This is a genomic window from Shewanella sp. SR44-3 (assembly GCF_014163735.1).
Classification (GTDB): domain Bacteria; phylum Pseudomonadota; class Gammaproteobacteria; order Enterobacterales; family Shewanellaceae; genus Shewanella.
Map to the genome: position 1 here is coordinate 1 of NZ_JACJDV010000015.1, position 57,671 is coordinate 57,671.

Sequence of the window (57,671 nt, forward strand, 5' to 3'; positions counted from 1 at the left end):
CTGGAATACAGACTGGCCAGCATCGGCATCATTGATGGTCAAGGTGCCAGTGTCAGTTAAGGTCGGGTTGTTGGCGTCTTCAGTGACCGCGCCCAGATCATCGCCCGCAATCTCAGGGATGTCGTCCACTGGCGTGACTTCGATGGTCAGGGTTGCCGTTGAGCCAGTATTGGTTGTGTAAGTGATAACCGGGACGCTACCGTTCCAGTTTTCATTAGGTGTGAAGGTGTAGCTGCCATCAGCATTAAGAACTAATACGCCGCCTTCTAAAGTAACAGAAGTGCCAGCGGGAAAACTTGTGCCGCCAACCTCAAAACTGGTTACTGTTAGCACAGTGTCAATGTCACTGTCATTAAGCAATACGTTACCAGTGGCTATGCCATCTTCATCAATCGTGTTTGTGTCATTGGCTAAAATCGAAGGTGAATCAAAAGTATCGACAAAATCATCGCTAGGCAAGGCAGTTGGGGCTGCGGCAAAGCCTGTTGTATCAAAACCAGATGCGGCTAAGGTTTCATCGCCACTACGTCCGACTGAAACAAAGCCTGAGCTCCCTTGATTTCCCGTAGGCGTACCGGCGGCAGTTTCTGGTAGCTCTTCAGTTGGATCTTCACCAGAAGCAATTAAATCTTGTAGCGCTTCAATTTCTGCTAGTGCAGCGGGATCAGAATTGGCTGTTTCTGCAAAGAAATCAGTTGCATTAGTCTCAGTGCTGCCGTCGTTGTATGTGATGACGTACGGGAGATCGTCTGCAAAAAATAATGTCGCGCCAGCAGGTACAGCTTCCCCTGCTAGGACGTTACGTGTTTCATTGTTTACGGTTAGTGTTACTTTTCCTTCAGCAGTACTCAGAACACCATTTTTAGACGTAGTTACAGATCCCATACAAGCCCCCAACAGCTTTGATTTCAATCGATACTTTTAAGATGAATCTAACACTTCCAGATGCCGTTATTGTTAAGGCTGAATGAAAGCAGTAAATAAACTCACCACAGAATAGCAATCATAGTACATTTAGCATCGGCAGTCAATTTTTTGACGTGCGTCATATTTGCTTTAACATATTGAAATTTTTATAGTAAAAATCGTATTGCAGATTAGTTGATATAAATTTTATTGAAGGATGAGGCGGGAGTGTTGTTAACTCGGTTTCCAAAGGAGGGTGTTAAAATAGATAAAAAAACGACCAGCAAGAAAGCAGGCCGTTATTATGGTTTTTTATATGCAGTGATGATGCATAGTAGAACTCATTGGTAGTTAATTTGACTTTGTATTAAAGATGTTTTGATGCTTGGCGATAAGATTGTGCGGCATTGGTATTTTCGCCAAGCCGCTCTTGAACTTGCGCTAAGGCCAACCAATATTCATGCTTAGGATCTAAACGACAAGCATTCTTCCACCTTAGCTTAGCATCTTTAATATCTCTAGATTGAATGCTTAGTTTTGCAAGACATGCTTGGTAACTGGCATCATTTTCAAAGCTACTCTCATGGCGAGCCAGTTGCTTACGGATCTCTGTATTTTGCGCAGTGACTAGCTCTGGTAGTTGCTCAAAAATAACAGAGTTAGGCTCATTTTTAACTAACTTAGTGAGTAATTTTAAGCCTTCATCAGCCAGGCCAAAATTAACCAGACCCTTGATATAGATAAGTGCCAATCGGGAGTCTTGCCTCTCTGATTTAGTCAGCCAATGCCACACTTTGTCTAACTCTTGTGCATTTTTAGCCGCCGCTTGTGTCACCAGCTCACTATTCGCTGTGAATGTTAGTGTATTAAATGCCTCTGTGGAGAGTAGCTGTTTTTTCTGAGCGATAGGCAGTAGAGTCTTAAGCGCTTGCCAGTCTTTGAGTTTTGGATACAGCTTTAATGCAATTGCTATGATGGCATCAGGGCTTTTACTGGTTGGAGTTAGCTTGTCGAGTTCGATACGAGCTAGGCTAAATTCGCCATCTTGGATAAAGAAGCGCATCTTGGAGATCGCGACAGCTTCTTGAGCAGAGGTTTCAGCCGCTGCAGAGGCTAAATATTCGTCACGAGCTTGAGTTTTCTTTTGTTTATGTGCAGCTTGCGCCGCCACAAGCAGGTTTAACGTGGGTAATTCGCCGTTTGCTGCACCCTTAAGCATGCTTTTTTCGGCCAATGCCCAATTTTCAGCAGCCATGGCAATTGCGCCTTTCAAGGTGTGCTTTTTAGCTGCTGTTGCACGCCAACGCATGGGTAAATGCTTACTGCTGAGCGCTAAACCAACAACGAGGCTGACAAGCCACTTAATCAGTAGCATGGCTATAACTGACGCTACGAGTATTACGATGGCTACAATGAGGCTGGTTTCAATCTGATATTCGCCAACAGCGATATAGACATAACCCGTATTATCAATAAATAACGGACTAACACAGAGGCCAATTAAGATGATGGCAACAATAATGAGTGCCTTAATCATAGTGTGGGCTCTCCTGATGTCGATATATCACCAAAGGTGACTAATTGCTCTAATAATGGCGTAGCGATTAACTGCTTATGTGCGATAGGGGTGAGTTTGATTTCAGCAAGTTTATTGATAGTCTCAATTGTTTCCAAGGTGTTTGACTGATGCAAATCAAAGTATTGACTTAACCATTGTTTTGCCATCGCAAGTGATTGCTGAAAATGTTGGTTGTCTTTATGTTGTAGCGCGCTTTGTGCTTGCAACAATCTATTCTTAATATTTTCAGTTAAATACCACTGTTGCTCCGGCGACAATAATGGTTCCAGATCTGTGGTGCGCTTTCTAATTGTTACTAGACTGCTACTAAATGCTTGCCAGCTTTTGCTCAGGTTTGCTTGCCAATCGCTAACATCACTAGATAGCTGTGCATCTGTTGATACTGGGGTTGGTGCTAATGTCTTGTTGGCATTAAGTGGTAAACTATCAAGCTTTGCTATGAGGTTATCCAAGGCTAAAATATGGCTAGATATATCTAACTGCTTAATTGATTTAAGTTCAGCAATATCTTGTGATAATGCTTTACGGATAGGCAATAGCGCAGGGTTTTGCATTGCTGCAATTCGCTCATCAGCAGACTCAAGTAATTGCACGGCAGTAAGCAGGTCTGATTCAAGCCAAATTTTTCTGCTTGCCATTCTCACGAGATAATTCGCTTCAGAAGCCATCCAATGATTTGGGCTACGCTGGGCTAATGCATTCACTTGGGTTTGCAATTGCTCTATGGTGGATTTAGTCGCCGTTAACTCTTGATATGCATTGGCATTATTTTGCTGTTGTTTCTCAAGGGATTCTATTTTGGCTTTAGCATAACTTAAGCTTGTGTTGACTGTGCCGTTGATCTGCTGGGTCTGTAACTGCTTAGAAGCCAGTTCTGACTTGAGTAAAACCGATTGAGTGTAGAGCCAATAGCTAGCACCTAAGGCTGTACTGGCAATAATAAAGCATAATGAAAAGCCCAAGCGGATAGGCCATTTACTTATTGGTTGAGAGTTGGAGCTAACGGCTTTGTTCATATTGCTATCTGCCTTTTTAATTGGTTTCGCCGCATTTTTTACCCCAGGCTCAGCAGCACTCGGCTTAGCTGCATGGTCAGCAGTTGGGACTTTTGTATCAGCGGATATAGTCTGAGCTTTAGACTCTGCAACTGGAGCGGCTATTTTTGGCTCTTTATTACTCTTTTCCATGAAACCGTCCTTGAAATACGTCATTAACTCTACTTAAGCTTGGCCTAATGGATAAATGACAAAATATGCGTGTTATTAACGTGTTTATCTATTATTCATTCGCTGAATTCAAGCTTTTATCTGCCTGTCTTGCTGGATGCTGTTAACTTGCTATCCAGTTGACGCTAAAGCTTCAACGCCCTGAGCACTGTTTGAGTATTTGCCCCATTAGCATTGGTCACTCGATGAAACCCTTGGGAACATGCATGCTCTTGGACGCGAAGACTTGGGACTATGATATGACATGAGCGCAGCCATGCAAATAGCTCTTTTGGCACAAGTTCCATTAAATTGTCCAAAGCTTCACCACTGGTAAGTACTATGGTGTCTATTCCGAACTCCTGCCATTGTTGGCATGCCCGCTTGGTATTTAGCGTGGGCAGACCGCGTTGATATACCTGCCAATAGTTAATATTAGCGCCTCTTTCCGACAATATTTGCGCCAAGGTTTCTCTGCCGCCTTCGCCCCTTACAATGGTAATCGTTTGCCGTTTGACATCTTGCAGTGACAAAAGTGACAAGAGTCCTTCGCTGTCTTGTTGTGAGCTGGGCGCGCATTGGCTGGATATTTGATATTCAGCTAACGCCATCTGGGTTGCTTCACCTACGGCAAAATAATCACAATCTTGGGGGAATATATTATGTAAATAGTGGGCTGCACATTGCACCGCATTAGCGCTAATAAAGATCAGTTTATCAGCGCTAAAAAAACTGGCATGAGGCGGGGTATTTGATGGCGTGATGTCAATCAATGGGCACAATAAATGGTCGACGCTAAGCTTATCCAGTGCGTCACTCATCTGTTGATTGCGCCCTTGAGGGCGAGTAAGCAAGACTTTCATAATCAGAAACCTTAGGCCTCATTACTTAATGATTCACGCCATAGCGATTACACACATCTTATATAAGATACGTGCTTATGCATTGCCATATACTGCATCTAGAATGGTTTTTGCGCCCTGAGCTAATAATATTTCAGCCAGTTGCTCACCTAATTGACTGGCTTCAGTCTTAGGGCCTTTGACTTGTCCTGTGATTATTTGGCTGCCATCAGGATTACCCACTAAACCGCGCAATGTAAGTTCATCAGCGACGATTTCAGCATAAGCGCCAATAGGCACCTGACAGCCGCCTTCTAAGCGGGTGTTCATGGCGCGCTCGGCGATGACTCGATAGCGGGTTTCTAAATGTTCAAGTGGCGCCAGTAAGGCTTTTACTCTGGCATCATCAGTGCGACATTCGATGCCAACAGCGCCTTGGCCATTTGCAGGTAAGGATTCTTCAGGGCTGATATAGCTGGCAATCCGCGAAATGAGTTTTAAGCGAATAAGACCCGCAGCCGCAAGTATGATGGCATCATAGTCACCACCATCGAGCTTAGCTAAGCGAGTGCCGACATTACCGCGCAAGTCTTTAATCACTAAGTCTGGGCGCATGGCGCGGATCTGGCACTGACGACGTAAGCTTGATGTGCCCACAACAGCACCTTTTGGTAGCTCGGCTATGCAGCTAAAATCGTTTGATACAAAAGCATCACGTGGATCTTCACGCTCACAGATGATTTCTAACCCTAAGCCAGCGGGGAAATCCACGGGCACGTCTTTCATAGAGTGCACGGCTATATCGGCGCGATGTTCTAACATGGCGACTTCTAATTCTTTGACAAACAGTCCTTTTCCACCAACTTTCGCTAAAGGCGTATCAAGAATAACATCCCCTTTGGTTGTCATCGGAACTAGCTCAACCGATAAGCCTGGGTGAATACGTTCGAGCTCTGCTTTTACAAACTCAGCCTGCCATAGTGCCAGTGGACTCTTGCGAGTCGCGATACGAATAAGATTTTGAGACATGTGAAGCGCTTCCGTCAAAGATCAAAATTGTGACAATGCTATCATTGAGCGACAGCTTATGTAACTGATGCTCTGTGAATGTTTGAAGCAAAGCCGATTTTAATTTGAAGGGATTGATGAGGCATCGATAAAAAAAGCCAAGCCTTGCTGAGTTACTCCATAAAGCTTGGCTTAATAGGCTTGTGGTTGCTGAATTAAAACAACTTAAGCAGTTAACTTTAGCTCAATGCCCGATTGTTTACGGATAGCATCAATCACAAATGGCATAAACTCTTGCTGATTACGCTCGTCAAACCAACGGTTTTCCTTAAAGGCAAAGTGGTAGCCACCGAAGCGAGTCGCAATCCAAATCTCATGCAAAGGTTCTTGTTTATTGATGACTATTTGCGAACCATCTGCAAACTCTAGCTGCAGCACATTACCACTTGCGTCGATATCCACATCGGCATCTAGCTCATCGATGGCGTATTCAATTGCGGTTTCAATCTGGCTGAACATAGCATCAACGAGTTGATGAAATTCAGTATCTGTCATGGCCATGTATTTCTATCCTTTGCTTTCTACGTTATGAATGCGATTATAAGGCCATTAGCCACCAGATGCACAGATGTTGAGAAAAATGAGACTGATTTTATTAATGATACTTGCTAGCTTATTCCTAAGTGCCTGCGGCCAGAAGGGACCTTTATATAAATCTCCTGAGCCAGAGGCGAATCAAAGCCAAGCTGAGCAAAAGTCTTTCCTAGAGAAAGAGCCCATAGTTACCAGCGGTAAATAGCCATTAATAAAAGGACCACCCCTTGGATCATTTCATTTATCAAGAGCAACAGTTATTTGCAGAGTCTTGCTCAGTGGCAGACATAGCCCAGCAACATGGCACTCCTTTGTATATTTATTCTCGCGCCACCCTTGAGCGCCATTGGCATGCCTTTGATGATGCAGTGGGCGCTCACCCTCATTTAATTTGTTACGCAGTCAAAGCGAACTCTAATTTGGCGGTGCTTAATGTGCTGGCAAGATTGGGTAGTGGCTTTGATATAGTTTCAGGCGGCGAGCTTGCGCGGGTCATTGAAGCGGGCGGCGATCCTAAAAAAGTGGTGTTCTCCGGTGTGGGTAAAACGGTTGATGAGATGCAGCAAGCGTTAGCACTTGGAATTTACTGTTTTAATGTAGAATCGAGCGCTGAGCTTGAGCAGCTAAATTTAGTGGCCAAGTCGATGAATGTGCAAGCGCCTGTCTCACTACGGATAAATCCTGATGTAGATGCAGGCACCCACCCTTATATTTCTACTGGCCTGAAGGAAAATAAATTCGGCATCGCCATGGATGAAGCTGAGCAAGTATTCGCCCGCGCCGCCGCACTTTCGCATATAAATGTTAAAGGCGTTGATTGTCATATCGGTTCCCAACTGACTGAACTTAAGCCTTTTTTAGATGCTATGGATAGATTGCTTGGTCTAATCGATAGGCTTTCGGCCCTTGGCATTGAGCTCGCGCATTTGGATGTCGGTGGAGGCTTAGGTGTCCCCTATGATAATGAAACTCCGCCAGCGCCTCAAGTTTATGCGGCAGCGTTAGTTGAGCGCTTGGGTGAGCGCAAGTTAACCCTTATTTTTGAGCCCGGGCGTGCGATTGCTGCCAACGCGGGGATCTTTGTTACCCAAGTGTTGTACCTTAAAGAAAACAGCCAAAAGCGTTTTGCCATTGTCGATGGCGCCATGAATGATTTACTTAGACCGGCGTTATACAGTGCTTGGCAAAATATTATTCCCGTGCAGCAAAGTGATGCTCAGACTCAAGCATTTGATGTCGTAGGCCCAGTATGTGAAACCGGTGACTTTTTAGGTAAAGATCGTCAGTTAGCCGTGGTTGCAGGTGATTTATTAGCAATACGTTCATGCGGTGCCTATGGCTTTGCGATGTCGTCTAACTATAACTCTCGTCCACGGGTGGCAGAAATCATGGTTGATGGTGAACAAGCGTTTGTTATTCGCGAGCGAGAAAAACGCCAACAGCTCTGGCAAGGTGAGCAACTGCTGCCGTAAACTAGGCAAGAAAATACGATTGCTAGCTTACACAATAATAGGTTTGATAAAGGAAGGCGCATTTGATCCATTTCACTAAGATGCACGGGTTAGGCAATGACTTTATGGTTGTCGATGGCGTGACCCAGAATGTATTTTTTTCTCCAGAGCAGATCCGTCGTCTTGCTAACCGTAATTTTGGTGTGGGTTTTGACCAACTACTCTTGGTCGAACCCCCCTATGATCCCGACTTAGATTTCCATTACCGCATTTTTAATGCCGATGGCAGCGAAGTCGAACAGTGCGGCAATGGCGCCCGTTGTTTCGCGCGCTTTGTTCGTAATAAAGGCCTGACACAGAAAAATAAAATTCGCGTGAGCACCTCTTCTGGCAAGATGACACTTAGGCTTGAGCGTGATGGTAGCGTAGTGGTCAACATGGGCGTGCCAGTAACAGATCCTAGCAATATCCCCTTTAAAGCCAAAAAAGTAGAAAAAACCTATTTATTGCAAACACCAATGCAAACCTTTCTTTGCGGCGCCGTTTCAATGGGCAATCCTCATTGTGTTATTGAAGTGGATGATATTGACACTGTCGCCGTGGATGAAATCGGCGCTCTCTTGACCCGTCACGAACGCTTTCCACGAGGGGTCAATGTTGGTTTTATGCAAATTATTAATCCTGGGCATATTAAGCTTAGGGTCTATGAACGCGGGGCTGGAGAGACTTTAGCTTGTGGTACTGGTGCTTGTGCTGCAGCTGCTATAGGTCAGCTGCAAGACAAGCTTTCACGTCAGGTACGAGTTGACTTGCCCGGCGGCACATTACAAATTGATTGGGATGGCGAAGGTAAACCCCTGTGGATGACCGGACCTGCAGAACACGTTTACGATGGACAAATTCAGTTATGACAGAGCAGCTAACCCCAGAGTCAATCGCCAGCCTTAAGGCTGAACCTAAATTAATGGCTCAAGTAAAACCTGCAGATTATTCTGCCGCTAGCAGCGCCCAAAGCGCTATTGCGAACCCTATGGCAGCGATGGAAATGTTAGGCACGCCATTGCAGTTCGATGCCGCGATTGATGAACACATAATACGTGAGTATTTGCTTGATAATCCTGATTTTTTCAATCGCTATCCAGAGTTGTTATTGTCGCTTAAATTGCCTCATCAAGAGCGCGGCACTGTGTCGCTTGTTGAGCGCCGCCAAGAAGTGCTGCGTCAGCGAGTGACTCAGCTGGAGGAGGAAATTACTTCTCTTATGGTTGCAGCGAGCGAAAATGAAAAAATATTCCATTTCAATAATGATTTATCCCATAGCTTGTTGGCCTGTGAAGATTTAGGTGAGCTTAGGCAAGTGTTGTCCGAAGGGCTTAAGCAGCGCTATGGTTTTAGCCATGTGAGACTCATTACGGTTCATGATATTGACAGTGAACTGGCTAATATTTGGCGTCATCGTATTTCTTTGGGGCACTACTTTGGCCGCTTGACTCAGTCTGAATCTAAGCGTTTGTTTGGTGGTGAGGTTGGCTCTGTGGCGCTGACGAAACTGTCTGATGAACATGGTCAGGTTATTTTTGCCGTAGCCAGCCCAGATTCAACTCACTTTCATCCTGAAATGGATAATTTATTTTTTGATCAATTAAGACGCTTATTGGATCACATGTTGCCTAAGTTCTAAAGTTTAGTGCTAGGTGTTAGATGAAGGCTCTAAAATTTAGGTTTTAGCGGCTAGCTAATGCTCTAAACGCTTGGGCAAAATCAACGATAAATGAAGGCAAGCTTAACTCAATCAAGGGCGGATAATGGCACAGATAAGTTTTTTAGCACGCTTTGAGCGCTACTTAACCTCTGAACGACAATTATCGCCTTACACAGTGCGCAATTATCTGTTTGAATTGCGCAGAGCCGAGCAATACTTATTCGCTAGTACAGCTGATGATGTTGCTCACGCCGTTCAATCTAAACCAGATAGTACTGATTATTCTACCCAGCAAAGTGATGAATTATGGTTGGGATTAACCCGTGAGATGCTGCAAGCACTACTGGCAAAACTGCATCGCCAAGGCTTAAGTCCGCGTTCATTGTCTTTGTGTTTATCTGCATTAAAACAATTCTTTGAATACCTACTGAACGAAGACTGCATAACTCACAATCCCGCCAAGGGGTTGTCTGCCCCCAAACAAGCCAAACCTTTGCCGAAGAATATCGATGTCGATGCCATCAGCCATTTGCTGGCTATCGATGGCGACGATCCCTTAGTAGTGCGCGACCGAGCCATAATGGAATTGTTTTACTCCAGCGGCCTACGCCTTGGCGAACTCGCAGGGCTTAACAGCGGCGATATACACTTAGATTTACAAGAGGTAAAAGTGCTGGGTAAAGGTGGAAAAGAGCGCCGAGTGCCAGTAGGAAAGCTTGCCATGGAGGCGTTGGCATTATGGTGTGAGCAAAGGTTATTGCTAGCACAAGCGGATGAACCCGCACTATTTGTGAGTCATCAAGGAAAGCGTTTATCTCATCGCAGCATTCAAGCGCGTATGGCTAAATGGGGCCAAAACCAAGCCTTATCTGTACCAGTTCACCCTCATAAGTTGCGTCATTCCTTTGCGACACATATGCTTGAATCAAGTGGAGATTTACGTGCAGTGCAAGAGTTACTCGGCCACGCGAATTTATCCACCACCCAAATCTACACCAGTTTGGATTTTCAACATCTTGCCAAGGTATATGATGGGGCGCACCCAAGGGCGAAAAAAGGGAGGGAGAAAGGATGAAGCAATACCTAAGATTACGCAGCTTTAAGGCAATCAGTTTTGACCTTGATGATACCTTGTATCACAACACACCTTATCTACAGCTGGCGACAGACAAATTTTTTACCTTTCTAAATCAAGATTACCCCAAGACCCAAACCTTAACACCCAAGGACTGGTTGGCAATTAAGCATCATTTGTTTGAGTTGCATCCTGAATTGAAGCACGACACTAGCGCCGCCCGCTATGCCATGGTCCACGATGGGCTAATGAGCTTAGGTTATCAAGAACGTGAAGCCAGTGAAGGCGCGCAAAAATCCATGGCGTGTTTTCATTTCTATCGCAGTGACTTCATCATAGATGCAAAAGTATTAGCGATACTCAAGCAGCTTGCAGAGTCAGTCACCTTGATTGGCATAAGCAATGGCAATGTAGATGCCAGTCGTATTGGCTTGAGTGAGTCGTTGGCATTTGTGCAGTATCCCGGCCATGGCGTAAAAATGAAACCCCATGGGGATATGTTTGCATTGGCTTGTCAACGCTTAGGGATTGCTTCAGCAGAGCTACTTCATGTGGGAGATCATCAACTGGCCGATGTCAGCGGCGCTCGCCGCGCGGGTTGTCAAAGTGTGTGGTTTAACCCTGAGCAGCTCCCATTGACCCGCCGCGTTGGCTGCATCTTGCCTCATGTAGAATTAAGCGACCTAAACCAACTGCTTAACTTAGTATAATTTGATGCTAGAGATGGCGTGTTATTGGGCTTATGACTAAGCTTGGTTGAGTGGTGCTAGCTACGTTGGGCTAGGGTGAGATCGATACCTGAGCGTTGGCGCATTTGCTTAACTTGCTCGTGACTGGCGCGCATGTCAGCATCACCCACTCTGAAATAACTGCCTGAAAAAGGGTCTTTACCGATATAAATAGGCCGTAAGCTTTTGTCTACAGCAGGAATATGCAGACGAATAAGTTTCTTGGATGCAATTTCAATAATTTGCACATCGGTTGGCGCCAGTATGTTGTGGCTTACCTTAGTGGTATCGTTAAGAATTTCCCAAATTTCACTCAGCATAGGCATAGGATTTATTATGCCTTCAATGGTGAATTCACCTTTTTCTTCACGTACGCCGAGGATAATTTCTCCGCCTAAGGTATTGGCAAAGGCGCTGTAGGTTTCCCACATATCTTCTGGCAACTGGCCAGTGCCATCCCGGCCGCCAGCAAGTTTAAACTCAACTTGAGCTGACTCCTGTAAGTGGTCAATGTCATCTAATGCAAACGTCAATGTGGTCATCTTGGCTGCTTGTGAATGAGTGCTCGATAGATTTAGCATATGGGAAATAAAATGACTCAGCAAGTGGCTGAGTCATAAAGGTTAAACCCCAGAGTTTTTTACTTAATAAGTGAGTGCTTTTGGAAAGAGGATAGTGTTTTCCAGTTGAATATGTGTTTGTAAATCAGCATCGAACTCCGCCAAGGTTTTATAGCAGCTACGCCAAGTGTAACAGGCAAGTTCTGGGATGCGATAACCATCAGTTAACTGTCGAATTTGCTGTAATAACTGCTCAGCTTCTCTGTGCTCATGCTCCATAGCATTGATAGGATTACCTATATGGCCAAAACAGCCGTTGACTTGTTCACCTTGACTTAAGGCCCTGATCGCGGGAAAGAGGATTTGCTCTTCCTTGTATAAATGAGGGGTTAAATCATCCACTAAAGCCTGTACTAGCGCTGCTAAAGGTTTTACTTCTGGGCAATCATTACCGTGAGCTCGTAGCATTTTTTGCGTGTATTCAATAAGCAAAGGGCCAGTGTCACGTATGTATTGATGATGAGTTGATTCTAAATAATCAATAATGTCGCCAGGTGTTAAGGCCGCGACTTCCTCTTGATTAAGAGGCAGAATTTGAGTGCTAGACATAAGTGAACCTAAAGGTGCAAAATAATTACATCTATACTAGCGACCTTAAGTTACAGCCTCAAATTCTCCACAGCGAAATTGAGTCCTTGCTCACATTCTTCGCTTATCAGAGCTAATGACTCGTTATGGCAGGCAGTGCTGCCCTTGTGTAAGAGGGGAGCTTAGCACTCTGTCGGACACTTGTTGGTCTTCTGTCATGCCGCCTATTCGAAGCAATTGATTGTTATGGCAAATAAGGCCCTTATGATCCATGCTGGCTTGCTCAAGTTTAATGGGTTTGAGCCAACGCTTGGTTTTAAGGTCGAAACTATATTGTTGGTTTGATGCTTCACTTGGTTTGCCGTTATAACCTATACCATTGTAATTGTAGGGGTTGCTACTGCCGCCCATAAAGATGATTTGCCCACTATCTTTAAATGAGGTAGCAGTCGCCGCCATTCTGTAATGGGCTTGAGCACTGGCTGAGGGCAAGGATTTATGCTCATTCTGGCGGGTTACGGCTAGTGATGATGCGATGGAATAGTGAGGGATAAGCTGCCAAGCGATCCTCTGGTGGTTATCTGGGGATATTTCACCAAAAAGACACACAGGTGATGCCTGGTAGTTGCGCTTCTGCCTGAGGTTGACTTTAATTTTAACGCCATCACACAGCACCAGCTGATTTGCAAACATGCCGACAGCCTGACCAAATACTGCAGGGGCTGGAATAGGGCTGGCTTGCGACCAAGTATCGGTATGGGTGTCATACACTTGCACTAAATTGACATTTCCATCTTGATGCCAGCCACCAAAGAGATAAATGTACCTGTCTTGGTAGCTTGCCGCCGCACTGTCATCCACGGCGACGGGCATATCGGCAATGCGCTGATAGCGCAAATCTTGAATGTTAAAGCGGTAATTGTCTGCGGTGCTAAGCTCTTGATGATCTTCAGCCACGGTATAGCCACCAAAAATATAAGCACTGTCTTTTATGCCAATAGCGACAGAGGCAAGCCTGCCAGAAAGTGGCGCGATATAGGGCACATCAGCCAAAGCTTGCCAGTCATTATCAGCTCTACTTGAAGTCCCATCAGCGCTTAATGCCAATGACCAAGCGTGATTATGCACATCTTGATAACCCTTATTAGCACCTAGGCCCATAAAGCTCACTAGGTAGCTGTTGTCATTTTCCTTTATTAACGCGACAGCATTATTACTCACAGCTTGAGGAAGATTGGGGTAAGTCAACATTGGCTTAGCTGCGCTAGCGGGAGAGTTTTGAGTACTGATATGAGTTTGCGCCCCGTGAACTTGGCTACTCATTAGAGCAAGTATGGCTAAACAGTAGAATGAATTTTTCAATGGTTGGCCGTTTTGTTGCTTGGATGAATAATTAGACTATAGGAGTAATTATTAACAAAGTTAATACATTTAGAACTAACTGATTATTTTATAAGCTAAACTGGTCTGCGGTCGTGGTAAAATCTAGTGATAAAAATCTAGTGATAAAAATCTAGTGATAAAAGCAGCATCGACAACTTTTCAGATCTAATGCGCAGCTAATATAACTAAGCGATAAGAGGATTTAAGATGTTAGAAATGGCGGTGATTTATCTCGCGGCGGCCATGGTGGCAGTTCCTGTGGCGAAGCGTTTAGGCTTAGGTTCAGTGCTGGGCTACTTACTCGCAGGGATCCTTATTGGGCCTTTCTTATTGGGGCTAGTGGGCGAGCAAACCGATGTGATGCACTTTGCTGAGTTTGGCGTAGTGATGATGCTTTTTTTGGTAGGATTGGAATTACAGCCCTCAAGACTTTGGAAGTTAAGGCATTCCATCATAGGGCTTGGCGGCCTGCAGGTATTGCTCAGCGCCGCACTTATGTTTGCCATCGGGTTTTACTTGTTTGAGCTTCAATGGCAAACGGCCCTCGCCATAGGTTTAATGTTGTCGCTGTCATCCACCGCCATAGTGCTGCAGACCTTGACCGAAAAAGGTTGGATAAAACAAGATGCGGGGCAAAATGCTTTTTCAGTGCTGCTATTTCAAGATATCGCAGTGATCCCCATTTTAGCCTTGATCCCTCTGCTGGCATTTGCGGATATTAATACCGCAGAAGCTAGCCATGGCAATATAATTTCGCACCTCCCAAGTTATCTGCAAGTCATTATCTCTCTTGGGGTTATTGCAACTATTGTGCTTGCAGGTCGTTACATTAGTGCGCCCTTGTTTCGCTATATTGCTGAAACACATTTACGAGAAATTTTCACTATTTCGGCGCTGTTCCTGGTGGTGGCTATTGCAGTTATCATGCAAAAAATTGGTTTATCCCCCGCATTGGGGACGTTTCTTGCTGGAGTCGTACTGGCCGAGAGCGAGTTTCGTCACGAATTAGAAGTGGATATCGAGCCTTTTAAGGGTTTATTACTGGGACTATTTTTTATCACAGTTGGTGCCTCGATTGATTTTCCGTTGTTGTTCGAGCAGGCCTTATTGGTGCTTGGGTTGGTGTTAGGTTTATTGGTCGTTAAGGCGTTAGTGCTATTTTTATTAGCTCAAATGTTTAAGATGCGCGGCGAGCAGAAACTACTGTTTACCTTAGCGTTAGCTCAAGGAGGTGAGTTCGCTTTCGTGCTGTTATCTTTGACTCAGACACTGGCTATTTTAACGTTAGATCAAACCAAACTGATGACCTTAGTGGTGACGATTTCCATGTTATGCGCGCCATTACTCTTGATGTTTTATGCGCATTTATTGCAACGTACTACTGAAGAAAAATCCGAGTACGACAGCGAAATTGAAGCGACAAAAAGTGTCATTATTGCCGGTTATGGCCGTTTTGGTCAGGTTGTTGGGCGTTTATTGTCGGCGCAAGGGTATCATCTGGCGATTTTGGACCACAGTCCCAGTCAAATCGACATGTTACGTCGCTTTGGTCATAAAGTGTTTTACGGCGATGCTGCCCGAAAAGAATTGCTGGAAGCTGCTGGCGCTAAGGATGCGCAGTTGTTAGTGATAGCCATTGATGAGCCCGACAAGGCACTAGAAATTGTCGAGCTTGCCCACAAACATTACCCGCAGCTTAAGATTGTCGCTCGGGCAACCGATAGACGCCATGCTTATCAATACTTACGCTTGGGCGTCACAAGCTTTAAACGAGAAACCTTTGATTCTGCAGTGAATCTTGGTGTTGAAGCTCTAGCGCTACTGGGTAACTCAGGTGATGCAGCTAAACGTGCGGGTGATATATTTAGTCGCCACGATAATGCTTCACTGCACGAACTCGCCGCACTTTGGGGGGACGACCATACCTATGGGGTTGCCGTACGTCAGCGCATGGAAGACTTAAAGCAAGTGCTCGCCAAAGACAAAGCGGCGCAAGATAAGCTTAATACTTGCAAAGGCGATGATTGTTAAATTTTTGCTGATGGCGTTAGGGGCTATTGCTCTGTAATACTGGGCGTTAGTACTGGGTCTGACTGTAATATGCTAAATAGGGATCAGGCGCAATTGCCTTGTGGTTTGGGTGAGATGTTTTAGGATGAGGTTGTAAATTAACCTGTTATAGTTATTTCTAGGCAGACAAGGGTAGCGTCATGCACTATTTTGCGCGCCTCTTTACGTGCACCACTGGACTATTTATTACCCTGCTTTGCATCGAAGACGCCCAAGCGGAAGCGTTAATGATGGGCACCTCAGATGGACCATGCTATATGTCCAAACTACAGAATCTGGGCTTGATATCGATCTTACCGCGCCATTTTTTGTCGATGCCCCAGAAGGCATCTATGTATCTGAGCCTTATATCGAGTATTACCCCAGAGTCATTACTCTAGGATACTATAAAAAATAAACAGTATCAGTTAGTTAGGTTGTTGCTGTGTTGCGAGATATCAAGGGCCTACGGGTTAGTTTGGAGGTGAGCTTGCCAGTGCACGCATGGCATCATCGAGTTATATTGAGCTTAGAGATAAGTTTAATCTTGGCCTTAACTCTATCAAGGCAGATGGTAGTTACTATGCCATCATTAAGGCGTATAAACGCCCAGATCTCATACCTCAACATGCGGCGGTTAAACCTTACTAACCCCTAAAGTGGTCAGTATTAGATACGGTCAATGCTAATGCTTATTCTAAAGTTAGGCTGTCAACATCGGCGATAACAGTGCGAGCACCAAGTTGCTTGCGAATATCGGCTAACACTTGCTTGGCAGTATCTCTGAAGGTGGTCAGTTTACCACCATAGATACTTAGCAATCTTGGCTCAAATCCATCAACACCTAAAGATCCCGGTACAATCAAGGTGTCTCGCGAGCGATTAAACAGTTTTCCTTGAGCTTTAGGCAAGACTCTAACGCCGCAAAAATGGCCGATGATTAACCCATTCAATTGCTCAATACTATGGCGATTCTGGAAATAATGTTGATAAATCTGCAGTAGATAATCTATCTCATCGGGGTGCGGCTCCATGGGGGTTTTTAACGATGTTTGCAGCGTTTCAGTCGTGCCAATTAAGGTGTTCCCCTCCCATGGCATTACAAAAACCACCCGTTTATCTAAATGTGATTCCAAATAAAAAATCCCTTCAGGTGCGGGGATATCTAACAGTAGATGGCTGCCTTGCACCCATTCTATGGCAAGGGGGGTGAGGCTATTTTTGGGCGCCGCTTGAGCGGCAATCACTTCATTAACCCAAGGCCCTGCCGCGTTGATGACCATGCGTGCCGCCAAGGTATGCTGTTGTGGCTGATGCCTTTGTAACGGGCTCTTTTGACGTTGGCTATCTTGCAATTGACTGTTTTGTAATAGATCGTCCGGTAATTGAGCATCCTGTAGTTGATCGTCTTGTAATAGATCGCCCTGCAATTGATAGTCGACTAACCAATGGTAACCTTGTGGATCTGACATACCTTGATGAGTTAATTGAGTGCACTTGGCATGAGTCATCAACTGCGCACCTAATTTTAGTGCACTGGCCGCCACCGCTTGAGTAAGTTTTTTATCGTGAGTTTGTGCATCCCAATATTGAAATACTGTCTGTAGGCCTTGCTGCTTTATCCCGCCAAGCGTTGACCATTGAGATTTGGGGATTGAGCGAAAGCGCCCTAGAGCAGAAAACCCACTGAGCAGCCAATACAGACTCAGCCCCAAACGAATAAGCCAAGCGGGACGCTGGCTGGTGTCATACACAGGAATAGTAAAAGGCACGGGTTTGACTAAGTTGGGAGCCAGTTTGAGTAGTTTGTGTCTATCGGTTAAAGACTTGCGCACTAAGCCTAATTGCCCCGACTCTAGATAGCGCAGTCCACCATGAATGAGCTTACTTGAATTGGCAGAAGTTTGAGCACCTATCTCCCCCTGCTCCAGTAGGCAAACACTGTACCCCGCCGCGCGAGCAAATTGAGCAATGGCTACGCCTGTGATACCACCACCTATGATCACCACATCAAACGCTGCTTGATCCTCTACACTCGCATCCATACTAGAACCCTGATTTTGCTAACAAACACTAAACACATTAGACCACTCTAGCAGGAAATTTAAGCAGTTTACTAGCAGAAGTTTTATTGATGGCTGTAATGTTATGCTAATGCACACACGTATCGTTTATCTGGTTAGGTTGAGAGAATTTCAGTTAAGTTTGTCTGTGCTATATTGGCTTATCTCACTGCCGTTAATGGCAGTTTCAGCTTATAGATTGGATACTCCCTTGACCATTTCTCTTTCCAACGCCCGAACAAAAAAAATAGCCTTGTTTGTGGATGTGCAGAACATCTATTACACCTGCCGTGAAGCCTATGGTCGGCAATTTAATTACCGAAAATTATGGCAACAGGTGAGCCAGCAAGGAGAGATAGTGCAAGCCGTGGCTTATGCTATTCATAAGGGGGATGACGGTCAGCTTAAATTTCAAGATGCGCTCAAACACATAGGTTTTGAGGTCAAGCTCAAGCCCTTTATTCAGCGCGCAGATGGTTCAGCTAAAGGTGATTGGGATGTGGGGATTACGATTGATGTGATGGAGGCGGCAGTGGATGTCGATATTGTCACTCTACTGTCTGGAGACGGTGATTTTGATCGTTTGCTAGTTAAGATCTACCAGAAACACGGGGTTGAAACACAGGTATATGGTGTGCCGAGTTTAACGGCAAAATCGCTGATGGATGCAGCCGGTCAATTTCATCCCATAGATTTCAGTCTACTTCTGTAGCTTGCTTCATCAATTGGGCTATTTTGAAGAATTGATCTACTGCCTTTTAGGCACAAGCTTAAGTATATTCATCAGTAGAAGAATTATTGGGCGCTGACAGTATCGTTTGAGACCAGATGTTGCCACAGTGATGACTATAGCTTGCTAAGGTTTAGTCAGCATTTGGCCCCACTTGAGCCCCTGTTGAAACCCTATTGAGGTACATGAATATGGCTGGAAAATCAATCATAAGTCGAGGCCTGCTCTGGGGGCTAGTGTGTGGCACATTAATGCTGCAAGCCTGCACCGAACCCGCCCCTAGAGTGTTTGGCATTGTTGAACGGGACAGCCTGACCTTAACCGCAGCTGTTGGTAATACCTTAATCAGTATTGAGGTTATTGAAGGGCAGCGTGTTGAAGCGGGTCAAGTATTATTGAGTCTAGACCCCACGGAGGCCGATGCCATGCTGGCGCTGCGTGATGCTGAGCTTGCTAAGGCTAAAGCGCTACTCGCTGAATTGCAGGCAGGGGCGCGCGTAGAGTCTATCGCAAGGGCGCAGGCCGCTTTGGCGGCAGCTGATGCTAGCGTTAAAGAGACTCAGCAAGCCTTTTTACGCACCCAGAGACTATTGGCCACAAAAGTGCTGACCCAGGCTGATTTCGATCGCGCCAGTGCGGCGCGAGATACTGCGGTAGCTAAAAAATCTGAAGCAAGGCAAAGCCTAAATGAGCTTGAAAATGGTACTCGCACTGAGCAACTTGAACAAGCGAGTGCCGGAGTTAGGGCGGCCCAGGCGGCAGTGACTATTGCACAAAAGCAGCGCCAAGATTTAACCTTAGTGGCGGCGCAAGATGCGGTTGTAGATCAGTTACCTTGGCGAGTGGGTGATAGAGTAGCTGCAGGCACTCAGCTTATCGCGCTTTCTGCCACAGCAAGATCTTATGTGCGGGTGTACTTACCGGCCACTTGGCTAGATAAAGTAAAGGTCGGTACGCAGGTGAAACTCTGGGTCGATGGCCGTGATATGCCCATTAATGCACGGGTGCGCCATATTCGCAGTCAACCGGCTTTCACGCCTTTTTATGCACTCAATGAGCGGGATAGGGCAAGGCTTATGTACCTCACGGACATAGATATTCCTGAGACAGAAGATCTTGCTACCGGCATGGCGTTAGAAGTGGAGTTACCACTATGAGCCAAGACTTTGCCATAGAAACTCAGGGCATGACACGGGCATTTGCTGGCGTTAATGCGGTAGAAGACCTACAGCTGGCTATTCCTAGGGGCAGCATTTATGGTTTTTTAGGGCCAAATGGCTGTGGTAAATCTACTTCCATTCGCATGTTGACTGGCCTGCTGCGGCCTACTTCTGGGGATATTCGGGTATTGGGCGAAACCCTGCCCGGCGCAGAAGAGAAGTTAAGACGGCGCATTGGCTATATGACGCAAAAATTCTCCCTCTATGAAAACCTCTCTGTGAAAGAGAATCTTGAGTTTGTGGCGCAGATCTATGGTTTTAAACGCAGTGAAGCTAAGGCAAGACTGGCTGAACTTATTAACTTGTACGATCTTAAGGGCCAAGAAAAGCAGATGGCAGGCTCCATGAGCGGTGGACAGAGGCAGCGCTTAGCCCTTGCAGCTGCGACGCTGCACAGACCCGAATTGTTGTTTCTTGATGAGCCCACCTCTGCCGTTGACCCTGAAAACCGCCGTGAATTTTGGGAGCGTTTATTCGATTTGTGTGCCCAAGGCACCACTATTTTAGTATCGACCCATTATATGGATGAAGCCGAACGCTGCCATGGTTTAGCCATTTTAGAGCGAGGAATAAAACGCGCCGATGGCTCGCCTCAGGCATTAATGTCCGCCATGGGAGCTAGGGTTATTGAGGTGTCAGGAGAGGACCTTAGGCCTTTAAAGCAACGGTTGATTGCCCAAGCACCAGTGTTATCTGCGGCGCAAATAGGCAGCCGCCTCAGGGTGCTGGTGGATGAAACAATAGCAGATCCTATTAGTTGGATGGCAGGGCATGTCGCTGGTCGAACGCTCGAAGAAGTCAGGCCGAGCCTTGAGGACGTGTTTGTTACCTGTACGGGAGAAAGACATGTGGCGTAGAATGTGGGCGATTGTAGTAAAAGAGCTGCGGCAATTATCCCGAGATAGGATGACCTTTGGCATGATAGTCATGATCCCGCTAGTACAGCTAATGCTGTTTGGCTATGCCATCAATACAGATGCACGGCATTTGCCAGCAGGTCTGGTGGATTTGAGCTCAAGCAGTTTTAGCCGCGCTTTAGTTCAAGCGGTAGAGGCAAGTCAAGTGATTGATTTTACAACCAGCTATGCCAATATTAAGGAGGCGGAGGCCGCCTTAACCCGCGGTGAAGTAAAAGCCATACTTTACCTGCCAAGTGATTTAACTGGGCGTTTACTGCGATACCCCGATAAGGCAGTACATGGCAATTATTTTGCCCAGCCCGTGGGCCAATGGTTAGTCGATGGCTCGGACACTGTGGTGTCTGCGGCCATTCGATCTTTACGTTCTATGCCTTTAGATGAGGTCATGGGAAATACGCTTACTGCAAGTCGAGTCAGTCTTGAGGTGGTGCAGTATTTTAACCCTGAGCAGCGCTCGGTTGTGAATATTGTGCCCGGGCTTTTGGGGGTGATTTTAACTATGACCATGGTGATGTTTACCTCAGCTGCCATTGTTAGGGAGCGAGAGCAGGGCAATATGGAGTTTTTGATTACCACCCCCGTGCGCCCCATGGAACTGATGCTAGGTAAAATATTACCCTATGTGCTGGTGGGGTTTATTCAAGTGAGCATCATTTTAACCGCTGGACATGTGTTATTCGATGTGCCAATTCGCGGCGGGCTTGACTCCATGGCCTTAGCGTCAATGCTATTTATTTTTGCCAGCCTGACATTAGGCTTAGTGATATCGACTATTGCTAAAACGCAGCTGCAGTCGATGCAACTCACAGTGTTTGTATTATTGCCTTCTATTTTGCTATCGGGGTTTATGTTTCCCTATGAAACCATGCCAGAAGCGGCCCAATGGATAGCCGAAGCCTTACCTGCCACGCATTTTATGCGCATGTCTAGAGCCATAGTATTAAGGGATGCCCAAGTTTTTGATCTCGGTTTCGATGCACTGTGGCTATTAGGATTTACTTGTTTGGGTCTTTTGGTCGCTAGCTTAAGATTTTCTAAGCGCTTAGATTAATCGCCAAGTTTAATCGCTAAGTTTAATCGAGCGAGTTAAGCGATAGTCATAAAAAAAGCAGTAAGGCATAACACCTTACTGCTTTTTATTGCTTGATGAGTGCGTAATTAGTGGCTAATCACTAACTCAACATCGATATTGCCACGGGTAGCGTTCGAATATGGACACACCTGATGCGCTTTTTCGACTAAGGCTTTTGCAGCATCGGCGTCCATTGACGGTAAGCTAATGTTAAGTACGACTGCAATCGCAAAACCGACGCCTTTAGTATTACCACCAATGCCCACATCAGCAGTCACGCTTAAATCAGCAGGCAGAGAGATTTTATCTTGGCCTGCAACAAACTTCATCGCACCAATAAAACAGGCTGAATAACCTGCCGCAAAAAGTTGCTCAGGGTTGGTGCCTGGACCACCTGCGCCACCCAATTCTTTTGGGGTGCTTAACTGTACGTCTAACTTGTTATCAGAAGAGATTGAGCGACCTTCACGGCCACCAGTTGTTTTCGCTTGTGCTGTATAAATAAGTTCCATGTCGTGCTCCTAGCTTGTTAGGCATTGATAATGAGTTGATACTAAATTGACCAGATAAAACATCGCAGAGGTATGTTTCATCCTTGAGAATGGAATTATGTTATCGCGATAACTAATTTTGAGCAAGCCATTTGTTAAAATAGTTATCGCAATAACTTAGATCTTAATTCATCTAACTGATTTTTAAGGCTTAGTAATTCAGATCTATCAGTCATGCAGTTATCAACCATGCACTTGTTTACCTCAAAAGCCTGTTTTTTAAGGCTAAGGCCCATGGGCGTTAAGCTGATCTTAAGCTGTCTATCATCGTTAGGGCAGCGCTCACGGCTGATAAGACCATCGGCGGTTAAGCGTTTGATAACTGGAGTCAGAGCCCCAGATTTTTGCCCCAACTGCTCACCAATCTCATTAAGCTTTAAACCATCTTTTTCCCACAACACCATCATGATGAGGTATTGAGTATAGGTTAGGCCCAGCTTATCCAATAAAGGCTTGTAGAGCTGAGTCATGGCGAGGGAGGTGGCATATAAAGAAAAACACAATTGGTTTTCTAACAGTAAAGGATTAAAAGGTTTATCAGACATTATCTATTCCTCGGTAAATAAGCTTGGCGCCCATCCTTAGCGCTAAGCACAAAAGCCATTCAATATGAATTGGCTTTAGATTAATGGCATACCAATAAGCGCGTTAGCTCGCTTGAAGTAAGATGGCGCGGCTGGTGGCAATATCAATCGCCTTGTGTTCACCAATGGCTGTCATGGCGTGCTTTTCCAATGCTGCAACGAGTTTATCTACGGCATCTGCATCCTTGATCCCAGCCTCGCTTAAGCGCACAGGCAGGCCAAGCTTGCTATATAACTGCTCTAGGGCATCGATAGCGCGCTCGGCTAAATCATCACCTTGAGCCAGATTAAATACCTGGCTGCCTAACTGATTTAGCTTGCCACGTTTGTATTCAATTTGGCTGCGCAGCAATGAAGGCTGAACTATGGTCAGGGTGCGAGCGTGATCGACACCATAAATCGCCGTGATCTCATGGCCTATCATGTGAGTTGACCAATCGTGGGTCACGCCGTTACCGACTAAGCCATACAAGGCTTGGTTAGCGGTCCACATTAGGTTGGCGCGCCAAATGTCATTATCTCTTTGCTCAAATTGCGCGGCCAATTTCACTAGATTTCGCAGTAATACTTCGGCATAACCATCTTGCACCCAAGTATCGGCTTCTAGAGTTAAATATTGCTCACACACATGAATGAACGCATCTATTATGCCGTTAGCTTGCTGTCTTTCAGGCAGCGTTTTTATCACGTCTGGATTTAAAATAGCGAAGCGTGGGCGCACAATATCGTTGTAGAAAGATAGCTTATCTTGAGTGGCTGCCTTGGTGACAACGGCAGCGGCATTGGACTCACTGCCTGTAGCGGGCAAGGTTAATACTACCCCTAATGGCAGGGCCTTATCTGAATAATGGGCGCCAGTGAGAATGTCCCAGCCATCGCCGTCATAGCAACTTGCCGCGACTATGTACTTACAACCATCAATAACAGAGCCGCCGCCCACAGCCAGTACAAAATCTATGCCCTGAGCTTTAACTAACTCAACGGCTTTGCTTAAGGTTTCGTATGTGGGGTTGGCTTCAACGCCTGAGAATTCCATCACGTTATGGTCTTCAAGGGCTGTCATGACTTGCTGATAGATACCATTACGTTTAATTGAGCCACCGCCATAAACAAGTAACACTTTACTTTCTAAAGGTAAAAGTGCTTTAAGGCTCTTGATGCTGTCTTGGCCAAATTCAATTTTGGTGGGGTTTTGAAATGAGAATTGCATATGATAAATCCTAGGAGAAAATAAATAGGGTCATAGGCTGAGTGTGCTGCCTATTAAAGTTTGACATAATAATGACTATTATCGCGATAATCAATTTTCCGATGCCATAATTACACTTTAAATGTTTGTTTTTTAGACATTGTAGGTCTATCTTTAGTACTAATTATTCTAAGTAAGGCCTAGGCAAAAAATTGGGACTTAGTGTTAGTATGAGTTGTTGAACATTAATAAAAGGAACGGGATTTCACACTTTTGCTATTGAATTTTTTACTGTTTTTAGAGTTTGTGCAGTTTCACTAGGCTTTTAGCCAAGGTTTATTGCTAGAGTTTTACCATTGGCTTATACATTTAATCTAGAGGATTGGAGTCGAATATGAGTAAAGGACAAAACGCTAAGAAAGATACTAAAAAGCAGCCACTGTTATCCGCTAAGGAAAAACGTGCCGCTAAGCAAGCAAAGAAAAATCCACAAGTATTTTTAGAAAAAGCCAAAAAGTAACAATTATCAGGAAGCTAATATCAAGCAATAAAGTAAGAGTAGAAGCTAAGCAGCAAGATGTTATGGATGTTATGTTAGTTTTCTCTGCAATCTAGGTATGGCGTTAACCTAGTCTTAGGTGTTCTAGGCTATACCGTTCGCTGTTAGTTGGTATGTAGTTGATATCAAGTTGATAGGTAATTTTTGTGCTAAATGTTTAAACGGGAGTAACAAGTATCCCATAAAAATACCGAGCCTTGGCTCGGTATTTTATTTTGTGCTCATACAAGCAGGGGCGTTATGAACAGCAATCTCGTCTTAGGGCTTTCTTTGGGATTTTATCATAAATCACTTTAGCCATTAATATTGCCAAGATAATACCTGAAGTCACCACTAGGCCATGGGGCAGCAAAGCATGTTCCTCACCAATTTGTGGCATTACCACGAAGCCAAACGTATCCACAAGATAGTTCACCAACACCCCAAAGGCTAAGGCAACACCTAGCACGCCGCCTAAATAACCAAACAAGGCGCGTTTGCCTAGCTCTTTTACCACCACGCCTAGGGTGGCGATATTAGTCGCTGGCCCCGCCATCATAAACACCAGTACCGCGCCAGGTGAAACCCCTGCTAATAATAAACCAGCGGCTATTGGCGTTGAAGCTGTGGCGCAGATATACATAGGTACTGACACTATTACCATGACTAGCATAGCTAAGATGCCATCGCCCCATTGAGCTAAGAAGTCGGTAGGAACGTAGGTTTGCACTAATGCTGCAAAAAATAACCCCACCAATAACCACATGGTGGTATCGCGAACTAAATCCGTGGCAGCGTAATGTAACCCAGTGCCAATGCGGCTGATAATGGACTTATCTTTAAGCTCGGTCGCTGTGTCTTGGGTGGCTGCGCAGCAAGCCTCGCTATCTGTACTTTCAGTGTGAGAGTGGGCCTCTTTACTCACATTGTTACTCTCAGAAGTGCTTGCGCAGCAGCTGGTTTTGGTTATCTCAGTATCTGGGATAGCGCTTGGTACTGCAGTTTCAGTTGCCGTTTTTGTACTTGCGCAGCATGAGCTGGTTTTTACTGGTGCCGCAGCTGCGATTTCAGTGAATAACTCTGGCGCCGCAGTATCGGTTTTAGTGCTGGCACAGCATGAACTGCTGCTAGGTTTTACCAAAGGTTCTGCGATAACCACTGGGCTAGCTTTGCTGGCACAACAACTGCTTTTTGAAGGCGTTGCGGCCATATTGCTGGGGCTTTCCGGTGCAGACGTTGCTACGGGTTTACTCGGTTCAGCTTCATCTTTACCAACCAAAAGCCCAGCGACTATGGCGCTAGTAATGGCGGCTATGGGTCTGATGATGGCCATAAAAGGTCCGAGTAACACATAAGACACGGTAATCGAGTCAACGCCGGTTTCTGGGGTGGAGACTAAAAATGAAGTGGTGGCCGCTTTTGAGGCGCCAGAGCGGCGCAGCCCAACGGCAGCGGGAATAACGCCACAAGAACATAAGGGTAGCGGCGCACCAATTAAGGCCGCCTTGACCACAGATTTAACCCCGTGACCCCCGAGCTGTTTTTGCATCCACGCCATAGGCACAAAGACTTTGAGTAGCCCAGCTAATATCAGACCTAACAATAACCATGGTGCCGATTCTAAAAAGAGTTCAGTAAAATTAGCTAATAACATGATTAGCTCTCCTGTTTGTGTGAATTTGGTTGTTGAGCTGATGCATGCGCGCCAGTATTGTGTATATGAGTGTGTGTATGCCCATGTTCTTGCTTAGGATTAAGATCTTTACTCGTCGATTCTAAAGCTTCCAAAATAGAGCAATGTTCTGCACTTTCAGGGCCGCCGCAGCAAGCGTTTGATAAACTTTGCAATGAGTTAGCGAAATGACTCAACTCTTGGATTTTGGCTTGTACTTGCACAAGCTTACTGTCCACCATGCCTTTAACATCAGCGCAGGCCCAATTGGATTTATCCAGCTCAATGGACAGCAGCTCGGCAATTTCATTTAAGGTAAACCCCACGGCTTTAGCACGAATAATAAAGCTTAAGCGGGCCTTATCATGATCGTTATAGAGTCGATAACCCGCATCAGAGCGGCTTGATGGCGCTAATAGTCCGTGTTTTTCATAGAATCTTAAGGTGTCAGCTTTGATGTCACATTGGGCTGCCAGTTCACCGATACGATACATGCGACCTCCAAAAATTGAGCGGATGACAAGTGATAATAGCTTGAGTATAAACCTTAGAGTTTAATCTAAGGTCAAGATTTTTTACTCACAGTTTGAGGTAATGTAAAGTCCACTTGGTTGTTCTGATTTCAATATTGTGTAATCACACAGAAAGTACACTCACAGAAAGGCTTTTACGGTAAAATACGCCCGCTTCACTGAGGGCATAAGGGGGTTTTGGAAAGTAGAACGGCAAGTTTTAGTTCTATTTTCCGAAAGATCCTTGCAACCAAAAGAAGTGGACCCTGTACCTACATGAATACTGTCAGACCTATTCGTCGCGCGCTGTTAAGCGTATCAGATAAAACTGGGATCCTTGAGTTTGCCCAAGCTTTGCATGCTCATGGTGTTGAATTATTGTCTACTGGAGGCACGGCGCGTTTATTAGCCGAGCATGGTCTCCCTGTCATCGAAGCGTCAGATCACACTGGGCATCCGGAAATTATGGATGGTCGGGTCAAAACTTTACATCCCAAAATTCATGGTGGCATTTTAGCGCGCCGTGGTCAGGATGAGGCCGTGATGGCTGAAAACAACATACTGCCAATCGATCTTGTGGTGGTGAACTTATATCCCTTCGCTAGCACAGTGGCCAATCCAGATTGCACCTTGGCCGATGCGGTTGAGAATATCGACATTGGCGGCCCAACCATGGTGCGCGCTGCGGCTAAAAATCATCAAGACGTCACTATAGTGGTTAACGCGAGTGATTATGCTCGCGTATTAGCGGAAATGAAGACTAACCAAGGTTCAACGACCCTTAAAAGCCGCTTTGAACTCGCCGTTGCCGCCTTCGAGCACACCGCCGCCTACGATGGCATGATAGCCAACTACTTCGGTAAGCTCGTTGCAATGGGCAATGATACCAGCGACGAGCAACAAGCTCTGCACCAGGCCTCTAGCTTCCCGCGCACCTTTAATCGCCAATTTATCAAGAAGCAAGATTTACGCTACGGTGAGAACAGCCATCAAAAAGCGGCTTTCTATGTGGATCCGCAGATAGATGAAGCGTCTGTCGCTAGCGCTATTCAGCTGCAAGGTAAGGCGTTGTCTTACAACAATATCGCCGATACCGATGCTGCCCTGGAATGTGTTAAAGAATTCGACGGCCCAGCCTGCGTAATCGTAAAGCACGCTAACCCTTGTGGTGTGGCGCTAGGTAAAGACTTGCTCGATGCCTATAATCGCGCCTACCAGACAGATCCCACCTCGGCCTTTGGCGGTATTATCGCTTTCAATGGCGAGTTAGATGCAGCAACCGCAAGCGCCATCGTTGAGCGCCAATTTGTTGAAGTCATCATAGCGCCGAGCGTGAGCCAAGCGGCCCGCGATATCGTGGCGGCCAAAGCCAATGTGCGTTTACTTGAATGCGGCAAATGGGACACAAAAACCACAAGCCTAGATTACAAGCGGGTTAATGGTGGCCTTCTAGTGCAAGACAGAGATCAAGGCATGGTGGGTTTAGCTGACATCAAAGTCGTGTCTAAGCGTCAACCCACGGAAGCCGAACTTAAGGATTTACTCTTCTGTTGGAAGGTGGCTAAATTTGTTAAATCTAACGCCATAGTGTACGCCAAAGAAGGCATGACAATCGGTGTGGGCGCTGGCCAAATGAGCCGAGTCTACAGCGCCAAAATCGCCGGCATTAAAGCCAGTGATGAAGGCCTAGTGGTAGAAAACAGCGTAATGGCATCGGATGCCTTCTTCCCGTTCCGTGATGGTATCGATGCTGCCGCAGCGGCTGGTATTAGCTGCATCATTCAACCGGGCGGCTCTATTCGCGATGAAGAAATAATTAAAGCGGCGGATGAGCACGGTATGGCCATGGTGTTTACCGGTATGCGCCATTTCCGCCATTAATTTATGCCGATGTTAACTAAGGCTATCGCTTTTCTAGTCGGTTGTTAGACATATTAGGGAAGCGGTTATTTACATTTTTTTTTAACGAATTAGCGCGGCTATAAAAGGATAAAAATGAAAGTATTGGTTATCGGTGGTGGCGGTCGTGAGCATGCCTTAGCTTGGAAAGCGGCGCAGTCCCCGCAAGTTGATACCGTGTTTGTGGCGCCGGGTAATGCCGGCACGGCCCTTGAGCCTAAGCTTGAAAATGTGGCCATCGACGTCACAGATATTCAAGCCTTAGTGGCCTTTGCCAAAGACAATCACATTGAGCTCACCATAGTGGGCCCAGAAGTGCCGTTAGTGTTAGGGGTTGTCGATGCGTTCAATGAAGCTAACTTAGCTATTTTCGGTCCAACCCAAGGTGCGGCTCAGCTTGAAGGCTCAAAGGCTTTCACCAAAGATTTTTTAGCTCGTCATCATATTCCTACCGCAGCTTATGGCAACTTTACTGATATCGATGCAGCCAAAGCTTATGTTGCGCAAGTGACTGAAAAAACAGGCTTCCCAATCGTTATTAAGGCTGATGGTTTGGCGGCGGGCAAGGGTGTAATCATAGCCCAAGATAAGCGTGAGGCTGATGCTGCCATCGAGGATATGCTAGCTGGAAATAAGTTCGGTGAAGCGGGTTCTCGGGTAGTGGTGGAAGAGTTTTTAAGGGGTGAAGAGGCGAGCTTTATCGTGATGGTAGACGGTAAAAATATCCTTGCCATGGCGACCAGCCAAGATCATAAAGCCCGTGATAATGGCGATAATGGCCCTAATACTGGCGGTATGGGAGCCTATTCACCTGCGCCTGTGGTAACTCAAAGCGTGCATGATTGGACTATTGAAAATGTTATTCGCCCCACAGTGGATGGCATGGCGGCAGAAGGTAATGTCTATACCGGCTTCTTGTATGCTGGCCTTATGATAGCCCCAGATGGCAGCGCTAAAGTATTAGAATATAACTGCCGCTTTGGCGACCCAGAAACCCAGCCAATCATGATGCGCCTTAAGTCTGACTTGGTTGAGTTATGCCTTGCCGCCACCCGTGGCGAGCTAGATAAGGTCACGGCCGAGTTTGATGAGCGCCCAGCTGTGGGTGTGGTCATGGCTGCGGGTGGTTATCCTGATACGTACCGCAAAGGCGATGTCATTGAAGGGTTAAGTCTTGGTGATAATAATGCCAAGATATTCCATGCAGGTACGGCTACTAAGGATGGCCATGTTGTCACTAATGGCGGTCGAGTGTTATGCGCCACCGCCCTTGGCAATACAGTGACGGCCGCGCAGCAAGCCGCTTACGCCTTAGTAGAAACCGTGCACTGGGATGAGGTGTATTTTCGCACCGACATAGCTTATCGTGCTATTGCTCGTGAGCTGCAAGTCTAGGTTCCAATGTTGAAAACTGGCAGCTAGTTAAAAGTCAGTATTTACCTTTAAATTAATATTGACCCCCGAAATGCCTAGCGCATCTCGGGGTTTGTTATTTCTAGCGATTAAGGCGTTAGGGGACGAATTTTATGGAAAGCTTACTGATGCAACTAGGTTCAAGCCTCATGGTAAGTCTACTTAAATCTCCTGAGTACATTAAAGTATTAAAGCTCACAATCACATCGACGAAAAATGAGAATACAACGAGCTGGGCCTAATTAGGCTTAAAAAACACTCAACTAAATATGGAAGAATTCACCTACTAACATAGTCGCAATAAGTTTTTCAGTTCAAATTGCATGCTTAGTCGTAACTGTCACGGAATTGTGCATATTTAGTGGTTATCGGCGGGTATTTACTCGAACAGAGGGCTTAAACTCTTTCTGGCTCTGATATTGGAGTCAAATCAAACATCGACTTAGATCACAAAACTGTGTCAGGATAGCGACTGTCACAAGCCTGTAACCAGACTGCAAACTTAGTAACAACTTTTCAAGTGGCATTGTTACCGCCTCCAAGCTTTGCCAAAACCATACTTATAATAATGATAATAGGAAGTAGTTTATGCCTGCGCATACCCATAGACGCCCCACTTTACTCGATGCATTAATTCCCATCATCGCCTTAGTGTTAATGCTAGGCGCTGCTGTGTATTTGTTCTCATCGGACAGCTCATCGGGTGCTAACCAAATCGCACTTATTCTTGCCGCCTGTATCGCGATTGTCATAGGCTACAAAAATGGCTACAGCTGGAATGAGATGGAAAAAGGCGTGGTGCGCAGTGTTGGCGTTGCCACAGGGGCCTTGCTGATTTTATTCAGCGTTGGCTCCTTGATTGGCACTTGGATTTTATCCGGCACTGTGCCAACCATGATTTATTACGGCATGCAGATTTTAGACCCGGATTATTTCTACGCCGCGTCTTGTTTGCTTTGCGCCGTGGTCGCTTTGAGTATCGGTAGCTCTTGGACGGTCGCAGGAACCTTAGGTATCGCCTTGGTGGGCATAGCCTCAGCCATGGGACTTAATGTAGAAATGACCGCAGGTGCTATCATCAGTGGTGCATATTTTGGCGATAAAATGTCGCCCATGTCAGACACCACTAACCTAGCGCCAGCCGTTGCTGGTACAGATATTTTTAGTCATATTCGCCACATGACCTGGACGACAGTCCCAAGCATCATCATCGCTTTAATTGGATTTTTATTCTTAGGTTTAAATGCTGAAGCCACCCAAGTTGAAACCAGCTTAGCTGAAACCTTAGCCTTAATTGATCGTACCTATCAGCCAGGAGTGCACTTACTCTTACCACTATTGGTGGTGCTATTTCTTGCCTATAAGAAGATGCCAGCCTTCCCTACGGTGATTTTAGGTACCTTAGCGGGAGCGATATCAGCAGCAGTCTTTCAATTTGATAACGTGATTAACTTTGTTCACGATGACAGCTTGCCATCCATGGTTGCTTTAGTAAAAGGCATTTGGATAGCCATGTTTGATGGCTACGTGGCCAACACAGGCGATGCGGTATTGGACAGCCTATTGAGCCGAGGCGGCATGAGCAGCATGGTGACCACGGTATGGTTAATTTTGTGCGCCATGGCCTTTGGTGGTGTGATGGAAGTGACAGGTTTACTGGGCCGCATTCTTGAGAGCATTCTTAAGTTAGTCACAGGTGCTAGCAGTTTGATTATCACCACCTTGGCCTGTTGTATCGGCGCTAACATTATCACCGCAGATCAGTTTATCGCCATTGTGTTACCTGGACGCATGTTAAAAATTGAGTACACTAAGCGTAAATTGGCCGCGGTCAACCTAAGCCGTGCCTTAGAAGATTCAGCCACCATCACCAGCCCATTAGTGCCATGGAATACCTGCGGCGCCTTTATGGCCAGCACCTTAGGTGTGGCTACCATTGCCTATTTACCCTTTGCCTTCTTTAACCTTATTTGCCCCTTTGTTAGCGCAGGTTACGCCTACTTTAACTTCAAGATAGAGCCATTAGTTGAAAGCGAGTCACCAGCAGCGGAAGTGACGGCTTAACCCAAAGAGATAAACCCCATTGAGCAAAAAGCCTCGCAAGTGTTCACAGCGAGGCTTTTTATTTAGCTTAATTGGCTACCTCGGGCATTGGACTAACGTCCTGAGAGACGCCCATTCTTACTGAAAAAGTTCAACGGTACAAAAGGTCCCTGTGGGCTCGGGCGCAGCATCCCTGCTGCCTCATCCAAGAGATAGACTCAAGTCATTTAGTCCAACACCCTCTCATTAGCTTCAGTGTTACCATTCAGCTTTTATCAACAGGCATTAATTGAGCTACTCATTGTTAAATTTTGGCTTGAATTCAATCCCGTTTATGTCCACAAATGAGTTTGACCTGAGTTCTGGAGATATAGCCCGATTGCAAAGATAGGCCGTCATCTTTTAAGGCTAATGGGCACTCAAAAACTGAAAAGGTGAACCATGGCAAGTTTTGTATGGCGGGGTATCAGCTTGTATTGATGGATTTTACGGCACCTTTATTCATTTTCTGCTCGTAAAGATGAGCTTGCTTGCCTTTGCGGACATAAAAAACGCTAACCTGAGGTTAGCGTTTTTTTGATGTTAGCTTGGGCGTTTTTTGTTTTAGCTGTTAGCCTCGCGGCGGTTTTCCAGCGACTGTCTATTGCCAGAGCCAGATCTGGCAGCCGTTGATTTTGGCGTTTTGCAGCGTGTGTTTGTTGCGTTCGGCGGCGCGTTTATTGCCGTAAGGGCCTAAGATCACTCGATACCAAACTCCATTAGAGCCAGAAGACTGACGCACCTGCGCATTGATGCCTTGGAAGGCGATCATGGCTTTCATCTGATTGGCTTGTGACTCTTGCCTAAATGAGCCGCACTGCATCTGATAAGGCCCAGCAGACACCATGGCTTCGGCGGGGATATCGACCTCGACACTTTTGGTTTCTAGCTCTTTAAGGTAAGTCCATTCCTCTGTCGGTTTAGGTGGCAGAGCATTGGGGTCTTTTTTCGGTTTAGCTTTCTCGGTAATTTTTTCCTGTGCCGCGCTTGCTTTAGGGGCAGTAGGAGTATCACCAGCACTGCCATTGATGCTCCAAAGAAAATAACCAAAACCCGCCAGCAATACTACTACTAAAGCGAGCGGCACAAAGGATAAGCTTGTCCCTTGAGTGGGTTTCTTCTTCGATTGGCGCGCTTTGGCGCCAGGTTTGCGGTTTGCGTAGTCGCGGCTCATGGTTACATCCGCTCTAAGGTTTCAATACCAAGGAGTGAAAGTCCTTTGTTGAGGGTGTTGGCGGTGAGTTTTGCTAGCAATAAACGGCTGCTTTGTTGTGCTGGGGTATCGGCGGCCAACACTGGGCAGGCTTCGTAGAAACTTGAGAAAGCACCTGCTAATTCATACAGATAGTTACACAACATGTTTGGCTGTGCTTTGTCGGTCATCTTATAAAGTGTTTCACCAAACTGAGCGAGCTTGGTGGCCAGTTCTTTTTCTTTATCGTGATCTAACACTATCTTGGCATCGGTTAAATCTATGTCTTCAGCACGTTTGAAAATACCGGCAACGCGGGTATAAGCGTACAGCAAGTAAGGCGCGGTATTGCCTTCAAAGCTTAGCATTTGCTCGAAGCTGAAGATGTAATCGCTGGTGCGATTTTTCGATAAATCAGCGTATTTCACTGAGCTTATGCCGACCACGCGGGCGATTTCAGTTAAGGTGGTTTCATCCATGTCTGGATTTTTGCTGCGAACTAACTCTAAGGCGCGGTTGTTGGCTTCATCGAGTAAGTCGACCAGCTTGACTACGCCACCTGTGCGAGTCTTAAACGGACGACCATCATCACCGTTCATGGTGCCAAAGCCTGTGTGTTCTAACTGCATATCTTTACGGACAAATTTAGCCAGTTTTGCCAGGCTAAATACTTGCTGGAAATGCAATGCTTGGCGTAAATCAACAAAGTACAATACCCGATCGGCTTTTAGCACTTTAGAGCGGTAACGCATGGCTGCTAAGTCTGAGGTGGCATACAAATAACCGCCATCGGCTTTTTGAATGATAACCGGCAGTGGCTCGCCTTCTTTAGTGCGGAACGCTTCTTGAAATACCACTTTGGCGCCATTACTCTCGCTGAGTAAGCCTTTGGCATCTAAATCTTTAACCACTTGCTCAAGATCGGCATTGTAGGCACTTTCACCGTGAACATCGGCGCGGGTTAAGCTCACCCCTAAACGCTCGTAAACGTCATGGCAATGGCTTAGGGAGATGTCGTTAAATTCCTGCCATAACTTATTGCAGTATTCATCACCGGATTGCAGGGCAACCACGAGTTGACGTGCGCGGGTGGCAAATTCAGTGGATTCATCGAAACGCAACTTAGCGGCGCGATAAAAGGTTTCTAAATCGGATAATTCTAATTGGGCTTGTTCACCGTTGGCGGCGCGTAGCTCTTCCATGTAGGCCAGCAACATGCCGAATTGCGTGCCCCAATCACCAACGTGATTTTGACGAATAACCTTGTGGCCTAAAAACTCTAACGCGCGCACTACGCTGTCACCAATGATGGTGGAGCGCAAATGGCCGACGTGCATTTCTTTGGCAAGGTTAGGTGAGGAGTAATCCACCACTATGGTTTGCGCTTGTGGCAAAATAATCCCAAAATGCTCATCATTGAGCGCTTGCTCTAACTGCGTCGCTAAGGCGTTGTCGTCGATAAAGAAGTTGATAAAACCAGGACCGGCAATTTCAACCTTGGCCACGTGTGACGAGGCAGGCAAATTGTCTATGATAAGCTGCGCCAGTTCTCGGGGGTTTTTACCGGCAACCTTGGTGAGCATCATGGCTAAGTTAGTGGCAAGATCCCCATGGCTCTTATCTTTAGTGCGATCGACCTGGATGCGAGCTTGAAAATCGGCTGGCACAATACCTTGATTTTTAAAGGATTCGATAGTTTGTTCTAATAAAGATTCAATATGTGATTTCATGGGCGTTTGTTAGCACTAACTTATTAAATGAATGATGTCGACGAACCGCGTATTTTAGCCGTTTTATGGGACTAATAGCTACGGCGAACTGATTTTTTATCGGTTTTTTACATTAAATCTTGTGGATCACGGTCAATACTCCAGCGGCAGCGCCGTCCTTCTGGCAGTGCTTCTATCTGAGACAGTGCTTGTTCAAACTCTTGTTGTAGCCTTTGTCTGTGCTTGGCTTGAAAAATCAGCTGGCGGCGATAACGCCCAGCCTTTCTATCTAGTGGCGCAGGCATGGGGCCAATGACTTCAAATTCATTATCTTGGGGCAATAATTTTGCCACTTGGCTTAAAAAGTTATCCGCATCTTCGGCTAGGTGAGCATCGGCTCGTAATAGCACCATGTTCCAGGCCGGTGGCAATAGTGCAAGCTGACGCTCTTTAAGCTGGCCACGGGCAAAATCACCGTAACCTTGGCGTAATAAATCCCTTAAAATAACATTGTCACTTTGACGGGTTTGCAGCAATACCTTGCCGGGTTTGTCGGCGCGGCCTGCGCGGCCTGACACTTGAGTGTATAACTGCCCAAAGCGCTCCGGAGCCCTAAAGTCTGCACTAAAAAGCGCGCCATCCACATCAAGTAGCCCCACTAAGGTGACATCAGGGAAGTGGTGGCCTTTGGCTAACATTTGAGTGCCGACCAGTATTTTGTATTCACCCTTGTGGATCCCCGCAAGCTGTTTCTCTAGCGAGCCTTTGCGTCTCGTGGTGTCTCGGTCGATACGCACCACTTTGTGCTGGGGGAATTCTGTTTCTAGGGCTTTTTCTAATTGCTCTGTGCCTATGCCGTGACCCATGAGCATGCTACTGCCGCAGCTATGGCACTGTTTAGGGATAGCATATTGATTACCGCAGTGATGACAGCAAATCTCGTTAAGACCTTGGTGCAGGGTAAAGTAGGCATCACAGCGGTCGCATTCATGTAAATGACCGCATTCATGGCACAAGAGTGCGGGCGCGAAGCCGCGTCGATTGAGGAATAACAGTACCTGATTACCGGCATCCAAATGCATGCGCATTTCGTTGATAAGTGAAGTGGACATGCCAGATTTAAGTGGCTGGCTGCGAATATCTATAATGCCTTGCTTTACTTTTTGCGCCGCACCGGCGCGCTCGCCAAGTTCGAGATGGCTGTAACGGCCACTTAAGGCATTTTGCAAGCTCTCAAGTGAAGGGGTTGCGGTGCCTAAAATTACCGGTATGTCTTCGAGCTGACCCCGCATCACGGCTAGGTCTCGGGCGTGGTAGCGTACGCCTTCTTGCTGCTTGAAACTCGCATCATGTTCTTCATCTAAGATGATAACCCCAGGGTGAGCCATGGGGGTAAATAGCGCCGAGCGGGTGCCAATAATAATCGCGGCTTGGCCACTGCGGGCCAAGCGCCAGGCATCCAACCTTTGGTTGTCAGTCAGCCCTGAGTGAATAACCGCCACATCGACCTTAAAGCGGCGCTTAAAGCGGCTGATGGTTTGCGGCGTCAAGCCGATTTCTGGCACTAGCACTAAGGCTTGTTTGCCTTGTTTTAGTTGAGTTTCTATCATAGCCAGATACACTTCTGTCTTACCTGAGCCTGTGATGCCTTCCAGTAAGGTGCAGGCAAAGCCCGTTTGCTGGGTTAATACCGAAACGGCTATCGCTTGTTGCTTGTTGAGCTTGTGAGGGGTTTCGCCTAAGGTGAGTTCATCGCGCCAGCTTAAGTCAACGCTGAGTTGTACTTGCATCCGCGTGACCCAGCCTTTAGTTTCAAGGGCGCTAAGGGCTGGCTTACTCAGTGCTAAGGCGTTAAATTCATCTTGGCTAAGGCTTTGGTCTGGTTGTTGTAGCAGTATTTCTAGTAAATTTTTTTGTGCTGGAGCGCGTTTTAGACTCAAAGGTTCGAGCTGTTTACCTGTCTCTGTGAGCTTGAAACGGGTGATGTCTTGCCCTTGGGTGTCAGCCCCTTTTCGCAAAGCAACCGGCAGAGCTTGGCTGAGCATTTGCCCTTGGCTGGTAAAATAATATCTTGCTGCCCAAAGGGTTAATTTATAAAGTGCTGTAGGTAATATAGGCTCATGGTCTAAAATGGCGCTGATGGATTTTATTTGTGCCGGTGGTAGTGAGCACTCATCGCTAATGGCTGTAATTAGCCCGATTAATTGTTGGCGTCCAAACGGAACCTTAACTCTCAGGCCAATATGCAGTGTTTGTGTAAAAGTCTCGGGGACGCGATAACTGAAGTTTTGTCGCATGGGGACGGGTAAAGCGAGCTCAACAAACACTGACATAAAATACTTTGGTGATGAATTTTGTTTCAGTGTAACCCTAATGCCTTGGGTTATAAATATATGATGGCTTATTGAAACGATTCTATTACCAATGTAACTCAGTGAACATCATTAATAAAAATAACTAACAGATAGGACAAGATAGATGCATAAAGGATTTATATTAAAAGCATTATTACTGGTTTATACCTGTCTATACCTGTTCCCTGTGCAGGCTAACGTTGATCATGTGAGCATAAATAGTCGTCAGTTCGAACTAGGCCAGCACCCACAATTAAAAGTTAATTTAGTGGCGGATAAAAACGAAGTCTCTAAATTGGCTTTTTATGTCCAACAAATGCAGGGGAGCGATAAACAGCAAGAGCAACTCATGGTAAGGCCTATCAATAACTATCTCTTGATGATGACGGGCACCGAAGAGGTTACGGATAAGCAGGCGAAATTAATAGTGCAAAGGTATCGTAGAGGCAGTTGGAATACGTATCTTGAGCTGCCGCTGTTTGATTCCCCTCATTCAGAGAAAAGTGCCACCTTGGTGCAATCACAAGCCATGAGTCAGAGCCTTGCAGATGTTAAGGCCCAAGCGGCACAAAACCCTGCATCATCTGTGACTCGTTTTGCTAATCACAGCGCAGAAGCGGCTCAGGAAAAAGCGGCTGTGCAACAATCCATTAAGGCAACAGTTGAAGCCGTCAAGGCAGATCCTGCTAATGACTCCCGTGCTTCTATTGCAACCCAGTCAGATAAGACTGCCACGGATAAAGGCGAGACTCAGGCTGTAGCTGGATCTCAAAGGGTAGAAAATAAAGGGGTTTGTTATTTACCTTATGAGCCAGGACAGACCTTATGGCGGATTGCGAATCATTATGCGCCTAGCTGGCGGGTGAATATTTATGGCGCCATGTTAGCCATTTATAATAGTAACCCTCAGGCATTTTCCGAAGGTGATATTCAGCGCTTAATGGTCGATGCAGAGCTTGTTTGCCCAACGCGTGGTGAGTTAAGCCAGTACTTAGATAAAGAGATTGATACCCTTAAATTTGAGATCCAGTTAGCCAAGGCGCAGCTAGTCAAAGAAAATAAGCTTAAAGATAAGCAGAATTAAATGTAAGCCCTAGGATACTCAGGTTTCTACCTAGGCATAAGCAAGCGTATTGAAGGGCTAGATAGCTGATAAATTCTACTTGTCTGCCATGGGGGCTTACTGTATTATTGCGCGCCTAAAACACTCAGTTATTAACTTCATGTGGTGTCCGACTTCGGGTTGGAAGAGCGACATGGCCTTCAATATAAGGTATCCCAAAATGAAACCAGGTATTCACCCAGCATACGCAGAAATCACTGCTACTTGTACTTGTGGCAACATCATCAAAGTAAACTCTACTGCAGGTAAGAGTCTACATTTGGACGTATGTGGTGCATGTCACCCATTCTACACTGGTACTCAGAAAGTTGTTGACACTGGTGGTCGTATCGACAAGTTCAACAAGCGTTTCGGTATGCTTGGCAAGAAGTAATAATTACTTCTTCACGATAAAGGCGCCTATGGCGCCTTTTTTGTTGAAAAAATTTCAGCTTTATTCGCAATCATATTCCGTATTTACACTTCTTAACGCTGTGCTGATATCATTTAAAATATTGTTATTTAGGCAACATTATTAACATGTTTTAAAACAAAATTGCGATATTTAGCATTAGATCTTGTTATAAAACTACATCTTTTAAGTGTTTGATTTTTAATATTATGCATAGCAGTATTGTGTGAGCTAAAGCCAGCACTATTAAACAAATGTGACCAGTAAATTTTTGATTTATAAAGCCTGATGTTTAGCGTATCTTTAAAGCCCTCAGTGGCAAGCTTGGCTTGCACTGGCTATATATTAAGACCTTCCTCATATTAATTGCTGCTTTTCAGGATGTTAAAATGTCAGATATTCGTCAACAAGCCCTCGACTATCATGAATTCCCCGTGCCAGGAAAAATGGCGGTTTGCCTCACTAAGCCGGCGCAAACTAGCCATGATCTCGCTTTAGCCTATAGCCCTGGGGTTGCCGAACCCGTTAGAGAAATTGCAGCCAACCCGGATAATGCCTATCGCTACACCAATAAAGGTAACACGGTTGCTGTGATCACTAATGGTACCGCTATTTTAGGTTTAGGCAATCTTGGTCCCTTGGCCTCTAAACCTGTGATGGAAGGTAAGTCATTGTTGTTCAAGCATTTCGCTAATATTGATTCTACAGATATTGAAGTTAAGCATTTGACCACAGAAAGCTTTATTAATACGGTTGAAGCCATCGCTGATACGTTTGGCGGCATTAACCTTGAAGACATTAAGGCGCCTGAATGCTTTGAAATTGAGCGTGAGCTCATTGCTCGCTGTAATGTGCCAGTATTTCATGATGATCAACATGGCACGGCCATAGTTACTGCCGCCGGCATGATTAACGCATTAGAAATTCAAGATAAAAAAATTGAAACCGCTATTTTTGTCTGTTTAGGTGCAGGAGCTGCAGCGATTGCCTGTATGAGCATGTTGGTGAAATGCGGCGCCCTACGTGAAAATATCTATATGCTAGATAGACAAGGAGTTATTCACACTCGTCGTGATGACTTAAATGAGTATAAGGCCCTCTTTGCCAACAATACCGACAAACGTACCCTGCAAGATGTTATTAAAGATGCGGATGTATTTTTAGGGGTATCCGGTGCTGATTTACTTACCGCTGAAGATATTGCGCTGATGGCCCCCAAGCCTGTGGTATTTGCGTGTTCTAATCCAGATCCTGAGATAAAGCCTGAGCTTGCTCATGCTATCCGCCAAGATTTGATTATGGGAACTGGTCGCAGTGATTACCCAAACCAAGTGAATAACGTATTGTGTTTCCCGTTTATTTTCCGTGGTGCTTTAGATGTACGAGCTTCATGCATTAATGATGAAATGAAACTTGCAGCGGTTTACGCGCTAGCACAGTTAGCTAAAGAATCTGTACCTGCAAGCGTACTTGCTGCTTACCCTAATGTGAAATCACTTGGTTTTGGCGCCGACTATGTGCTGCCTAAGCCTATGGATCCAAGATTACTGCCTAATGTTGCCCGTGCAGTCGCCCAAGCGGCGATTGATTCAGGTGTGGCTAAAATTACCACCTTGCCTGACTACCAATAACGACTTGAGGATAAATAACAAAAAAGGAGCTTAGGCTCCTTTTTTGTTTTCATTGTGAGTGGTTAATTATGCTGTTCAATATGTTAGTCTCACATAATCCCCATTACATCATTAATGTGATGGGGATTAGGCACCCATAACAAGAATAATATTCCTCAGGATAGCCGCGAGATGAAGCTCACTAAAATTCTAACTAAAAAACTAACCAGCTTTTGGCTGCTGTCTCTAACGGCGGTGGCTTTTGTGTTTTTGTTCTGCGCCAGCATCAGTTTTATTCAACTCACTTACAAATTCCAACAGCAGCAAGTGAAAGATCTGAGCACCTTAATGTCTGAGCAAGTGCAGCACTTTAGTCATCTTGAAAATGCCGCGTTAGATCTGGATGCAAAGCTTGATGGACAATGGCAAGCAAAGGCTCAGCTGTCCCATTGGCTGCCCCAGTTATTGGCAAGTTACCATACTGTGGAGTTTCGCTTATTTGAAGGGGATAAACTTAGGTATAGCTATGATAATCATCCAGAATATCAGCAGGGAGTGCGCTATAAACAAGTGTTAGATAAGCAAAGTCATTGGCGTATGGAGTTAATGCTGGTGCCGCCGTTTTATTTACATTCGTTAAGTTGGCAAGAATATTGGGTGTTGCTAATCGGTTTTTTGGCTATTTTTGCTTTAGTTTTCCATGGCCAGCGCTGGTTTGCACAGGAACTCGATGGCGTAGAAGAGCTTGCGGTGCGCAGTCATCTCATTTTAGATGGTAAATACGATCAAGCTTTAACCAGTGCAGGCCGGGGTAAGCCTAGATTAATTAATCGTGCTTTGACGCGATTATTAGAGCAGTTGCGAGATGCTCAGAGGGAGCGGGGCAGGTTCGATAAATTTATTCGCTCCAATGTGTTTCTTGACCCTCAAACTCGCATAGGTAACCAGTTATTTTTTGTTAATCGCCTCGATGCATTAAGCCAAGATCAAGTGATGATTGCCCATGGGGTGATGTACCTTATCGATTTTCCAGATCTTGATATTGCCCAGCAAGAAAAAGGCGATCAGTTTATTGGGGAGTTTTTAACTCAGCTGGTTGCCAGTATTAATCAGGCATTGTCCGAGTGTGGAGATAGCATTTTTACACGCAGAAGCTTTCAACAGTTTGCTATCGTGACCCCGCAGCTCTCGCTGGCTGAGGCAGATCAATTGGCTAATAAATTGCTAAAAATTTGCATTAGCCAGGCTGGTAAAGAATTTGCTAATCAGGATAATTTTGTCCATCTAGGTGCGGCGTTTTATCAAGCTGGAGACAATCAGCTGCAATTGCTCGAAGAGGCGGATATGGCACTCAAAGCCGCGCAGCTGCAAAGAAGCAATAATTGGTTTATGTACGACAAAGGCGCCGTGGATGAGGAAATAGCCAAAGGTTCGGTGCGGTGGCGCAGTTTCTTGGAATCTAGCCTGCTCAATAAGCGAATAATGAGCTTTGCTCAAGGGGTGTTTGATAGCGACAGACAGCTACACCATCAAGAGATATTCAGCCGTATTCGTGATAATCAAGGTAAAGATGTTCGTGCAACCTTGTTTATCCCTATGGCGAACAAATGTGGTTTGATGCCGCAAATCGAACGGCAATTATTGGAGCGAGTGTTTTTTAGTTTAATGCCGCAGAATAAAGCTAATTACAGTGTTAATTTAAGTTTAGATTCTCTCAGTAGCCGTGCATTTATGCGCTGGCTTAAGGCAACGCTATTAGAGCACAGACCCTTGGCGTCACGGCTTATTTTTGAAATATCTGAAGATATTATCGTTAAGCATCAAAGTCAGTTGACCGCACATTTAGATATGTTGAAAAAGATGGGCGCTAAACTGTGTGTTGATCATGTTGGTCAGCAAGTTGTGGGGACTCATTACATTCAAGAGTGTGATTTTGATTTCGTAAAATTACACAAATCTATTATTAGAAAAATTCATTTACGTTCAGAAAATCAATTGTTTATACGAAGTCTAATAGGTGGTTTATACCGCGCAGAAGTGCAAGTTTTTGCCGAAGGTGTTGAAAGCTTCGAAGAATGGCAAACTCTGCAGATCTTAGGTGTGAGTGCTGCTCAAGGGGAGTTTTTGGGTGAAGTAAAAGAGACTGTCAGCCCATAATTATACTGTGAATGTTTCTAAATAGATCAAAGATGCTATAGTCAATCTTGTGGTGAGAACGATAACATTTTTCTATAAAATTAAAAGATTAGTGGTTATTATGGGATTTAATTTCGCGGACAATATTGGCAGTTTAATCGGCTGCTTGTCTTAATGTTGTTAGCTTTGCAAAGCAAATGGAACAGGAACTTGGAATGGTCGAAGGATTTTTGAAAAAACTTTCTTTCTGGAAAACCAGTAACACAGATCTGACCTTGGGGGTGTTTATTGCCCAGTCCAGCCTATCAGTCTATCAAGCTGAGCAAGAGCAACGTCCAGAAAAAAGTCTGACAATTCCTTGTGTTGACGGAGATTGGTCTAAAGCTTTTGCTGCCATTACAGCCCAATTCGGCACAGCACAGCTAGAAATTGTGCTGGCAAACCATTATTACCAATTAGTGACGGCAGATAAGCCTAATGTAGCTGATGATGAACTGTCTCAGGCCTTACTATGGTCGGTTAAGGATATGGTGTCAGAGCCTGTCACTAATATTCATTTAGACTATTTCGAATCCAGCGCTGTTGGCGGAAAACTCAATGTGGTGGTGGCACAAAAAAATGTGCTTAGTCAGTTAGCAATTGCTTGTGATGATAACGGCTTAATCATCAGTGGGATTAGCATAGAAGAGCTGGCCTTTAGTAATCTGAGCGTTAATGATTCATTAGCCCACTTAGTAGTAAATCACCTTCCTGATAAAGAATTGTTACTTACTGTCATCAAACAAGGCGAGCTGATGATGCAGCGCCGTGTGCGTGGCTTTGCCAAATTGCATTTGGCAAAAAGTGATGAGCTCACAATGGGCATTGCCGATAACCTAAGCTTAGAAATTCAGCGCTCTATGGATTACTTTGAAAGCCAACTTAGGCAAGCGCCCGTGGCAGCTATCGAGCTGCTGATGGATGGTGAAAGCCAAGTGCTAGCTCAATTATTGGCGGCCAATTTTAACCAAAAAATCACCGCGGTGGCCCATGCCAGCATGGATACTCAGTTAGCTAAATTTGCTTTGGCTGAACAAGCAAGGAGGCTAGCATGATGAAAAACCGAGTTAACCTATACTCTGCGAGTTTATTGCCAATCAAAGTCAGGCTGAACTTCACTCGGCTGTGTTTTACACTTGGTGGAACCCTGTTGTTAAGCATGCTGATTAGCGCGATCATCTCTTGGCAATCACAAGGGTTAATGACCCAAATCAATAATGCTCAATATCAAGCTGATGAGCTAAATAGCCAAAAAACCACCCTAGAAGCGAGCATTGCCGCGCGCCAACCGAATCAAGCCTTGGTGAGGGAATTTGAACTAGCCGAACAAAGGTTGCAACTTAAAAAAGCCTTAAAAGGTGAATTGTTGCAACGCAATGCCGTGGTGACTCCCGGTTATTCGCAGTTGTTGACCGAATTAGCGGCGGCTAGCGATGCCAGTATTTGGTTAAGTCGTATTTCAGTGCAAGAACAAGTCTATGAATTCGAAGGTTTCGGACAAGCCCCCCAGAGTATTCCACAATGGGTTGAACGCTTAAAAGCCAGCCGCACCCTAAAAGGTTATGCATTCTCATCTTTGACTTTAGAGAGAGGGGAGAATATGCCTTTGGCGTTTAAACTCAGTAGTAAACCGCTTAATTTGAATAATGCGGAGGCCAAATGAAGCTACAGTGGCAGCAACTCGCAAGCAAGTTTAATGGGCTAAGCCAGCGCGAACGAGTATTAGTGGCGTGTGCAAGCTTAGTGTTGGTGATATTCAGTTGCTTTATGCTGCTTGAGCCTATGCTATTAGATTATCAGCAAAGGGCTCAGCACCTTAGAGATGTGCAACACTCGAATCAAATGGCATCCCAATCTATTGCAGTGTATCAAGAAGGTTTAGCTTTAGATCCCGATGCCGATTATAAGCAGCGTCTGGCTTCGGTAGAGAAACAGCTAATGTTTGTGGATGCCGAACTTAGCCAACAAATGGTAGATATGATCCCCGCTGATTATATGCCTACGGTGCTGGCGCAGCTGCTTAGCAAGGTTAAAGGATTAAAATTGTTAGGTTTTAATTCTTTGGCACCCCAAGCCTTACTGGGTGAGGATGATAATACCAAGCTAAATTTATACAGTCATGGCATCAAGTTAACTTTGGAAGGTGATTACTTTTCATTCTTGAATTTTGTTCAGGCAGTAGAAGCCATGCCAGATAAACTCTATTGGAAACGTTTAGATTATCAAGTGGATAAGCATCCTCAAGCTAGCATTGAGCTGGAGCTTTATACCCTAAGTATTAATAAGGATTTTATCAGTGTTGCTAAACATAACTAAAGCCAGCACTCAGTTTGCTTTAGGGGCTGCAGTCGTGCTGATGGCCTCTCTCGTTCATGGGCAAGCATTACGTGACCCGACTTTACCTGCTGGGCAGATGATGGATTCGGCTGAAAAGTCCCAGCAATCGAGTTTAGTGCTTAGCAGTATTATTAAAGGAAGCGAAAATTACGCAGTGATTAATAATCATATCCTGAAAGTGGGCGAGCGGATAGAAGGGCTTAAATTGGTGCACATTGGCCACAAAGACGTCACCTTCTCAGATGGTAGAAAGCTGACTTTATTTCAAGTAATAACAGAGTGATAGGATAATAATAACATGACCCCAATTCGATATTTAACCCCTCTGTTATCTCTGTGTTTAGTGGCTTGCCAAACCACAGATAGGCCAGATCCCAAAGCCAGTAAAGCTTCACTTAATGAATCTTTGCAAACCAGTGCCCAAGCAACGCCGCCTCCCGCTGCAATGCCTGGCAATGTGCAAAACGAATTGAGTGGTGCAGGCATCATGCCAGCGGTTTTATTGCCTCAGGAAAAACGTTTTGATGTGTCGGCTAATGATGTCGATGCCAAAGTATTCTTTTCCAGTTTGGTTGCTGGCACACCTTTGAGTGTGGCGGTACACCCTGATGTACAAGGCAGTTTATCTCTGTCTCTAAAAGGAGTGACACTTTCAGAAGTGATTGCGGTAGTTGAAGATCTTTATGGTTATGAGGTGAGCCGTGAAGGGCGTATTTTACGGGTGTTCCCTGCAGGGATGCGCACTGAAACTTTCTCTTTAAATTATTTATTTATGGAGCGAGAAGGTTTATCACTCACTTCAGTCAGCTCGGGGCGAATTTCAGACGGCAATGATAATAGCAGTTCAAGTTCAAATTCTGGCTCTAGCTCAAACTCAAATAACAATAATAGTGGCTCAAGCGGCAGTGGTTCTGAACAGTCCAATGGCACATTTATTCGCTCTGTAACCAAGTCTGATTTTTGGGGGGAGTTACAGCAAACCTTAGTGTCGATAGTGGGTAATACAGGTGGTGGCAGGCAAGTTGTGGTGACTCCTCAAGCGGGTTTGGTCACAATTAGAGCCTATCCAAATGAAATCAGGCAAGTAAGAACCTTCCTTGAGACTGCCGAAAGTCATCTACATCGCCAAGTGATCTTAGAAGCTAAGATAGTCGAAGTGACCTTGTCTGATGGTTACCAGCAAGGTGTGCAATGGGAGCAAGTCTTAGGTAAGACAAGGGCGCCTAATGGGGCTAATAGCTTAAACTCAACCAGCAGCGTCGACTTTAGCACCAGCAAAGGGACTTTTGGCGACACTATCACAGGCGTGATAGGTGGCGTGACTTCGTTAACGGTGAAGGGCACTGACTTTACGACCATGATAAACCTCTTGGATACTCAAGGGGACGTGGACGTACTTTCAAGCCCAAGAGTGACAGCCTCAAACAATCAAAAAGCCGTGATTAAAGTGGGCAATGATGAGTATTTTGTTACTAACGTATCCTCGACGACAGTGACAGGGACTAACCCCATTACTACGCCTCAAGTAGAGTTAACGCCCTTCTTCTCAGGGATTGCTTTGGACGTGACGCCTCAGATTGACAGTGATGGTAATGTACTTTTGCATGTGCATCCATCGGTGATAAAAGTCAGTGAGCAGATAAAAGATATTCAAATTAATGGTGCATCTTCAGAGCTACCTCTGGCTCAAAGTGAAATTCGTGAATCAGATACCGTTATTCGCGCCGCTTCGGGCGATGTGGTGATTATTGGCGGCCTGATGAAGAGTGATAATATCGAGCAGATTTCAAAGGTCCCATTATTGGGGGATATTCCTCTATTGGGGGAATTATTTACCAATCGCTCTAAACAAATGAAGAAAACAGAACTTATTATTATGCTAAAACCTACAGTTGTGGGAATTGATACTTGGAAAGATGAGCTTAAACGTTCTAAAGATCTGCTGGATCTTTGGTATCCGAAAAGCGAGTAGACATAGAGACTTCGCATGTATCTAGCGCACTTCGGTTTAGGGCAATTGCCTTTTGGGCTGACACCTAACACTGGGTTCTTTTTTGGCCTAGAGCCTCATGTTGAAGCCCTGGAAGTATTGCAAGTAGCCTTAGAAAGTGGTGAAGGTTTTATTAAAGTCACAGGAGAGGTCGGCACAGGAAAAACGCTGGTGTGCCGCAAATTGCTTAATAGTTTGCCTAAGCAGTATCAAAGCGCCTATTTACCTAACCCCTATCTAACACCTGATGAGCTACGCTGGGCGTTAGCGTGTGAGTTAGGGCTTAAATGCCAAACTGGGTTAGATCAGCGCCAGCTCACTTTTTGGATAACCAAGCGCTTACTCTCATTAAGTTTACAAGGCCAGCAAGTTGTGCTGGTGGTGGATGAAGCTCAAGCTTTGCCCGATGATAGTTTAGAAGCCTTGCGATTACTGACTAACTTGGAGTCTGAGCAACGTAAACTCATCCAGTTAGTATTGTTTGGTCAACCTGAACTTGATGAGCGTTTGCAAACACATCAATTTCGTCAATTAAGGCAAAGGATCAGCTTTAGCTATTGTTTACGGCCACTTGAGTGGGATGAAGTTCAAGCCTATATCAATCACAGATTAGCGATTGCGGGTTATCAAGGCGCTGATTTATTTAGCGTCAAAGACATCAAAACGCTCACGCAAGCGGCGAGGGGAATACCCAGATTGATTAATATTCTCGCCCATAAAAGCCTGCTGCTATGTTATAGCCAAGGAGAAGCTAACGTGTTGAGCCGCCACTGCATTGCAGCTATTGCCGATACTCAGGATACTCAGGATACTCAATTACCCCTTAGAGGTAGCAATCTAGGTAACAGTACTGTGGGATGGCGCATTGGATTGGTCGTTGCATTGCTAATGGGCTGTGCTTTAGTGTCTGCTCAAGCTTGGGGTTATTGGCTATGAGTTTAATCAATCAAGTATTACAAGATTTAGATAAACGTCAGCAAGCAGCGGATAAGAGCAAGACAGTGGCCATGGATGAGCAAAGTAATGCCAGTGTCATCAGCAAGGGGGCGAATGCTCATCATTCCCCAGCACATGATTTTGTGCGGCCTCAATTACAATATCAGACTCAGCAAAAGCGAGTGAATACTCGCAGCCAAACACCGCTTTATCTGCTAATGGGCACGATTGCCATGACTGCCGTAGTGGCTGGCGTGTGGCTATTGTCTCAGGCGCAAAATATTATGCCCCAAGCCGAATTCGCCTTTGCCAAAGAGGTTGGAGCTTCACCTCAGCAAGCTTATGAGTTAGCTTTAGTCGCTAATAAGCCTTCGAAGCAGCAAACTGTGATATCTGCCCCAGCTGAGCAAACTCAAGTTAAAACCGCACAGATAGCGCCCGAGGTCAGCGCTTCAGAGCCTGTGGCGGCAAAGCTTGTACAAGTGCGCGAACAAAAGTTCGAACAAGAACTTATGCAAGAGCCTGAACAGCAACTTAAGCAAGCCTACAAACAAGAGTTAACACCGGGAGCAGAGCTAGAGCCAGGATCTGAACCCGTGCAGCCAATCTCTGTTGGAACCGTAAACTATGCCTCGCGAGCACCGGAGCCAATTGCAGTTAAAGCACCATCATCAGCCGGGAAAATGGCGGTGGTTGAAGTTGTGCTTACGGCTAATCAAAAAGCCAATAAGCTAATGCTCAGCGCTGAAAACGCAGAAGGAAATGGTAATTTAGCCCAAGCGAAAGCTGATTATTTAAAAGTGTTAGCGTTAGTCCCAACGCAGATTGATGCCCGTAAAAAGTTGCTGGGACTCTACTATGCCCAAGGTGAGCAAGATAAAGCGATGGCTTTAGTTGAACAAGCCATTAATGACTCAGCAGAACCATGGCAATGGGTATTACTTAAAGCCAAATTACAGCACTCAAATGGCGCGTCAGCAATGGCATTAATCACCTTAGCGACTATCCCGGAACAAGGCGTTTGGGCTAAGGACAAGTGGGCTGCTCAAGGAGATATCGCTCAAAAACTAGGTCAATTTTCTCTGTCGGAGCAAGCATACCGCGCATTAACCTTAGTGGAAGCACACAAAGGATTATGGTGGATGGGGCTTGCCTATGCACAGGATTCACAACAGCAATACTCTCTCGCGCGTCAATCCTACTTAGCCGCCTACGAGCGGGCAGGATTATCATCATCGGCTAGAGCATTTATCGAAAATAGATTAAAAGAATTAGGAGAGAGTCGATGAAACCTAAGTTAAAAATGCGCCTTGGGGATCTACTGGTTCAAGAGCAGATCATATCCGAAGCACAATTACAGCAAGCACTTGGGGAGCAGCGTTCATCTGGACGTAAATTGGGGCGAACCTTAATCGACCTTAAATGCATCACCGAAGAGCAATTGCTGCAGTTTTTATCCCATCAGTTGAATCTGCCTTTTTTGGATATTCGCAGTAAGACCATCAGTGCTGATGTGGTCGCTCTTTTACCTGAAGTACAAGCTAGACGTTTTCGCGCTTTAGTTATTGAAAGTGATGATAATAGTGTTTTAGTGGCCATGAGCGATCCTGCTGACTTACAGGCAATAGATAATATTGAAGTCTTAGTCGCGCCTAGGCAGCTTAGAATTGCAGTGGCACCTGAGCAACAGTTGTTGGATGCCTTCGATAACCTTTATCGCCGCACTGAGCAAATTGCTGAAATCGCCGGCAAGCTGGAGGAGGAATACGCCGCCGATGATATGTTTGACCTTGCGAGCCTCACAGAAGGCGACAGTGATAATGAAACCACTGTGGTTAAGTTATTACAGTCAATTTTTGAAGATGCAGTGCAGATGCGCGCATCAGACATTCATATTGAACCCGGTGAAAAAGTGCTACGTATTCGCCAGCGTATCGATGGTCAGCTACATGAAACCTTGCTTAATGAAGTCAATATTTCAGCGGCGCTGGTATTACGACTTAAATTAATGGCTGGGCTTGATATTTCAGAAAAACGCTTGCCTCAAGATGGTCGTTTTCGAATCGAAGTTAAAGGTCACAAAATTGATATCCGTATGTCCACTATGCCCATTTATCACGGTGAATCTGTGGTTATGCGTTTACTGGATCAATCTGCGGGCTTACTGACGTTAAATGAAACTGGCATGCCAGCTAATATTCTCGCTAGAGTGAGGCATCAAATTAAGCGTCCCCATGGGATGTTGCTGGTGACAGGCCCCACAGGTAGCGGTAAAACCACCACTTTGTACGGTATTTTAAGTGAGCTCAACACCGCTGATCGCAAGATTATTACCGTGGAAGATCCGGTGGAATACCAGTTACCACGGATAAACCAAGTACAAGTCAATCATAAAATAGGTTTGGATTTTTCTAATGTACTTCGTACCACTTTACGTCAAGATCCTGATGTCATCATGGTGGGTGAGATGCGTGACCAAGAGACGGTTGAAATCGGCCTTAGGGGCGCATTGACGGGTCACTTTGTATTATCAACCTTGCACACTAATGATGCGGTCACCAGCGCCTTGCGTCTGCTAGATATGGGCGCTGCAAGTTACTTAGTTGCCAGTGCCTTAAGGGTCATCATTGCTCAGCGATTGGTGCGAAAAGTGTGTCAGAATTGTGTTAAGGATTATCACCCTAGCGCGCAAGATTTAGTCTGGCTTAATAAAATTAACAAGACCAAAATTAATACTGATAATCTGAAAATGGGTTCGGGTTGTCAAAGCTGCAATGGTTCGGGGTACCGTGGCCGAATTGGTGTTTTTGAAATTTTAGAGCTCGATGATGTGATGGTGGATGCGATGCGCTCCGGGGACCCACAGCTGTTTGCTCGCGCCGCCTTAAAAAGCCCTAATTTTATTCCGTTGGCTGATTCTGCCATGGCGTATTTAGAGCAAGGGATGACAACGATTGAAGAGGTGGCGAAGTTAATTGAAGACATGAGTGAATCTAAGGTGCCTTTATCTGAAGATATTATTAGCCAACAAGGCGTAGAGGGGTAAGCATGCCCGTATATCAATATCGTGGCCGCAATGCTCAAGGGCAAGCGGTCATGGCTCAGCTTGAGTCTGCCAGTGAAAGTAGCGCGGCCGATGCCTTGATGTCTCGAGGCATTATTCCGCTGGAGCTTAAAGAGCTTAAGCCTAAGGCAGAATTCTCTCTTGGGAGCTTTTTTCAGCCAAGCATTTCCCTTGATGAATTACAGATATTCACTCGGCAGATGTATTCGCTAACGCGTTCGGGCATTCCTATCCTGCGAGCGATTGCGGGCTTGTCAGAAACAACACATTCTACCTTGATGAAGACAACCTTAGACGACATCTCTGAGCAATTAACCGCTGGACGGCCATTATCCTCAGCGATGAACCTGCATCCCAAGGTTTTTAACCCGCTCTTCGTCTCTATGATCCATGTGGGGGAGAATACCGGTAAGCTTGAAGATGTGTTTATTCAGTTATCTGGTTATATTGAGCGTGAGCAGGAAACCCGCAGACGGATTAAGTCAGCAATGCGTTACCCCATGTTCGTGCTGGCAGCGATAGCGCTAGCCATGATTATCCTTAATATTATGGTGATCCCAAAATTTGCCGATATGTTTTCCCGTTTTGGTGCTGAGCTACCATGGGCGACCAAGTTACTTATGGCAACTTCCAGTGCTTTTGTTAATTATTGGCAGCTGATGTTGGCTGCTGTAGTGGGGATGTTCTTTGGCATTCGCTATTGGCACAGTACAGTCAAAGGGGAAAAGCAATGGGACAGATGGAAGCTTAAGATCCCTGCGGTTGGGTCAATCATCGAGCGCTCCACCTTGTCTCGTTATTGTCGCAGTTTTTCTATGATGCTTAGTGCTGGAGTGCCCATGACCCAAGCTTTGAGCTTAGTCGCCGATGCTGTAGATAACGCCTATATGCATGATTCTATTGTGGGCATGCGCCGGGGGATTGAGTCTGGTGAATCTATGCTTAGGGTATCTAATCAAAGTAAATTATTTACCCCTTTAGTACTGCAAATGGTGGCCGTGGGTGAAGAAACAGGGCAAATTGATCAATTGTTAAATGATGCCGCTGATTTCTATGAAGGCGAAGTGGATTACGATTTAAAAAATCTCACCGCCAAATTGGAGCCAGTGTTAATTGGTTTTGTCGCTTGCATCGTATTAGTCTTAGCCTTGGGAATTTACTTACCCATGTGGGACATGCTCAATGCGGCAAAGGGGGGTTAGTATGTCAAGGACGGCACAGGACACTCATGCATAGTCAGCAAAAAGCAGAAAGCGATTTATTATCCGTATATCGGCGGATGATCACCTTGATATTGCTGCTGATGATTTTTGGGGTATTAGCTTGGGGTTATTTCTCCAGCGTATCACAGTTAAAAAGCCAGAGCTTAGCTATAGAACATAGTCGGTTAATCAATACTTTACCTATGATCCGTAGTCAATGGCTATCAAGTGGTCGTCCAAGCAAAATGAAGTTGCAATGGCAGGGGCAGGATACAGACAACAGCCCTCAAGCTGTGATGGTGTTTATGAGTCACGCTGGCTGGCCGCAACTCAATTCGCAAGATAGCTTAGGTTGCCAGTTATTATGGCAGCAATTGCTCGGCAGTGATTTGGTGCAGCTCAATGTTAATACTGAATATCAGTTAGTCAGTCAGCGTTGTGAGTTTATTGCATTAGACGGTGCTAAGCTCACCTATCAGCCTATGACTGGAGAGGTCACATTTTGGCAATTTGGTGATAAATAATCATCTTGTTTACTTTTTAAAGTTAGTTAAACTGCTAATATACAATAAGATGTAGCCACAAGTTCGCAAATGGCATAAATTGAAGATAAGCCATTTAATCATATATGATCCGATACCGATTCAATTGAATCGATATCTAATCCAAGGTGAGCAAGTATGAAATTGAAACAACAAGGCTTTTCATTAATTGAGTTAGTTATTGTTATCGTCATTTTAGGCTTGTTGGCGGCAACGGCGATACCACGGTTTTTAAACGTGACCGATGATGCAGAAAATGCCAGTGTCGATGGGGTATCCGGCGGCCTAGCTACAGCTGTAGGTTTTGTTCGCGCCCAATGGGAAGTGGACGGTAGACGTAATAACTCGGTGATTTTAGACGGCACCCGAGTGTCACTTGATACTCGTTTTGGTTTTCCAACAGGTAGCACGATTACCGATGCCACCAGCATGACAGATGCTAGTTGCCAAGAAGTCTTTAACAGTGTGCTGCAAAGTGCACCGCGCAATGTGTTATATAACTTAGATGCTCGCAATCAGCGTTATACGGTAAGAATGTTAGACGGCGTGGGTGGCGGCTCCACAGGTATTGATGGCATAGCCGTCACGGGATTGGATTTATGCGTGTACCATCAAGTGGCGTCACTTATTCTTGATGAGAGTTCAGGGATTGCCGATCCTGAACCGGATCTGACCACAGCCAATGCCAAAGGTGTGACTTACAACCCAGGCACGGGACAAGTATTAAGTTTCACACAGACACCGTTTACACCTTAACGCTCAGGTTTAAAGGTTTATGATTGAAATAACTAATAAAATATGCTGTTATTTGCCATAAGTGTTAAGTGTTAAGTGTTAGCCCAAGTCGAACTCAATCTCTGTAATGATATAAAGATGAGTTATTTAGAATATTTTTAAAAAGGTACGTTAAATGAAAAGACAACAAGGTTTTACCCTGATCGAATTAGTCGTAGTGATCATTATTTTAGGTATTCTTGCTGTCACAGCAGCGCCTAAGTTCATTAATTTTCAATCTGACGCTAGGCTTTCTGCAGTACAGGGGCTAAAAGGCGCTATTCAAGGTGCGAACAGCTTAGTGATTTCAAAGGCCGCATTTGGAGGGAGTACATCAGGTACTGGGACTGTATCTATTGGTGGTGCAGCAGAATTTGATACTATGAATGGCTATATGCGAGCAACGAAAGCCTCTTTAGAGGGTGGTATGGAGATTAGCTTTGATGCTAAAGCCGACCCTCAGCTTAAAACGGCAGATTGGATCATTGATGCTACAGGGGGTACTCCTGGTACGGCTAAAATTTACGCCCACGGTGCGCCAGCTAATTGCTACTTAACCTATGCAGAAGCTAAGGCTGCAACGACAGGGACTTCACCAACATTATCAGAAGCACCTAAGTATGTAATTACCAATGGGCCGACAGACGGTTGTTAATCATTTTATTTTAAAAAGCCTGCTTAGCAGGCTTTTTTTTTGCCTTTTTTAGAGGCTAAATGGCATAAGTCGGTGGATTTATTTGCCATACTTAACCAGTTGTAAGACACTAAAACATTAAGTGTTTCCCTTTCAGGACGGTAAAACCTTGGCGGAAAAAAGAGTTCCAATGACTTCATCTATGACTTATGCCCAAGGCTTCACTTTGGTTGAGCTGGTGACTGTGATGATTTTGATTGGTATTTTGGCAGTTGTTGCCCTGCCGCGTTTTATTGGCCCCTCATCTTATAGTGCTTACAGCCTGCGCAATGAGTTTCTTGGTGAGCTTAGACTGGCGCAGCAATTAGCAATGAACAATACCGACAGATGTTACCGCATAAGCGTTACCCCAACGCAATATCAACTGAGTCACTTTACCAGTCGCACCGCAGCAACTTGTGCTGGGGCTGTAAGCCGTGTCGATGCCGCCCAGTTGTTAACAGGCGGTGCTCGCCTTGTGTTAATGAATACAGGCAGTGATAGTTTTAATATCGATTTTGATGTTAACGGTCGCCCGCAACTTAATTGCGCCGCCAATAATGATTGCATTCAAACGGTCGCCGATGACACCTTGGTTATCGGTATTTCCTCTGAGGGTTATGTTTATGCGAAATAACCCTATCGGCAATAAAAAAATGCCAGGCTTCACCTTGATGGAGCTAGTGGTAGGCATGCTGGTGATGGGCATTGCTATTACTTTGATGGTGAGCATGTTACTCCCTCAGGCCGACAGGGCTGCTCAAAGCTTGCATAGAGTGCGTTCAGCAGAACTTGCCCACGGGATTTTGAATGAAATTTGGGGCAAGCGTTATGATCAAAACACCAAGGCTAACGGCGGCGTGCCTGCCTGTGGCAGTTCACAGGGAGGAAATCCAGTGGGCGAAGCATGTAGCACTGTGATGGGACCTGAGACTATTTTAGGCGTTGAGGAAAAACGCAACGAGTTTAACGATGTCGATGATTACCATGGCTTAACCCACACGGATTTAATGCTTAACTCGACTCAAAGCTATGCTGCTTTCTATCCTAATTATCAACTCAATGTCACAGTGGTGTTGGGCGCGGTGGCGAATACTAAACTTATTACTGTGACTGTCACAACGCCAGATGGTGAAGCCATTGCTTACCAAGCCCTGAGGAGTAATTACTGATGACCTCTAATGTTAAGGGTTTTACTCTGGTTGAGTTGGTGACAGTTATTTTGATATTAGGTGTGCTTATTCTTGGGGTGAACGGGATTATTATTTTTGGCAGCCGTATTTTTGTTGAGTCATCCTCAGTTGATCAAGTGATAGGTCAGAGTCGGTTTTCCGTTGAACGCATAACCCGAGAGCTTAGAAATGCAGTGCCTAACAGTGTGCGCCTAACAAGTAATACGAACTCCCAATGCATAGAGTTTGTGCCTATTGTCGCCAGTACCTCGTATTTAACCATGCCTATCGCTTCATTAACACAGGTTGCGAATGGGGCCAAGGTTATGCGCGATAATGCTCAAAGTCGTATTGCAGCTGGGCAGTGGGCCATAATCTATCCCGTGAGTGAAGCAGATGTTTATCAACAAGCTAAGGCTAAGCGCTTTAGCTTGAACAAAGTGACCTTAGAGGCGAATAGCATAGATCTAGAGTTTGCCGCTCCAGTGCAATTCTCCGCAGCATCTCCTCGCAAGCGAGTGTATTTCAGCTCCGATGCGGTGAGCTATTGTTTTGAGCAAGGGGGAGACTTATATCGCTATGCCGCTTACGGCCTGCTTGAGGTTCAACCCACGGCCAGCTCCATGCCTGTTGCACGAGTGAAAGTCTTGATGGGGCAGCATGTTGTTAATGATTTAGGCGATAATGATGACTTGCCTTTATCCTTAACCCCAGCAAGCTTAATGACCAATGCGATTGTGCAATTACAACCTAGGTTTAGCGTATTAGGTGAAACCTTTCAGTATCGCCATCAAGTGCAGGTGATCAATGTCCCTTAAATATTCTTTAAACCATAATGATACTAAAAGCACTATGGCAAATAGGCAGCGAGGCAGCGCCTTGATCATGGCCATTTTTGTGATTACTGTGATGTTTTTATTGGCGTCAGCCTTGATTAATATTGTTAGCGATGGTGATGATAGCCTTAATCAAGAAGTGCTAGGCACTCGTGCGTTAGCTACAGCCAACAGTGGCGCCGATGCCGCATTAGCGAGGTTATTTCCTTTAGCGGGTGGCGTGACTGATTGCGCTATCGTTACAACTCCTTGGACGCCGCCAACGAGTGTCGGTTTTAGTGGTTGCAAAGTGACATTAGCTTGCGCAAATTATGTGCTGGGCAGTGAAACTCAATACCGGATTACTAGCGAGGCGGTTTGTGAGTCAGGACCTATGCGGGTAAGACGGCAAGTGGAGGTAGAGGCGCGTGGCAACTAATTCTTTAATTTTTAATCGCATTCAAGTTTGCCGCTCCATGCTAATGGCTTTTGTTATGTTGACAGGCTTATGGGGCTTGCCAACAGCAGTGAGTGCGGCGTGGGACAAAACGTTTATTGAAGGTGTTAATGGTTATGGTAGCAATGCTTGGATTGGCTTTGCCAATTCATCTTATTTGTTCAATGCCCCTAATAATGGCAAGCTGCCAGCTACCAGTGTTTATGATCAACATGACGCTTGTGTTTCAAGCAATGGCAATAATAGGTGGTGTAGGGACACAACGCCTTTGGCTGAACTCCCCAGCGATCGTCTTGCTTTTAGTCAGTGCACTTCTACTAGTAATACCAACCTTGGGCCGCCAAGTTTTGCGGAAAAAACTGTGTCAGTGCCTCAAGGCGAATACGGCAATATTAGTTTAGGCGGCGGCGCAGATCGCACGGTTAAATTCACCACTGCTGGTGGTATTTATAAAATGAAGACGCTGTCAGCAGACTCTGGTCGATTAGAATTAGCAGCGGGGCAATATTGGATAGAAACCTTAACTTTAGGTAATGGTGTGACGTTAGTGTTTCCCACCACAGGCACAGTGACTTTCTTTGTTAAAAATGATTATCGGCATCAAAATCTTAATCTAGTCGATGCCGCTGAGCGTTTCATTATTTATAACTATGGTAATTTCACCCTTAACGGTGGGGCTAATTTAAATGCCTATGTGGTGGCTGAAGGCACTGCAACCCTTGATGGAAGCGCGAGATTAACAGGGGCGATAACCTCAAACCAGGTGCGCTTATATGGCGGCTCTCGGGTAACCTTTGCTGATACGGTTGCCAATGTGACGACTGTGCCTAACTGTACTATTCCTGTCGCACCTGCTGCATTCCATCTGCAATTTGGTAAATCTGAAGCATTAGCTGCCCGTACAGGGGTTGTGTTGTTTGATAAGCCTTTTGAGCTTGGGGTCACTCCGCTTGTTTTTGCTATGGCGACCATAGAAGACAGCAATACTAATAACGATGGCCCTGCGGCTGTGTTTATCAATGGTATTACCCCATTAGGCT

55 protein-coding genes (1 of these 55 running past the window's edge) are annotated in these 57,671 nt (G+C 45.4%); 37 read left to right on the forward strand and 18 right to left on the reverse strand.

All coding sequences use genetic code 11. From position 1 onward, the window contains the following. From H5073_RS09620 to cyaY, 6 genes are all read right to left on the reverse strand, one after another. A partial coding sequence (locus H5073_RS09620; protein WP_182679276.1) for a retention module-containing protein occupies positions 1 to 885 on the reverse strand: 885 nt, incomplete at its 3' end. 388 nt (positions 886 to 1,273) lie between these two features. Beyond that, the gene (locus tag H5073_RS09625) at positions 1,274 to 2,443 is read right to left on the reverse strand and encodes a heme biosynthesis protein HemY (protein WP_182679278.1); all 1,170 of its coding nucleotides are present in this window, start codon (positions 2,441 to 2,443) and stop codon (positions 1,274 to 1,276) included. Then, entirely contained in the window at positions 2,440 to 3,672 is a 1,233-nt protein-coding gene (locus tag H5073_RS09630; RefSeq protein ID WP_182679280.1) for a uroporphyrinogen-III C-methyltransferase, read from the reverse strand. The genes H5073_RS09625 and H5073_RS09630 overlap by 4 nt, the downstream gene beginning before the upstream one ends. A 164-nt stretch (positions 3,673 to 3,836) precedes the next feature. After that, entirely contained in the window at positions 3,837 to 4,553 is a 717-nt protein-coding gene (locus tag H5073_RS09635) for a uroporphyrinogen-III synthase (protein WP_182679282.1), read from the reverse strand. Between the two features lie 75 nt (positions 4,554 to 4,628). Further along, positions 4,629 to 5,561 carry a hydroxymethylbilane synthase gene (hemC, locus tag H5073_RS09640; protein ID WP_182679284.1) on the reverse strand — a complete coding sequence of 311 codons (933 nt, stop codon included), beginning with the start codon at positions 5,559 to 5,561 and terminating at the stop codon, positions 4,629 to 4,631. Positions 5,562 to 5,765: 204 nt separating this feature from the next. Then, entirely contained in the window at positions 5,766 to 6,101 is a 336-nt protein-coding gene (gene cyaY, locus H5073_RS09645) for an iron donor protein CyaY (protein ID WP_182679286.1), read from the reverse strand. Positions 6,102 to 6,168: 67 nt separating this feature from the next. Between cyaY and H5073_RS09650 the strand changes: the two genes are divergently transcribed. From H5073_RS09650 to H5073_RS09675, 6 genes are all read left to right on the forward strand, one after another. Further along, positions 6,169 to 6,339 carry an LPS translocon maturation chaperone LptM gene (locus H5073_RS09650; RefSeq protein WP_182679287.1) on the forward strand — a complete coding sequence of 57 codons (171 nt, stop codon included), beginning with the start codon at positions 6,169 to 6,171 and terminating at the stop codon, positions 6,337 to 6,339. A 22-nt stretch (positions 6,340 to 6,361) separates the two neighbouring features. After that, positions 6,362 to 7,606: a diaminopimelate decarboxylase gene (gene lysA / locus H5073_RS09655; RefSeq protein WP_182679288.1), complete on the forward strand. Its 1,245-nt coding sequence runs from the start codon at positions 6,362 to 6,364 to the stop codon at positions 7,604 to 7,606. Between the two features lie 62 nt (positions 7,607 to 7,668). Continuing rightward, the gene (gene dapF / locus H5073_RS09660) at positions 7,669 to 8,496 is read left to right on the forward strand and encodes a diaminopimelate epimerase (protein ID WP_182679289.1); all 828 of its coding nucleotides are present in this window, start codon (positions 7,669 to 7,671) and stop codon (positions 8,494 to 8,496) included. Positions 8,497 to 8,615: 119 nt separating this feature from the next. Next, positions 8,616 to 9,266, forward strand: coding sequence for a DUF484 family protein (locus H5073_RS09665; RefSeq protein ID WP_404948389.1), 651 nt, complete (start codon positions 8,616 to 8,618; stop codon positions 9,264 to 9,266). A gap of 124 nt (positions 9,267 to 9,390) precedes the next feature. After that, entirely contained in the window at positions 9,391 to 10,362 is a 972-nt protein-coding gene (gene xerC / locus H5073_RS09670) for a tyrosine recombinase XerC (RefSeq protein ID WP_182679290.1), read from the forward strand. Then, a complete protein-coding gene (locus H5073_RS09675) occupies positions 10,359 to 11,072 on the forward strand; it encodes an HAD-IA family hydrolase (protein ID WP_182679291.1) in 714 nt (237 codons plus the stop codon). Before xerC ends, H5073_RS09675 begins: the two co-directional genes overlap by 4 nt. 56 nt (positions 11,073 to 11,128) lie before the next feature. Here H5073_RS09675 and H5073_RS09680 read toward each other — a convergent pair whose 3' ends face one another. From H5073_RS09680 to H5073_RS09690, 3 genes are all read right to left on the reverse strand, one after another. Then, positions 11,129 to 11,632, reverse strand: a complete 504-nt coding sequence (locus tag H5073_RS09680; RefSeq protein WP_182679292.1) for a helix-turn-helix domain-containing protein — start codon at positions 11,630 to 11,632, stop codon at positions 11,129 to 11,131. 102 nt (positions 11,633 to 11,734) lie between these two features. Further along, the gene (locus H5073_RS09685) at positions 11,735 to 12,259 is read right to left on the reverse strand and encodes a hemerythrin domain-containing protein (protein ID WP_182679293.1); all 525 of its coding nucleotides are present in this window, start codon (positions 12,257 to 12,259) and stop codon (positions 11,735 to 11,737) included. A 123-nt stretch (positions 12,260 to 12,382) separates the two neighbouring features. Beyond that, positions 12,383 to 13,561, reverse strand: coding sequence for a kelch repeat-containing protein (locus tag H5073_RS09690; RefSeq protein WP_182679295.1), 1,179 nt, complete (start codon positions 13,559 to 13,561; stop codon positions 12,383 to 12,385). Between the two features lie 267 nt (positions 13,562 to 13,828). Between H5073_RS09690 and H5073_RS09695 the strand changes: the two genes are divergently transcribed. Both H5073_RS09695 and H5073_RS09700 read left to right on the forward strand, forming a co-directional pair. Next, positions 13,829 to 15,652, forward strand: a complete 1,824-nt coding sequence (locus H5073_RS09695) for a monovalent cation:proton antiporter-2 (CPA2) family protein (RefSeq protein WP_182679297.1) — start codon at positions 13,829 to 13,831, stop codon at positions 15,650 to 15,652. Between the two features lie 289 nt (positions 15,653 to 15,941). Beyond that, a complete protein-coding gene (locus H5073_RS09700; protein WP_182679300.1) occupies positions 15,942 to 16,088 on the forward strand; it encodes a hypothetical protein in 147 nt (48 codons plus the stop codon). Positions 16,089 to 16,362: 274 nt separating this feature from the next. Here H5073_RS09700 and H5073_RS09705 read toward each other — a convergent pair whose 3' ends face one another. Further along, positions 16,363 to 17,715, reverse strand: a complete 1,353-nt coding sequence (locus H5073_RS09705; protein ID WP_182679302.1) for a glycerol-3-phosphate dehydrogenase/oxidase — start codon at positions 17,713 to 17,715, stop codon at positions 16,363 to 16,365. A 229-nt stretch (positions 17,716 to 17,944) separates the two neighbouring features. Here H5073_RS09705 and H5073_RS09710 point away from each other — a divergent pair, with 229 nt between their 5' ends. The 4 genes from H5073_RS09710 to H5073_RS09725 all read left to right on the forward strand — a co-directional run bounded on the left by H5073_RS09710 (position 17,945) and on the right by H5073_RS09725 (position 21,654). Further along, the gene (locus H5073_RS09710) at positions 17,945 to 18,445 is read left to right on the forward strand and encodes an NYN domain-containing protein (protein ID WP_259394866.1); all 501 of its coding nucleotides are present in this window, start codon (positions 17,945 to 17,947) and stop codon (positions 18,443 to 18,445) included. A gap of 209 nt (positions 18,446 to 18,654) precedes the next feature. Continuing rightward, complete coding sequence (locus H5073_RS09715) at positions 18,655 to 19,620, forward strand: HlyD family secretion protein (RefSeq protein WP_259394867.1); 966 nt, start codon at positions 18,655 to 18,657, stop codon at positions 19,618 to 19,620. Further along, entirely contained in the window at positions 19,617 to 20,540 is a 924-nt protein-coding gene (locus H5073_RS09720; protein WP_182679305.1) for an ABC transporter ATP-binding protein, read from the forward strand. Before H5073_RS09715 ends, H5073_RS09720 begins: the two co-directional genes overlap by 4 nt. After that, on the forward strand, positions 20,530 to 21,654 hold the full coding sequence (locus tag H5073_RS09725; RefSeq protein ID WP_182679307.1) for an ABC transporter permease: 1,125 nt from the start codon (positions 20,530 to 20,532) through the stop codon (positions 21,652 to 21,654). The genes H5073_RS09720 and H5073_RS09725 overlap by 11 nt, the downstream gene beginning before the upstream one ends. Before the next feature lie 107 nt (positions 21,655 to 21,761). Here H5073_RS09725 and H5073_RS09730 read toward each other — a convergent pair whose 3' ends face one another. From H5073_RS09730 to H5073_RS09740, 3 genes are all read right to left on the reverse strand, one after another. Beyond that, positions 21,762 to 22,187, reverse strand: a complete 426-nt coding sequence (locus H5073_RS09730) for an organic hydroperoxide resistance protein (RefSeq protein WP_182679309.1) — start codon at positions 22,185 to 22,187, stop codon at positions 21,762 to 21,764. 143 nt (positions 22,188 to 22,330) lie between these two features. Next, positions 22,331 to 22,771 carry a MarR family winged helix-turn-helix transcriptional regulator gene (locus H5073_RS09735; RefSeq protein WP_182679311.1) on the reverse strand — a complete coding sequence of 147 codons (441 nt, stop codon included), beginning with the start codon at positions 22,769 to 22,771 and terminating at the stop codon, positions 22,331 to 22,333. A 103-nt stretch (positions 22,772 to 22,874) separates the two neighbouring features. Then, on the reverse strand, positions 22,875 to 24,020 hold the full coding sequence (locus H5073_RS09740) for an iron-containing alcohol dehydrogenase (protein WP_182679313.1): 1,146 nt from the start codon (positions 24,018 to 24,020) through the stop codon (positions 22,875 to 22,877). A 373-nt stretch (positions 24,021 to 24,393) separates the two neighbouring features. Here H5073_RS09740 and H5073_RS18370 point away from each other — a divergent pair, with 373 nt between their 5' ends. Continuing rightward, positions 24,394 to 24,519: a hypothetical protein gene (locus H5073_RS18370; RefSeq protein WP_259394868.1), complete on the forward strand. Its 126-nt coding sequence runs from the start codon at positions 24,394 to 24,396 to the stop codon at positions 24,517 to 24,519. Between the two features lie 277 nt (positions 24,520 to 24,796). On the opposite strand, the gene H5073_RS09745 is transcribed toward H5073_RS18370, so the two are convergent. Both H5073_RS09745 and zntR read right to left on the reverse strand, forming a co-directional pair. After that, complete coding sequence (locus tag H5073_RS09745) at positions 24,797 to 26,191, reverse strand: SO_0444 family Cu/Zn efflux transporter (RefSeq protein ID WP_182679315.1); 1,395 nt, start codon at positions 26,189 to 26,191, stop codon at positions 24,797 to 24,799. Positions 26,192 to 26,193: 2 nt separating this feature from the next. Next, positions 26,194 to 26,703: a Zn(2+)-responsive transcriptional regulator gene (gene zntR, locus H5073_RS09750; protein ID WP_259394869.1), complete on the reverse strand. Its 510-nt coding sequence runs from the start codon at positions 26,701 to 26,703 to the stop codon at positions 26,194 to 26,196. 294 nt (positions 26,704 to 26,997) lie between these two features. Between zntR and purH the strand changes: the two genes are divergently transcribed. The 3 genes from purH (at position 26,998) to nhaC (ending at position 32,097) form a co-directional block, all read left to right on the forward strand. Then, positions 26,998 to 28,602 carry a bifunctional phosphoribosylaminoimidazolecarboxamide formyltransferase/IMP cyclohydrolase gene (purH, locus tag H5073_RS09755; RefSeq protein WP_182679316.1) on the forward strand — a complete coding sequence of 535 codons (1,605 nt, stop codon included), beginning with the start codon at positions 26,998 to 27,000 and terminating at the stop codon, positions 28,600 to 28,602. A 114-nt stretch (positions 28,603 to 28,716) separates the two neighbouring features. Then, a complete protein-coding gene (gene purD / locus H5073_RS09760) occupies positions 28,717 to 30,015 on the forward strand; it encodes a phosphoribosylamine--glycine ligase (protein ID WP_182679318.1) in 1,299 nt (432 codons plus the stop codon). 606 nt (positions 30,016 to 30,621) lie between these two features. Then, positions 30,622 to 32,097, forward strand: a complete 1,476-nt coding sequence (gene nhaC, locus H5073_RS09765; RefSeq protein WP_182679320.1) for a Na+/H+ antiporter NhaC — start codon at positions 30,622 to 30,624, stop codon at positions 32,095 to 32,097. Positions 32,098 to 32,716: 619 nt separating this feature from the next. On the opposite strand, the gene H5073_RS09770 is transcribed toward nhaC, so the two are convergent. The 3 genes from H5073_RS09770 to priA all read right to left on the reverse strand — a co-directional run bounded on the left by H5073_RS09770 (position 32,717) and on the right by priA (position 37,349). Next, on the reverse strand, positions 32,717 to 33,289 hold the full coding sequence (locus H5073_RS09770) for an SPOR domain-containing protein (RefSeq protein WP_182679322.1): 573 nt from the start codon (positions 33,287 to 33,289) through the stop codon (positions 32,717 to 32,719). Positions 33,290 to 33,291: 2 nt separating this feature from the next. Next, positions 33,292 to 35,037 carry an arginine--tRNA ligase gene (argS, locus tag H5073_RS09775; protein ID WP_182679324.1) on the reverse strand — a complete coding sequence of 582 codons (1,746 nt, stop codon included), beginning with the start codon at positions 35,035 to 35,037 and terminating at the stop codon, positions 33,292 to 33,294. A 107-nt stretch (positions 35,038 to 35,144) separates the two neighbouring features. Further along, entirely contained in the window at positions 35,145 to 37,349 is a 2,205-nt protein-coding gene (gene priA / locus H5073_RS09780) for a primosomal protein N' (RefSeq protein ID WP_182679326.1), read from the reverse strand. A gap of 145 nt (positions 37,350 to 37,494) precedes the next feature. Here priA and H5073_RS09785 point away from each other — a divergent pair, with 145 nt between their 5' ends. The 21 genes from H5073_RS09785 to H5073_RS09885 all read left to right on the forward strand — a co-directional run. Beyond that, positions 37,495 to 38,454, forward strand: coding sequence for a FimV/HubP family polar landmark protein (locus H5073_RS09785; protein ID WP_182679328.1), 960 nt, complete (start codon positions 37,495 to 37,497; stop codon positions 38,452 to 38,454). Positions 38,455 to 38,653: 199 nt separating this feature from the next. Beyond that, a complete protein-coding gene (gene rpmE, locus H5073_RS09790) occupies positions 38,654 to 38,866 on the forward strand; it encodes a 50S ribosomal protein L31 (RefSeq protein ID WP_182679330.1) in 213 nt (70 codons plus the stop codon). A 407-nt stretch (positions 38,867 to 39,273) separates the two neighbouring features. Next, complete coding sequence (locus tag H5073_RS09795; RefSeq protein WP_182679332.1) at positions 39,274 to 40,515, forward strand: malic enzyme-like NAD(P)-binding protein; 1,242 nt, start codon at positions 39,274 to 39,276, stop codon at positions 40,513 to 40,515. Between the two features lie 171 nt (positions 40,516 to 40,686). Further along, positions 40,687 to 42,651 (forward strand): RNase E specificity factor CsrD, encoded by a 1,965-nt coding sequence (csrD, locus tag H5073_RS09800; RefSeq protein WP_182679334.1) that lies wholly within the window; start codon positions 40,687 to 40,689, stop codon positions 42,649 to 42,651. Positions 42,652 to 42,845: 194 nt separating this feature from the next. Continuing rightward, the gene (locus tag H5073_RS09805; protein ID WP_182679336.1) at positions 42,846 to 43,724 is read left to right on the forward strand and encodes a biogenesis protein MshI; all 879 of its coding nucleotides are present in this window, start codon (positions 42,846 to 42,848) and stop codon (positions 43,722 to 43,724) included. After that, positions 43,721 to 44,332, forward strand: coding sequence for a PilN domain-containing protein (locus H5073_RS09810; protein WP_182679338.1), 612 nt, complete (start codon positions 43,721 to 43,723; stop codon positions 44,330 to 44,332). The genes H5073_RS09805 and H5073_RS09810 overlap by 4 nt, the downstream gene beginning before the upstream one ends. Then, the gene (locus tag H5073_RS09815) at positions 44,329 to 44,985 is read left to right on the forward strand and encodes an MSHA biogenesis protein MshJ (RefSeq protein ID WP_182679340.1); all 657 of its coding nucleotides are present in this window, start codon (positions 44,329 to 44,331) and stop codon (positions 44,983 to 44,985) included. The genes H5073_RS09810 and H5073_RS09815 overlap by 4 nt, the downstream gene beginning before the upstream one ends. Further along, the gene (locus H5073_RS09820; protein ID WP_310734241.1) at positions 44,966 to 45,289 is read left to right on the forward strand and encodes an MSHA biogenesis protein MshK; all 324 of its coding nucleotides are present in this window, start codon (positions 44,966 to 44,968) and stop codon (positions 45,287 to 45,289) included. Before H5073_RS09815 ends, H5073_RS09820 begins: the two co-directional genes overlap by 20 nt. A gap of 15 nt (positions 45,290 to 45,304) precedes the next feature. After that, positions 45,305 to 46,978, forward strand: a complete 1,674-nt coding sequence (gene mshL, locus H5073_RS09825) for a pilus (MSHA type) biogenesis protein MshL (RefSeq protein WP_182679342.1) — start codon at positions 45,305 to 45,307, stop codon at positions 46,976 to 46,978. 15 nt (positions 46,979 to 46,993) lie between these two features. Then, complete coding sequence (locus H5073_RS09830) at positions 46,994 to 47,932, forward strand: AAA family ATPase (protein WP_182679344.1); 939 nt, start codon at positions 46,994 to 46,996, stop codon at positions 47,930 to 47,932. After that, positions 47,929 to 49,221, forward strand: a complete 1,293-nt coding sequence (locus tag H5073_RS09835; RefSeq protein ID WP_182679346.1) for a lipopolysaccharide assembly protein LapB — start codon at positions 47,929 to 47,931, stop codon at positions 49,219 to 49,221. Before H5073_RS09830 ends, H5073_RS09835 begins: the two co-directional genes overlap by 4 nt. Further along, positions 49,218 to 50,978: a GspE/PulE family protein gene (locus tag H5073_RS09840; protein ID WP_182679348.1), complete on the forward strand. Its 1,761-nt coding sequence runs from the start codon at positions 49,218 to 49,220 to the stop codon at positions 50,976 to 50,978. The genes H5073_RS09835 and H5073_RS09840 overlap by 4 nt, the downstream gene beginning before the upstream one ends. Before the next feature lie 2 nt (positions 50,979 to 50,980). After that, complete coding sequence (locus tag H5073_RS09845) at positions 50,981 to 52,198, forward strand: type II secretion system F family protein (protein WP_182679350.1); 1,218 nt, start codon at positions 50,981 to 50,983, stop codon at positions 52,196 to 52,198. 26 nt (positions 52,199 to 52,224) lie between these two features. Beyond that, positions 52,225 to 52,722 carry a hypothetical protein gene (locus tag H5073_RS09850; protein ID WP_182679352.1) on the forward strand — a complete coding sequence of 166 codons (498 nt, stop codon included), beginning with the start codon at positions 52,225 to 52,227 and terminating at the stop codon, positions 52,720 to 52,722. Positions 52,723 to 52,878: 156 nt separating this feature from the next. Continuing rightward, positions 52,879 to 53,496 (forward strand): prepilin-type N-terminal cleavage/methylation domain-containing protein, encoded by a 618-nt coding sequence (locus H5073_RS09855; protein WP_182679354.1) that lies wholly within the window; start codon positions 52,879 to 52,881, stop codon positions 53,494 to 53,496. Positions 53,497 to 53,650: 154 nt separating this feature from the next. Then, positions 53,651 to 54,169, forward strand: coding sequence for a type II secretion system protein (locus tag H5073_RS09860; RefSeq protein ID WP_182679356.1), 519 nt, complete (start codon positions 53,651 to 53,653; stop codon positions 54,167 to 54,169). Positions 54,170 to 54,338: 169 nt separating this feature from the next. Continuing rightward, a complete protein-coding gene (locus H5073_RS09865; RefSeq protein WP_310734242.1) occupies positions 54,339 to 54,824 on the forward strand; it encodes a type II secretion system protein in 486 nt (161 codons plus the stop codon). Continuing rightward, complete coding sequence (locus H5073_RS09870; protein WP_259394870.1) at positions 54,814 to 55,359, forward strand: MSHA biogenesis protein MshD; 546 nt, start codon at positions 54,814 to 54,816, stop codon at positions 55,357 to 55,359. The genes H5073_RS09865 and H5073_RS09870 overlap by 11 nt, the downstream gene beginning before the upstream one ends. After that, positions 55,359 to 56,177: a PilW family protein gene (locus tag H5073_RS09875; protein WP_182679358.1), complete on the forward strand. Its 819-nt coding sequence runs from the start codon at positions 55,359 to 55,361 to the stop codon at positions 56,175 to 56,177. Before H5073_RS09870 ends, H5073_RS09875 begins: the two co-directional genes overlap by 1 nt. After that, positions 56,167 to 56,613, forward strand: coding sequence for an MSHA biogenesis protein MshP (locus tag H5073_RS09880; protein ID WP_182679360.1), 447 nt, complete (start codon positions 56,167 to 56,169; stop codon positions 56,611 to 56,613). Before H5073_RS09875 ends, H5073_RS09880 begins: the two co-directional genes overlap by 11 nt. A gap of 37 nt (positions 56,614 to 56,650) precedes the next feature. After that, on the forward strand, positions 56,651 to 57,671 hold the 5' portion of the coding sequence (locus H5073_RS09885) for a DUF6701 domain-containing protein (protein ID WP_182679391.1). 3,575 nt of this gene lie beyond the right edge of the window; only the first 1,021 of its 4,596 coding nucleotides appear in the window; the start codon lies at positions 56,651 to 56,653; its stop codon lies off the right edge, out of view.

Coding starts and splice junctions, on each gene's coding strand:
- H5073_RS09855 (WP_182679354.1), top strand. CDS start 52,879: ATGAAATTGAAACAACAAGGCTTTTCATTAATTGAGTTAGTTATTGTT.
- H5073_RS09705 (WP_182679302.1), bottom strand. CDS start 17,715: ATGGATGCGAGTGTAGAGGATCAAGCAGCGTTTGATGTGGTGATCATA.
- zntR (WP_259394869.1), bottom strand. CDS start 26,703: ATGTATCGTATCGGTGAACTGGCAGCCCAATGTGACATCAAAGCTGAC.
- H5073_RS09840 (WP_182679348.1), top strand. CDS start 49,218: ATGAAACCTAAGTTAAAAATGCGCCTTGGGGATCTACTGGTTCAAGAG.
- H5073_RS09630 (WP_182679280.1), bottom strand. CDS start 3,672: ATGGAAAAGAGTAATAAAGAGCCAAAAATAGCCGCTCCAGTTGCAGAG.
- H5073_RS09695 (WP_182679297.1), top strand. CDS start 13,829: ATGTTAGAAATGGCGGTGATTTATCTCGCGGCGGCCATGGTGGCAGTT.
- H5073_RS09770 (WP_182679322.1), bottom strand. CDS start 33,289: ATGAGCCGCGACTACGCAAACCGCAAACCTGGCGCCAAAGCGCGCCAA.
- H5073_RS09850 (WP_182679352.1), top strand. CDS start 52,225: ATGCATAGTCAGCAAAAAGCAGAAAGCGATTTATTATCCGTATATCGG.
- H5073_RS09690 (WP_182679295.1), bottom strand. CDS start 13,561: ATGAGTAGCCAAGTTCACGGGGCGCAAACTCATATCAGTACTCAAAAC.
- H5073_RS09795 (WP_182679332.1), top strand. CDS start 39,274: ATGTCAGATATTCGTCAACAAGCCCTCGACTATCATGAATTCCCCGTG.
- H5073_RS09845 (WP_182679350.1), top strand. CDS start 50,981: ATGCCCGTATATCAATATCGTGGCCGCAATGCTCAAGGGCAAGCGGTC.
- H5073_RS09875 (WP_182679358.1), top strand. CDS start 55,359: ATGACCTCTAATGTTAAGGGTTTTACTCTGGTTGAGTTGGTGACAGTT.
- H5073_RS09715 (WP_259394867.1), top strand. CDS start 18,655: ATGGCTGGAAAATCAATCATAAGTCGAGGCCTGCTCTGGGGGCTAGTG.
- H5073_RS09675 (WP_182679291.1), top strand. CDS start 10,359: ATGAAGCAATACCTAAGATTACGCAGCTTTAAGGCAATCAGTTTTGAC.
- cyaY (WP_182679286.1), bottom strand. CDS start 6,101: ATGGCCATGACAGATACTGAATTTCATCAACTCGTTGATGCTATGTTC.
- H5073_RS09745 (WP_182679315.1), bottom strand. CDS start 26,191: ATGTTATTAGCTAATTTTACTGAACTCTTTTTAGAATCGGCACCATGG.
- H5073_RS09805 (WP_182679336.1), top strand. CDS start 42,846: ATGGTCGAAGGATTTTTGAAAAAACTTTCTTTCTGGAAAACCAGTAAC.
- argS (WP_182679324.1), bottom strand. CDS start 35,037: ATGAAATCACATATTGAATCTTTATTAGAACAAACTATCGAATCCTTT.
- H5073_RS09730 (WP_182679309.1), bottom strand. CDS start 22,187: ATGGAACTTATTTATACAGCACAAGCGAAAACAACTGGTGGCCGTGAA.
- H5073_RS09740 (WP_182679313.1), bottom strand. CDS start 24,020: ATGCAATTCTCATTTCAAAACCCCACCAAAATTGAATTTGGCCAAGAC.
- H5073_RS09725 (WP_182679307.1), top strand. CDS start 20,530: ATGTGGCGTAGAATGTGGGCGATTGTAGTAAAAGAGCTGCGGCAATTA.
- rpmE (WP_182679330.1), top strand. CDS start 38,654: ATGAAACCAGGTATTCACCCAGCATACGCAGAAATCACTGCTACTTGT.
- H5073_RS09685 (WP_182679293.1), bottom strand. CDS start 12,259: ATGTCTAGCACTCAAATTCTGCCTCTTAATCAAGAGGAAGTCGCGGCC.
- H5073_RS09650 (WP_182679287.1), top strand. CDS start 6,169: ATGTTGAGAAAAATGAGACTGATTTTATTAATGATACTTGCTAGCTTA.
- H5073_RS09785 (WP_182679328.1), top strand. CDS start 37,495: ATGCATAAAGGATTTATATTAAAAGCATTATTACTGGTTTATACCTGT.
- H5073_RS09880 (WP_182679360.1), top strand. CDS start 56,167: ATGTCCCTTAAATATTCTTTAAACCATAATGATACTAAAAGCACTATG.
- H5073_RS09835 (WP_182679346.1), top strand. CDS start 47,929: ATGAGTTTAATCAATCAAGTATTACAAGATTTAGATAAACGTCAGCAA.
- H5073_RS09700 (WP_182679300.1), top strand. CDS start 15,942: ATGCTATATGTCCAAACTACAGAATCTGGGCTTGATATCGATCTTACC.
- xerC (WP_182679290.1), top strand. CDS start 9,391: ATGGCACAGATAAGTTTTTTAGCACGCTTTGAGCGCTACTTAACCTCT.
- H5073_RS09720 (WP_182679305.1), top strand. CDS start 19,617: ATGAGCCAAGACTTTGCCATAGAAACTCAGGGCATGACACGGGCATTT.
- csrD (WP_182679334.1), top strand. CDS start 40,687: ATGAAGCTCACTAAAATTCTAACTAAAAAACTAACCAGCTTTTGGCTG.
- H5073_RS09865 (WP_310734242.1), top strand. CDS start 54,339: ATGACTTCATCTATGACTTATGCCCAAGGCTTCACTTTGGTTGAGCTG.
- mshL (WP_182679342.1), top strand. CDS start 45,305: ATGACCCCAATTCGATATTTAACCCCTCTGTTATCTCTGTGTTTAGTG.
- H5073_RS09635 (WP_182679282.1), bottom strand. CDS start 4,553: ATGAAAGTCTTGCTTACTCGCCCTCAAGGGCGCAATCAACAGATGAGT.
- hemC (WP_182679284.1), bottom strand. CDS start 5,561: ATGTCTCAAAATCTTATTCGTATCGCGACTCGCAAGAGTCCACTGGCA.
- priA (WP_182679326.1), bottom strand. CDS start 37,349: ATGTCAGTGTTTGTTGAGCTCGCTTTACCCGTCCCCATGCGACAAAAC.
- H5073_RS09830 (WP_182679344.1), top strand. CDS start 46,994: ATGTATCTAGCGCACTTCGGTTTAGGGCAATTGCCTTTTGGGCTGACA.
- H5073_RS09665 (WP_404948389.1), top strand. CDS start 8,616: ATGGCAGCGATGGAAATGTTAGGCACGCCATTGCAGTTCGATGCCGCG.
- H5073_RS09860 (WP_182679356.1), top strand. CDS start 53,651: ATGAAAAGACAACAAGGTTTTACCCTGATCGAATTAGTCGTAGTGATC.
- H5073_RS09815 (WP_182679340.1), top strand. CDS start 44,329: ATGAAGCTACAGTGGCAGCAACTCGCAAGCAAGTTTAATGGGCTAAGC.
- purH (WP_182679316.1), top strand. CDS start 26,998: ATGAATACTGTCAGACCTATTCGTCGCGCGCTGTTAAGCGTATCAGAT.
- nhaC (WP_182679320.1), top strand. CDS start 30,622: ATGCCTGCGCATACCCATAGACGCCCCACTTTACTCGATGCATTAATT.
- H5073_RS09625 (WP_182679278.1), bottom strand. CDS start 2,443: ATGATTAAGGCACTCATTATTGTTGCCATCATCTTAATTGGCCTCTGT.
- H5073_RS09810 (WP_182679338.1), top strand. CDS start 43,721: ATGATGAAAAACCGAGTTAACCTATACTCTGCGAGTTTATTGCCAATC.
- purD (WP_182679318.1), top strand. CDS start 28,717: ATGAAAGTATTGGTTATCGGTGGTGGCGGTCGTGAGCATGCCTTAGCT.
- H5073_RS09680 (WP_182679292.1), bottom strand. CDS start 11,632: ATGACCACATTGACGTTTGCATTAGATGACATTGACCACTTACAGGAG.
- H5073_RS09870 (WP_259394870.1), top strand. CDS start 54,814: ATGCGAAATAACCCTATCGGCAATAAAAAAATGCCAGGCTTCACCTTG.
- H5073_RS18370 (WP_259394868.1), top strand. CDS start 24,394: ATGAGTAAAGGACAAAACGCTAAGAAAGATACTAAAAAGCAGCCACTG.
- H5073_RS09735 (WP_182679311.1), bottom strand. CDS start 22,771: ATGTCTGATAAACCTTTTAATCCTTTACTGTTAGAAAACCAATTGTGT.